43 protein-coding genes are annotated in these 53489 nt (G+C 63.5%); 21 read left to right on the forward strand and 22 right to left on the reverse strand.

The window, feature by feature from the left end:
• The coding region (locus C491_RS07870; protein WP_005555065.1) for a twin-arginine translocase subunit TatC at positions 1-1935 on the reverse strand (1935 nt) is incomplete at its 3' end.
• Between the two features lie 143 nt (positions 1936-2078).
• Here C491_RS07870 and tatC point away from each other — a divergent pair.
• Positions 2079-3191: a twin-arginine translocase subunit TatC gene (gene tatC / locus C491_RS07875; protein WP_005555068.1), complete on the forward strand. Its 1113-nt coding sequence runs from the start codon at positions 2079-2081 to the stop codon at positions 3189-3191.
• Positions 3192-3526: 335 nt separating this feature from the next.
• Positions 3527-5299: a nitrite/sulfite reductase gene (locus C491_RS07880; protein ID WP_005555069.1), complete on the forward strand. Its 1773-nt coding sequence runs from the start codon at positions 3527-3529 to the stop codon at positions 5297-5299.
• 38 nt (positions 5300-5337) lie between these two features.
• On the opposite strand, the gene C491_RS07885 is transcribed toward C491_RS07880, so the two are convergent.
• The 5 genes from C491_RS07885 to C491_RS23640 form a co-directional block, all read right to left on the reverse strand.
• Positions 5338-5697 (reverse strand): hypothetical protein, encoded by a 360-nt coding sequence (locus tag C491_RS07885; protein WP_005555070.1) that lies wholly within the window; start codon positions 5695-5697, stop codon positions 5338-5340.
• A gap of 152 nt (positions 5698-5849) precedes the next feature.
• The gene (locus tag C491_RS07890) at positions 5850-7094 is read right to left on the reverse strand and encodes a glycosyltransferase (protein ID WP_005555071.1); all 1245 of its coding nucleotides are present in this window, start codon (positions 7092-7094) and stop codon (positions 5850-5852) included.
• A 98-nt stretch (positions 7095-7192) separates the two neighbouring features.
• A complete protein-coding gene (gene larE, locus C491_RS07895) occupies positions 7193-8059 on the reverse strand; it encodes an ATP-dependent sacrificial sulfur transferase LarE (protein ID WP_083909293.1) in 867 nt (288 codons plus the stop codon).
• Between the two features lie 156 nt (positions 8060-8215).
• Positions 8216-8566, reverse strand: a complete 351-nt coding sequence (locus tag C491_RS23635; RefSeq protein WP_005555073.1) for a hypothetical protein — start codon at positions 8564-8566, stop codon at positions 8216-8218.
• Between the two features lie 33 nt (positions 8567-8599).
• Complete coding sequence (locus tag C491_RS23640; RefSeq protein ID WP_005555074.1) at positions 8600-8980, reverse strand: hypothetical protein; 381 nt, start codon at positions 8978-8980, stop codon at positions 8600-8602.
• A gap of 134 nt (positions 8981-9114) precedes the next feature.
• Between C491_RS23640 and C491_RS07910 the strand changes: the two genes are divergently transcribed.
• Positions 9115-9684 (forward strand): DUF6789 family protein, encoded by a 570-nt coding sequence (locus C491_RS07910; RefSeq protein WP_005555075.1) that lies wholly within the window; start codon positions 9115-9117, stop codon positions 9682-9684.
• A gap of 114 nt (positions 9685-9798) precedes the next feature.
• Positions 9799-10644: a hypothetical protein gene (locus C491_RS07915; RefSeq protein ID WP_005555076.1), complete on the forward strand. Its 846-nt coding sequence runs from the start codon at positions 9799-9801 to the stop codon at positions 10642-10644.
• Here C491_RS07915 and C491_RS07920 read toward each other — a convergent pair.
• Together C491_RS07920 and C491_RS07925 are read right to left on the reverse strand one after the other, a co-directional pair.
• Positions 10641-11735 carry a glutamate-cysteine ligase family protein gene (locus C491_RS07920; RefSeq protein WP_005555077.1) on the reverse strand — a complete coding sequence of 365 codons (1095 nt, stop codon included), beginning with the start codon at positions 11733-11735 and terminating at the stop codon, positions 10641-10643. The two genes, C491_RS07915 and C491_RS07920, sit on opposite strands and share 4 nt — an antisense overlap.
• A 360-nt stretch (positions 11736-12095) precedes the next feature.
• Positions 12096-12338, reverse strand: a complete 243-nt coding sequence (locus C491_RS07925) for a hypothetical protein (RefSeq protein ID WP_005555078.1) — start codon at positions 12336-12338, stop codon at positions 12096-12098.
• 208 nt (positions 12339-12546) lie between these two features.
• Here C491_RS07925 and C491_RS07930 point away from each other — a divergent pair, with 208 nt between their 5' ends.
• Both C491_RS07930 and C491_RS07935 read left to right on the forward strand, forming a co-directional pair.
• Positions 12547-14568 (forward strand): MutS-related protein, encoded by a 2022-nt coding sequence (locus C491_RS07930; protein ID WP_005555080.1) that lies wholly within the window; start codon positions 12547-12549, stop codon positions 14566-14568.
• A gap of 163 nt (positions 14569-14731) precedes the next feature.
• On the forward strand, positions 14732-16414 hold the full coding sequence (locus C491_RS07935) for an alkaline phosphatase family protein (RefSeq protein WP_005555083.1): 1683 nt from the start codon (positions 14732-14734) through the stop codon (positions 16412-16414).
• A 123-nt stretch (positions 16415-16537) separates the two neighbouring features.
• On the opposite strand, the gene C491_RS07940 is transcribed toward C491_RS07935, so the two are convergent.
• Complete coding sequence (locus C491_RS07940) at positions 16538-17632, reverse strand: polysaccharide deacetylase family protein (RefSeq protein ID WP_005555085.1); 1095 nt, start codon at positions 17630-17632, stop codon at positions 16538-16540.
• Positions 17633-17902: 270 nt separating this feature from the next.
• Between C491_RS07940 and C491_RS07945 the strand changes: the two genes are divergently transcribed.
• Positions 17903-19543, forward strand: coding sequence for an oligosaccharide flippase family protein (locus C491_RS07945; RefSeq protein ID WP_049891600.1), 1641 nt, complete (start codon positions 17903-17905; stop codon positions 19541-19543).
• 130 nt (positions 19544-19673) lie between these two features.
• Positions 19674-20648, forward strand: coding sequence for a glycosyltransferase family 2 protein (locus tag C491_RS07950; protein ID WP_005555087.1), 975 nt, complete (start codon positions 19674-19676; stop codon positions 20646-20648).
• Positions 20649-20925: 277 nt separating this feature from the next.
• On the opposite strand, the gene C491_RS07955 is transcribed toward C491_RS07950, so the two are convergent.
• Positions 20926-22281, reverse strand: coding sequence for a polysaccharide deacetylase family protein (locus C491_RS07955; RefSeq protein WP_049891602.1), 1356 nt, complete (start codon positions 22279-22281; stop codon positions 20926-20928).
• 328 nt (positions 22282-22609) lie between these two features.
• On the opposite strand from C491_RS07955, the gene C491_RS07960 reads away from it, so the two are divergent.
• Positions 22610-24298 carry an asparagine synthetase B family protein gene (locus C491_RS07960; protein WP_005555089.1) on the forward strand — a complete coding sequence of 563 codons (1689 nt, stop codon included), beginning with the start codon at positions 22610-22612 and terminating at the stop codon, positions 24296-24298.
• 343 nt (positions 24299-24641) lie between these two features.
• Positions 24642-24968 (forward strand): DUF7344 domain-containing protein, encoded by a 327-nt coding sequence (locus C491_RS23645; protein ID WP_241431298.1) that lies wholly within the window; start codon positions 24642-24644, stop codon positions 24966-24968.
• A gap of 16 nt (positions 24969-24984) precedes the next feature.
• Here the strand turns inward: C491_RS23645 and C491_RS07970 are convergent, their stop codons facing one another.
• A complete protein-coding gene (locus tag C491_RS07970) occupies positions 24985-25575 on the reverse strand; it encodes a DUF7344 domain-containing protein (RefSeq protein WP_005555091.1) in 591 nt (196 codons plus the stop codon).
• Positions 25576-25984: 409 nt separating this feature from the next.
• Between C491_RS07970 and C491_RS07975 the strand changes: the two genes are divergently transcribed.
• A complete protein-coding gene (locus C491_RS07975; protein WP_005555092.1) occupies positions 25985-26977 on the forward strand; it encodes a DUF1616 domain-containing protein in 993 nt (330 codons plus the stop codon).
• A gap of 1371 nt (positions 26978-28348) precedes the next feature.
• On the opposite strand, the gene C491_RS07980 is transcribed toward C491_RS07975, so the two are convergent.
• From C491_RS07980 to C491_RS07995, 4 genes are all read right to left on the reverse strand, one after another.
• Complete coding sequence (locus C491_RS07980; RefSeq protein WP_049891605.1) at positions 28349-30340, reverse strand: hypothetical protein; 1992 nt, start codon at positions 30338-30340, stop codon at positions 28349-28351.
• Entirely contained in the window at positions 30330-31319 is a 990-nt protein-coding gene (locus C491_RS07985) for a glycosyltransferase family 4 protein (protein WP_005555095.1), read from the reverse strand. Before C491_RS07985 ends, C491_RS07980 begins: the two co-directional genes overlap by 11 nt.
• Before the next feature lie 6 nt (positions 31320-31325).
• Positions 31326-32393, reverse strand: coding sequence for a DUF354 domain-containing protein (locus C491_RS07990; RefSeq protein WP_005555097.1), 1068 nt, complete (start codon positions 32391-32393; stop codon positions 31326-31328).
• A 146-nt stretch (positions 32394-32539) separates the two neighbouring features.
• The gene (locus C491_RS07995; RefSeq protein ID WP_005555098.1) at positions 32540-33913 is read right to left on the reverse strand and encodes a nucleotide sugar dehydrogenase; all 1374 of its coding nucleotides are present in this window, start codon (positions 33911-33913) and stop codon (positions 32540-32542) included.
• Positions 33914-34254: 341 nt separating this feature from the next.
• Between C491_RS07995 and C491_RS08000 the strand changes: the two genes are divergently transcribed.
• Both C491_RS08000 and glmS read left to right on the forward strand, forming a co-directional pair.
• Positions 34255-34905: a helix-turn-helix transcriptional regulator gene (locus C491_RS08000; protein ID WP_005555100.1), complete on the forward strand. Its 651-nt coding sequence runs from the start codon at positions 34255-34257 to the stop codon at positions 34903-34905.
• Between the two features lie 541 nt (positions 34906-35446).
• Positions 35447-37252: a glutamine--fructose-6-phosphate transaminase (isomerizing) gene (glmS, locus tag C491_RS08005; RefSeq protein ID WP_005555102.1), complete on the forward strand. Its 1806-nt coding sequence runs from the start codon at positions 35447-35449 to the stop codon at positions 37250-37252.
• 723 nt (positions 37253-37975) lie between these two features.
• On the opposite strand, the gene C491_RS08010 is transcribed toward glmS, so the two are convergent.
• Positions 37976-38677, reverse strand: a complete 702-nt coding sequence (locus C491_RS08010) for a hypothetical protein (protein WP_005555104.1) — start codon at positions 38675-38677, stop codon at positions 37976-37978.
• Positions 38678-39100: 423 nt separating this feature from the next.
• Here C491_RS08010 and C491_RS08015 point away from each other — a divergent pair, with 423 nt between their 5' ends.
• The gene (locus C491_RS08015) at positions 39101-40231 is read left to right on the forward strand and encodes an ORC1-type DNA replication protein (RefSeq protein WP_005555106.1); all 1131 of its coding nucleotides are present in this window, start codon (positions 39101-39103) and stop codon (positions 40229-40231) included.
• 272 nt (positions 40232-40503) lie between these two features.
• Here the strand turns inward: C491_RS08015 and C491_RS08020 are convergent, their stop codons facing one another.
• Positions 40504-40773: a DUF7553 family protein gene (locus tag C491_RS08020; protein ID WP_005555108.1), complete on the reverse strand. Its 270-nt coding sequence runs from the start codon at positions 40771-40773 to the stop codon at positions 40504-40506.
• A 217-nt stretch (positions 40774-40990) separates the two neighbouring features.
• Between C491_RS08020 and C491_RS08025 the strand changes: the two genes are divergently transcribed.
• Entirely contained in the window at positions 40991-42004 is a 1014-nt protein-coding gene (locus C491_RS08025; protein ID WP_005555110.1) for a DUF4397 domain-containing protein, read from the forward strand.
• Positions 42005-42095: 91 nt separating this feature from the next.
• On the opposite strand, the gene C491_RS08030 is transcribed toward C491_RS08025, so the two are convergent.
• The gene (locus C491_RS08030; RefSeq protein ID WP_049891608.1) at positions 42096-43316 is read right to left on the reverse strand and encodes an outer membrane protein assembly factor BamB family protein; all 1221 of its coding nucleotides are present in this window, start codon (positions 43314-43316) and stop codon (positions 42096-42098) included.
• Between the two features lie 121 nt (positions 43317-43437).
• Between C491_RS08030 and uvrB the strand changes: the two genes are divergently transcribed.
• Complete coding sequence (gene uvrB, locus C491_RS08035; RefSeq protein WP_005555112.1) at positions 43438-45492, forward strand: excinuclease ABC subunit UvrB; 2055 nt, start codon at positions 43438-43440, stop codon at positions 45490-45492.
• A gap of 28 nt (positions 45493-45520) precedes the next feature.
• Here uvrB and nrfD read toward each other — a convergent pair whose 3' ends face one another.
• From nrfD to yciH, 3 genes are all read right to left on the reverse strand, one after another.
• Complete coding sequence (nrfD, locus tag C491_RS08040) at positions 45521-46882, reverse strand: NrfD/PsrC family molybdoenzyme membrane anchor subunit (protein WP_005555113.1); 1362 nt, start codon at positions 46880-46882, stop codon at positions 45521-45523.
• An 87-nt stretch (positions 46883-46969) separates the two neighbouring features.
• Positions 46970-47452, reverse strand: coding sequence for a GNAT family N-acetyltransferase (locus tag C491_RS08045; RefSeq protein WP_005555114.1), 483 nt, complete (start codon positions 47450-47452; stop codon positions 46970-46972).
• Positions 47453-47519: 67 nt separating this feature from the next.
• On the reverse strand, positions 47520-47816 hold the full coding sequence (yciH, locus tag C491_RS08050) for a stress response translation initiation inhibitor YciH (protein ID WP_049891613.1): 297 nt from the start codon (positions 47814-47816) through the stop codon (positions 47520-47522).
• A gap of 132 nt (positions 47817-47948) precedes the next feature.
• Here yciH and C491_RS08055 point away from each other — a divergent pair, with 132 nt between their 5' ends.
• Complete coding sequence (locus C491_RS08055) at positions 47949-48458, forward strand: hypothetical protein (protein WP_005555116.1); 510 nt, start codon at positions 47949-47951, stop codon at positions 48456-48458.
• An 8-nt stretch (positions 48459-48466) separates the two neighbouring features.
• Here C491_RS08055 and C491_RS08060 read toward each other — a convergent pair whose 3' ends face one another.
• Positions 48467-50230, reverse strand: coding sequence for an excinuclease ABC subunit C (locus C491_RS08060; protein ID WP_005555117.1), 1764 nt, complete (start codon positions 50228-50230; stop codon positions 48467-48469).
• 150 nt (positions 50231-50380) lie between these two features.
• Between C491_RS08060 and C491_RS08065 the strand changes: the two genes are divergently transcribed.
• The 4 genes from C491_RS08065 to C491_RS08080 all read left to right on the forward strand — a co-directional run.
• Positions 50381-50638 (forward strand): hypothetical protein, encoded by a 258-nt coding sequence (locus C491_RS08065; protein ID WP_005555118.1) that lies wholly within the window; start codon positions 50381-50383, stop codon positions 50636-50638.
• Between the two features lie 87 nt (positions 50639-50725).
• On the forward strand, positions 50726-51646 hold the full coding sequence (locus C491_RS08070; protein ID WP_005555119.1) for an ABC transporter ATP-binding protein: 921 nt from the start codon (positions 50726-50728) through the stop codon (positions 51644-51646).
• Positions 51643-52620 (forward strand): ABC transporter permease, encoded by a 978-nt coding sequence (locus C491_RS08075; RefSeq protein ID WP_005555121.1) that lies wholly within the window; start codon positions 51643-51645, stop codon positions 52618-52620. The genes C491_RS08070 and C491_RS08075 overlap by 4 nt, the downstream gene beginning before the upstream one ends.
• Positions 52621-52721: 101 nt before the next feature.
• The coding region (locus C491_RS08080) for an ArsA family ATPase (RefSeq protein ID WP_005555123.1) at positions 52722-53489 on the forward strand (768 nt) is incomplete at its 3' end.

Here is a 53489-nt window from a genome sequence, read left to right on the forward strand (position 1 = left end):
CCCGCCGATCATCGCGCCACCCCAGAGGAGCATCACTCGTGGGTCGCCGCGGACGAGGCCGCGCTCCCTGGCGGCCGGCCAGCTCCAGTACAGAATCAGCGGAGCGACGGCGATGATCGCGAGGATCGTACTGACCTTCACCATGAAGATCAATACCTCGACAGGGTGGAGTGCGATGACCAGCCCCGCCTCGTTTAGGATCTCTGTGATCTCCGCCGTCGAGTCCGCGGCGGCGATTTCTTCTTCGCTCATGTCCGTGACCTGGGCGAGGGCCGCGTCCGGTACGCGGTCGACGAACTGGGTGAGGACGACGCCGAACCCACCCTGGTAGAGCGCGACGAACGTCCCGCCGAGCACGATCATGAACACGCCGACGATGTAGAACATCTTCGAGGTGAGGCTGTTGAAGATAAAGGCGAGGTCGTAGGCGTAGCCGCCGACGTCGTCCTCGGTCGTCTCCTCCTCGGTGAAGGCGTCGAGCATTCCAGCGGCGGTACTCGAGAACAGCCCGCCCTCCTCTTCCTCGTCCGCTGTGGCGGCGCTGCCGCCGGCAGCGCTCCCGGCACCCGCACCGACGTTCGAGTCGGCGCCCGGACCGTCGTCGGACCGCTGCTGTTGTTGCTGTTGTTTCTGCAGCCCGTCGTACCGGTCGAGGATCGCCTGGGCCTTCTCCCGGTTGTCGTCGTACATCGCCTGCCGGGACTGGTCGAGGGCCTCGTCCTCCTCCATCTCGAGGAAGACCGGTGCGGGGACGTCCTCGATGTCCTCGGCCGCGAGCGTCTCGAAATCGACGTCTTCGGCGGTTTCGGCGGTCCGGATATCGTCTTCCCGTGGATAGACGGGCGACTGCAGGACCTTCACCGTGTAGCCGAGCAGGATGAGCCCGCCCACGGTGGTAGCGGCGATCGCGGCGATCGCCAGCAGACCGAGTACGCCGTAGTCGACGTACAGTTCCCAGAACCCGACCGTTCCGCCCTCGGGCTGGAGCCACGCCGGCAGGTTCGGATACACTTCCTGATTGACGAACGCGAACCCACCCTGCACGATGAACACTACCGCAGCGATGGCCACGAGGGCGATAACGCCGAGGAACTGGAGGAGCCGCCGCTTCATCAGTCCGGTTCCGGTATCGAGTTCGGCTGCACCCCGACGGCGGATGTTGGTGACGACCTTTGCCAGTCCGAGACTGAAGACGTACAGCGCAAACAGCGGCATCGCCCACATGATCAGCGTGAACGGGTCCGGCGGGGAGAACATCGCCCCGAAGACCGTGATGGCGACCGCCGCGTGGCGCCACTTGTCCCGGAACATCTCGTAGGGGACGATCTCCGTGTAGGAGAGCACACCCATGAACAGCGGCATCTGGGCCGCGAGGCCGAACGAAAGCGTCAGCAGCGCGATAAACTCGGTGAACTCGGTGATCCCCCAACTGGGGTTGACGCCGGCGTCGAACGCGACCGCACCGAGGAAGTCGAACGCGAACGGGAAGAAGATCGCGTAGGCGTAGAAGACGCCGACCCAGAACAGCACGAACGACGCCATCGCGAAGCTGGCCATGTGAAGCCGCGAGATCGGAACCTTCGAGCGGAAGCCGCGCTCGCGGAGTTTCTGACGGGAGAAGTACAGGAGGGCGGGGATCGCGACGATAATCCCGACCAGCATTCCGATCTTTGCCTGCAACAGGATGACCTCGAAGGGGGTTCGAGTAATGATCTCGGTCGCGTCGGCGACCACCTGATTCATCTCCGAAGTCGCCGTCTGCTCGAGGAAGTCCCAGATCCAGATCCGCAGGGCATAGAAGGATCCGAGGAAGCCGGCGACGAAGACGATAAACACCTTCTGGAGGTGCGTCTGGAGGCTCGAGAGCATCGCGCCGATCGTCTCCCGACCAGTGTTGATAGCGCGGGCCGTGTCCTCGTCGACGGCAGAACTCATTTACTGATGAGTTGTAGCTGACATCCGGTTATCAACCTTTCGTGTACGAAACGGGCGTCTCGAGAAACGACGGCCGCCTGTCTGCGGTTTCGGGTGACCGTAAGAAAAGGCCTATAACTGGCGGGCTATCTATATCTCGATAGATGTCGGACGAGTCGGCGACCGATGGGGACGTCGAACCCCCCGAAGAGCCGCGGGACGAGCCCGAGGACGGTGCCTCGAGCGACGCGGATCCTGCGCTCGACGCCGACGACGAGATAGAGCCTGGCGACGACGACGATGACACAGCCGAAGTAGACGACGGTACGGCCGACGCTGACGAGATGACGGCCGATGTCGACGACGACACAGCCGATAGCGACGATGTGGCGGCCGACACTGATGACGAGGCCGACGCCGATGGCGCACTCGAGACCGCCGACGACGACGAGCCCGAACTCGAGACCGACGGCGAGGGGGTCGTCGGCGACCGGCCGGAGGAGTCGGATACGACCTACCCCGACCCCGACGAGGACGTCGGCGGGATCTCGACCCCGCCGGACGACGAGGAGATGCCGCTGGCCGACCACATCGAGGAGATGGTGCTCCGGCTGGCGGTCGTCTTGCTCATCGGTTCGGCCGGGACGGCGATCGGACTGCTGTGGGCATCCCAGGCGATCGATCACGTCTGGAACAACGTCTTCCCCTCCCAGTTCGAGCAGGTCCCGCCGCCGCATATCTACCACCCGCTCGAACTGTGGTTGACCCGGATCAAGCTCTCGGCGCTGCTGGGGATCATGGTCGCGCTGCCGATGTTCGTCTACCAGTGTTACCTGTTCATGAAGCCGGGGCTGTACCCCAACGAGCGCAAGTACTACCTCGCGGCCGTCCCGACCAGCGTCGTCCTCGCGGGGTTGGGGATGATCTTTTCGTACCTGCTGGTGTTGCCGATCCTCTTCCAGTACTTCACGTTCTACGCCGAGGGGAGCGCGGGAATCGCCTACGCGCTCGGGGACACGTTCAATCTGATCATCACGCTGACGGGCTTTCTCGCCATCGTCTTTCAGATTCCGCTGTTCATGATGCTCGCGATCATGATGGGCGTGACGACCCGGGAGTGGCTCGCGGACAAGCGGCTGTACTTCTGGGCCGGTTTCGCGGGACTGGCCTTCCTGTTTACCGTGGACCCGACGATGATGGCCCCCATTCTCGTCGCGATCACGATGATCCTGCTGTTCGAGGGAACCCTGTTACTCCTGAAATGGACGGGCAGATAGCCCTTCCCGGCTAAATCCTCGCCGAAACCCTCGAGCCCCTGGCGCGACCGTTCCCGGCTCTCACCTGCTCTCCGGCCGCCTCGAGTCCGTCCGATTCCGCTAGTTGCCGTTGAGAATCGTCGCTCGAGTGCGAACTCCGTCCGCATATATCTCCTTATACAGATTGTAGTCGATTGGAGATCCGACGTTCGCCGCCGAATGTGGTGTGGAATAGAACGTCCGTTAACGGTTACAGTTATACGAGTTAGGAACATGCGGATGAAACATGAATGCGTCTCCATCCGGAGGAAAAGGACACGAATTAGAGTACGATCGTCGTATCGGGGTGGTCGGCGGTGGCGCATAAGAAAGAGGACCAGAAGGCGGACTGCTACGGTGACGAGGTTCGCGAACACATCCTCGAGTTCGCCGAAAGCGGCGGCTACGAGGCGATTCCGGAGGACGAACGCGAGGAGTGGTTCACCCGGTTCAAGTTCTGGGGGCTGTTCCACCAGCGCGACGGCCAGGAATCGTACTTCATGATGCGGCTGACCAACGCCAGTGGCGTTCTCGAGCCCGGCCAGCTACGGGCGATCGGCGAGGTCGCCCGCGACTACGCCGCGGGTCCCGTCGAGAACCCCGAGTTCGGTAACGGCTGGATCGATCTCACGACTCGGCAGTCGGTCCAGCTCCACTGGCTGAAACTCGAGGACGTCCCCGAGATCTGGGAGACACTCGAATCGGTCGGTGTCTCCTCCAGATCCGCAGGTGGGGATACGATGCGTAACATCTCCGGGTCGGCGCTCCACGGCAAGGTCGAGGAGTACGTCGACTCGGGCCCGCTACTCGAGCGGTTCCAGGAGGAACTCCGCGGGGACGACGCCCTCGCGAACATGCCCCGGAAGTTCAACATCAGCGTGACGGGCTCGAAATCGGGCTGTGCACAGGACTCGCTCAACGATATCGGCTTCGAGCCGGCGCGTAAGGAAATCGAAGGGGAGACTGTCAAGGGATTCAACGTCCGCGTCGGCGGCGGCCTCGGCGGTCGCCAGCCCCGTGCTGCGAGCCCGCTCGACGTCTTCGTCCGCCCCGAGAACGCTTACGAGGTCGGTCGCGGTCTCGTCGAGCTCTACCACGAGCACGGCAACCGTCAGAACCGTTCGAAGAACCGCATGCGGTTTTTCGTCGAGGGCTGGGGCGAGGAACGGATCCGCGAGACACTACAGACTCAGTACGTCGACGTCGAACTCGAGACCGCGGGCGAGAGCTTCCGCGAGGAGTACACCTACAACGCCGGCAAACCCGCCGACGCGGGGAAGCGCGATCACGTCGGCGTCCACGAGCAGCAGGGCGAGGGCATACACTACGTCGGCCTGACGGTCCCGGTCGGCCGCATGCCCGCCGAGGACGCCCTCGAGCTCGCCGATCTCGCCGACGAGTACGGCTCCGGAGAGCTGCGACTCACGCGCCGACAGAATCCCGTGATCGTCGACGTTCGGGAGGACGTCCTCGAGGAACTGCTCGACGAGCCGCTGCTCTCCGAGTACCGCCCCGAGCCGAGTCCCTTCGAGCGCGGCGCGATGGCCTGTACCGGCACCGAGTTCTGCTCGATCGCGCTGACGGAGACGAAAGCCCGGATGGCTCGGATGCTGCGCTGGCTCAACCGAAACGTCGACCTGCCCGACGACGTCGGGACGATCAAGATGCACTACTCGGGCTGTACCGCCGACTGCGGACAGGCCATGACCGCCGACATCGGACTCCAGGGGATGCGCGCCCGCAAGAACGACGAGATGGTCGAGGCGTTCGACATCGGCGTCGGCGGCGGCGTCGGCGAGGAGCCGTCGTTCATCGAGTGGGTTCAGCAACGGGTTCCCGCCGACGAGGCCCCCGGCGCGATCAAGAACCTGCTCGAGGCGTTCGCTGCCCACCGCGAGGCGGGGCAGACGTTCCGCGAGTGGGTCGAGGCGACCGGAACCGAGACGCTGATCGAGTGCTGCGAGCCCGAGGAAACCGACTTCGAGGCACCGTACATGGCCGACGCCAAGCAGTCCTGGTATCCGTTCGCTGACTCCGAGTCGCTGGCGGAGGCGACCGCGAAGAGTTCGATGGTCCCCTCTGACGACTGATCGACACCGTCTTTCAGTGCCCTTCCGCGAGACGTCGGCTACCGGTGATCGGCCGTTCGCCGGCGTGCGTACTCGAGCGCTTCCTCGAGGGTCCCCGGTCCGTCGTAGCGCGCGGAAAACAGCTGCATGAACTCCAGCGCGATCCGGTTACAGCGATCGAAGGTGAGCACGGTTCTGACCGGTTTCGTTTCGGAGAGCTCCAGTCCCGGGTAACTCGTCGTCGTGAGCGCGTAGCCGGGGTGGGAGTCGCCCTCGAGGGAGGCAGGGGCGACCTTCACCCGCAGGTCGTCGGACTCGTGGCGGTAGGTCAGGTACCGCAGTTCCCGGTCGCTGTCGGTCGTGTTATAGTTTCGCTCGGTTTCGATCCTCCACGGAGACGGCACGTCCTCGTCGTCCATCGGCAGTTGCTACCCACCGAAAGGCTACGTCCGTATCGACTTGTGCAAAATTTCCGTACGCTTGAATAGAACTACCTCATCTTTCGAGTTTCACACCCAAAGCCGATTATACACTGGACGGATGGCTAAGAGACATCGAACTCAGTGGACGATCAGCGATCGACCTCGCTCGCGAGTAGGGTGAGATAATCCTCGAGCAACCGCGGGAGGAGGAACTGTTCGCGGACGGTTTCCCGACCCCGTTCTCCTAACCGATCCCGTAGTCCGTCGTCCTCGAGGAGCCGAACGAGGCGATCCGTCGTCGCCTCGGTGTCCTCGGGGTCGACGAGGTAGCCGTTCTCGTCGTCCTCGACCTGGAGCGGGATGCCGCCGACGTTCGAACCGACGACCGGCGTCTCCTTCCACAGCGTCTCAGAGACGGTCAGCGCAAACCCCTCCCGAAGGGATTTCTGGACGCCGACGTCGGCGCTTCGCTGGATGAGGTTGATTCCGACGTCCGGCAGGTTCGTCAGGAGGTGGACGTCCTCGTCGGTCTCGGTTTCGGCTTCGACCTCGCGGTAGACCTCGATTCCCTCGGGATCGTCGTCGGGCATCCCGCCGGCCAGCACGAGCTGAGCGTCGGGTACTGTCTCGCGGACGTTCCGGTAGGCCTCGACCACCCCGAGCGGGTCCTTCCAGGGGTCGAACCGAGACACCTGTACCAGCAGCGGTCGGTCGACATCGAAGGGGTACTCGCTCGGATCGCTTCCCTCGAGACCGTCCGGAAGCTCCTCGAGCGGCCGATTCTTCTCGGTGAAGGGGTCGATCGCGGGGTGGACGATCGCGGTTTCCTCGTCGGGGACAGCCTCGGCGTACGTCGGGTGGCTGACGATGGTTCGATCGATCGGCTCGAGCCAGGAACGGACGAACTCGAGGTAGGCGTCGGCCGCCGTCGTCAGGTCGATGTGACAGCGCCAGAGCAAGCTCGTGTCGGGATACCGCTCGGCGAGAGTCGGAGCCATCCCGAGGGACTGCGGATCGTGGAGGACGATCGCGTCGTACCGCTTCTCGAGCGCCCTCGCGTTCTCGCGGGTGACGCGCCGATAGGTGTCGCGCATCTCGTCGGTGAGCGTAGTGTGGTCGCCCTGCAGCCCGTTGTGGATGGTCTTGGTGACGTCGTAGAACTCGTCGGGGGCATCCATGACGTACCAGTCGACGTCGACGCCGACGTCCCTCGAGAGAGGCACCAGCGCGTGCAGGATCTCGGCGACGCCGCCGCCGTCGGCGGTCGTGTTGATGTGAGCGATTCGTTTACCGTCGAGTCGGTCTGCCCGATCGCGGATATTGTCCCGTCGGTCGGGACCGAGGACGTCCTCGTAGGCCGACAGCCGTCGATCCGTCGTTTCTACGGAAAGCATTCGTCGTGCGGATAGTTCACACGCCCTGTCGGATCACTGTTTCTCACGTTTTCGGACGGATCCACTCGAGAGGCTCGATCAGTTGTGGCTTCGAGGCGTTACGACGACTCCGATGCGAACACGTCGTCCTCGACGTTTCCGTCGTCGACGTCAGCCTCCGTGGCGGGACTGACGCTTCCGGTTCGGTAGCCGTGCAGATCGAGGGTGACGTGGTCGAACCCGATCTCCGAGAGCTCCTCGCGGACGGTCTCGACGAACTCGAGTTCGAGCGCGCGCTCGAGTTCGTCCGGCGCGACCTCGATCCGGGCGAGCCCGTCGTGGTCACGCACGCGGAACTGGTCGAATCCCCACTGACGAAGCAGCGCTTCGGCGCGTTCGACGCGGCCGAGTCGTTCCTCGGTCACCTCGAGCCCCGTCGGGATGCGCGAGGAGAGACAGGCCATCGACGGTTTGTCGGCGACCGAGAGACCGTAGCGGTCGGCGATCTCTCGGACCTCTTCCTTGTCGATCTCGTGGGCCAGAAGCGGCGAGTGGACCTCGAGCTCTTCGACGGCCTGCAGGCCGGGTCGGTGACCAGCACCCGGATCGTCGGCGTTGGTCCCGTCACAGACGGTTTCGATTTCGAACTCGCGGGCGGTCTCTATCATCTCCCCCAGCCGCATCGTCCGGCAGTGGTAACACCGGTCGTCGTCGTTCTCGACGAAGGCGTCGCTCTCGAGTTCGGAGAACTCGACGAGTTCGTGGCAGATGCCGATCTCGCTTGCGACCCGCTTTGCGTCCTCGAGTTCGGCCTCCGGCAACGTCTCGCTTCTGGCGGTGCAGGCGACCGCGTCCTCGCCGAGGGCGTCGTGAGCGAGCGCGGCCACGACGCTCGAGTCGACTCCCCCGGAGAACGCGATCAGTACGCCGTCGCGCTCGGCGAGGTCGGCGCGTGCGGCCTCGAGTTTCGCCTCGAGCGTTGTCATGGCCCCTCGTTCGAACCGAACGGGCAAAAACGCGTTGTCGTTCCGACGGCTCATACGGATTGCTGTAACGATGTACCGGCGCAACCGCCGCACGTGTCGCGGTTACGCCGGTACTGACTTACAGTAAACCGTATCAGTGGTCGCGGAGCGAGTTAGTCACGTTGCTCCTCGCCCGTGACTCCGAGGGCAGTCGCGAGCGCCCGCGGGGACCTCGTCGCCGGCCATCCGTTCGTCGAACCATCGTCGACGCTCGAGAACGACCGCGTCCTCGGTCTCGTGGAGCCCGTCGAAACGGTCCCAGGGGAGGAACCGAGTAGTGATGGTTCCCGACTCCTGGTACCGGAGTCCCTGCTCGCAGGCCTCGTACACCCGGGACCGTCGCACGCTTATTTGCAGGATGACGACCGCCACGACTCCAGCGGTCAGAAGACTTGAGGGGAGTCCGTACAGCGTGCCAACGAACGCGCCGATCGACCCGACGCCGAACAGGAGCGTGGCGGCGTGCATTCGTCGCCGCCTCCGCCGGTCGCGGGTCGCAACCTAGCAGGTCCTCGAGTCGCCCGCGGCACCCTCGGCGTAGACCCGGGTACCGAGGATCCAGACGACGAGTCCGAGCGCCACCAGCCCGAGCAGCGAGAGTCGTATCGCCAGTGCGACGTCGGCGATTCCGCCGTCCTCGAGGATCGTCGTGGCGACGGTCGGTACCAGCGGACCGACCACCGGCACCGCGAGCAGCCGTCGACGGCCCGCTGCGACCCACACGTCGGAACGGCTGTCGAGTGCAACGGCGACCGTCACCCACGCGAGACCGAAGACGAGAATCGACCTGATTCCGCCGATACCGATCGCGGTGCTCACGAGGAAGCCAAGCACTCCAGCGTAGGCGCCGGCCGTGACCGACGGCCAGTCGACTGCGTTCACACCTCGAACGTGACACCTTACTGCAACAAGTATTCTCTCGAGTTCTCGTCGCCCCGTGGTCGTTCGTCGGGCTAGCCGTCCACTGCACGCCGGACGGTTAAGTTCGTGTTCGCGGTAGGTACCAGGAGAGCACTATGACCGTCTCCGAACGACTTCGACGACTGCGGTCGAGAAAGGGTTCCTCCGACGTTACCGGAGCGACGGCCGAGCAGTCACGAGCCGAACACGCCGCGCGCGCGGCGGTCCGTGGGATCCAGGCGGGAATCGTCGCGACGCTGATTATGACCGCGTTCCGACTCCCGATCCTGCGTTCCCTGCCGCCGTCGGCGAACTTCTGGTCGACGTACGTCAGCGGCAACGATCCCGAGGACCACCCGGTTATCGGGCTGATCCTCCACCTCGTGTACGGAATCCAGGGCGGAGTGATCTTCGGCGCACTGTTCGCCCTGTTCGACGCCGACCGCTCGATCGAACCCGAACAGCGCGGCCTCGTCTGGGGCTCGGTGTTCGGTATGGGGCTGTCGGCCTTCGGCTCCCAGATCATGCTCAAGGAGCTGCTCGACATCCGTCTCGAGTCCGACGAGCTCGCGCTGTTCCACGCCGCTCACCTCGTCTACGGAATCTCGCTTGGCGCCTGGGTCGGTTCGCGGACGGAGGGCGTCGAGGATCCCGAAGAGGAGTACGAGTACGACGACGGGAACTGATTCCCTCTGCGTTGTTACTCCGAATATCTAGTTTAACAAGGATTAGCAGCCGTATTACGACTATCGGGTCCGAAACATAACAACCAGTATGCCCGTCGACGGCCCAGCGGCGGTATGGAACTGGGCCTCGTCGCCGGCGTCGTTCTGATCGGCTTCGTCCACGGCGTGTTGCCGGACCACGGCTGGCCGATCGCGGCGACGTACGCGCTGAATCGTAACCGACGCTGGCTCGCCGGACTGGTGGCGGCGTCGATCCTCGGCATCGGCCACCTGATCAGCAGCGTCGCGCTCGTGCTCGCGTACTTCTGGTTCAGCGCGTTCGCCGAGTTCGCCGAGGGACCGTGGCTCCGGTACGTTGCCGGAACCCTGCTGATCCTGCTGGGTATCCACGAGTATCGCCACGGCGGACATGGCGTACACGAACACGACGATCACGAGCACGGCGAGGGCCATAGTCACGAGCACGACGACGAACGCGGCGAAGATCACGATATCACACACGGCCACGACGCGGATCACGGCCATCACACCAACGGCGGCGTCGACGCTATCGGGCCGGGAGACCACGCTCACCACGACGCCCACGATCACGAAACCGATCGCAGTCTTCTCGAGCGGATCCGCGCCGCGCTTCCCGGCGGTGGCGGCCACCAGCACCTGAGCGAGGAACACGCCGAACGGGGGCTGGTCGCGCTCGGAACGACCGCACTCTTGCTCGGCTTCGCTCACGAGGAGCCGATCCAGATCCTGGCGATCTGCGTCGGCACCGACGCCTGCCTCGAGCTTATGCTCGTCTACTCGCTGGCCGTCATCGTCGCCATCATCGTCCCGACGCTACTGTTGATCGCGGGCTACGAACACTACCGCGAGCGGATCGAGCGGCTCACCCCGTACCTGCCGACAATCACCGCCGTCGTGCTGATCGGTATGGGACTGGCGTTTATCGCCGGGGTCCTCTAATCGATCGTCGCAGCCAACTGTTCGACGTCGGACTCGAGCCGGCTCGCGTACTCGAGGCGCAGCTCGCGGGCGTCGCTTTTCGTCACGTACTGCCGGCCGCCGATCTGGGTCGCGATCGGATGGTAGTCGGTGACGGAAAAGCCCATCCGATCGAGGTAGTTCACCACGGGGGTCGACTCGAGGCCCTTTCCGATCGCCGCGCCGGCGAGATCGAAGACGGTGTCGTAATCGGGGAGTTGAACCCCCTCGCCGGTGACGTAGCCGGTTGCGTCGTCACGACTGCCGTCGCCGATCTCGACGTTCGTCTCGTGGATCGTCTCCATCACCGCGTACAGCTCGTCGGCGAGTCGCAGCAGTTGACTCGGAAGCGCCGCGTCGGGCGAGCGCCACTCGACGGTCGGCATCTCGTCGCGCAGTCGAACTGGCGTCCAGACGACGTCGTCCGCGGAGAAGTTTTCGGCAATCGCGTCCCCGTCGACGCCAGCTGCGAGCGCTTCCTCCTCGAACTCCTCGAAACACCGCTCGAGTCGGCGCGACCACTCGCCGACGCTCTCGACGTAGTTCCAGAGCTGGCCGTGTCGCGGAAACTCGGCGTACGCCTCCTTTCGATAACAGTGGGCTCGCGCGCTGTTCGCGACGCGTTCGCCCTGATAGTACGGCGAGGAACTGACGAGCGCGAGGGCGGGGTCGAGCGCGATGAGCGCGTTGAGCTGGTCGGTTACGTTTCGCTTCTCGAAGTGGAGGTGCGTTCCGGCACAGTAGCTCGCGTACTCGAAGTTCGATCCGAGGACCTCCCGCTGGATCCGCCCGCGCTCGCCGGGCCGGCGCTCGATCCCGTCGCAGTTGATGGGGGTCCCCAGCGGAACGAGACCCTTGTCGATTCGGTCGGCCTCCGCGAGCACCGCCTCGAGCTGTTCGACAAACGTCGTCCGAAGCTCCGCTATTGACCCGCAGGGAGGAGTCTTCAGCTCGAACAGCGGTTCGACGAACTCTCGTTCGGTGTACTCGGAGACGTCCGCGAGCGATTCCGGCGGGGTGAGTTCGCCGTCGTCGTCGATCACCCAATACTCGACTTCGAGACTCGTGTTCATTCTCAGTTGAGAGGGAGGTGGCTGCTCGCTTCGTGCGGTTAGAACGTCCTCGATACAGACCCTTCTTCAATGGAATGAGGGCGTGTCTCGCAGAAGCAGTCGTGCCTGCACCAGCCTGCCGTATACCCGACAACCATACGGAGGGGCTTGCCGATCCTCGTGGAAGTGCCGGCTACGGCTGCGGCGTTCGTGGGCCGTGACGTAGCTGCCCTGACGACGCTGTCCGTTCGGAGCTGAACGATCCGTGGGGCGCCTCGTGTGGGGGAAGCGACGGCGTCAGCGAACTCACGGCACCTGCAGTTTCGTCGTTCCCGCACGCGCTGCTGGTATATTGCGGTCGACTTCGGCGAGTCGTTCCGACTACGCGGCCTTCGACGTCGAGGTGTCGGGGGAGTCCGAGGAGTCGTCCTTTCGGAGCAGCCCGACGACGCCCTGTGCGACCATCCCGATAAGGACCCACTTCCAGGCGAGGACGGCGACGCCGAGCATTAGCCCCGCCCGAACGTAGTTTCCGCGGTCGACCGCCCGCTTGGCGCTTTTGAGTATCGAGACGACGGCGAGCGACCGCGTCGCGGTCGAGCCGAAGAGCTTCTTCAGTACCATAGCTCTACTTGCGGAGTGAGGAGAATAACGAGCGACCCGGAACGCGCAAGCTTCGAGCTATCGCGCTCAGGTCGCCGTAGACCGTACCGTGCCGGATCACTCGCGTCTCCGCCCCGCGGCACGATAGCCGTGCCCACTGTTATCATCTCGGACGCTTCTCGGACGCGAGGCTTTTTCTCACTCCGCTCTGATACGCCGCTCGAGAACGATGGACCTCGAGTCGATCCCGGGCGTCGGCGAAAAGACTGCCCGGTCGCTGTCGGCCCTCGACGATCCCGAGCGAGCGCTGCGAACGGGCGACGTCGCGGCGATCGCGGCTGCACCCGGTATCTCGCAGGGCCGGGCCGCCCGCATCGCGCGCGGGGCGATCCGCCACGAGCACGACGATCCAGGTGCGTTCCTCGCGACCGATCGGGCGCGCGAGGTCTATCGGAGCGTGCTCGGACTGCTCAAGGAGCGGACCGTGACCGACTACGCCGCCCAGCGCCTCGAGACGCTGTATCCGAGTTCGCGGCGCTCGCGGATCGCGGAGGTCCAGGCCTTCGCGAGCGAGGCGATCGAGCGCAACCCCGACCCCGAGGTGCTCGAGGCGCTCGAGGGCGTCGAACCGCTTCGCGAGTCCGGCGACGTCCGGGTGCGCGAGCGCTGTCTGGCGACGACCGACGCGGAACGCTATACCGAGGCCAAGGAGGCGATCCCGGAGCTGCCGGTCGAGATCGTCGAGGATGCACAGGGACTGGCCGAACTCGCCCGCGGCTACGCGACGGTGATCGCGATCGACGAATCCTTCGCCGGCATCGCCGTCGAGGGCGACGTCCGCGTCGAGCCGAACGCGCTCGAGAACCCCGCCGAGATCGTTCCCGAGCGGTCGCTGGCGTTCTTCGCGCGCAACCGAAACCGACTCCGGGCTGCCATCGACGTCGACCGTACCGTCGGTCTCGGATCGGAGTGCGATCTCGACGCGCTCGAGGATGGGCTCTCCCGGCTCGACGAGGACGGGACGGTCGCGGGCGACGCGGAACTCGACAGACTGACTGCGGCCGCCGACGACGTCGACGCCGCAACGGGAACGGCTGAGAACGTCGCCAACGACCACCTTCGGGAGGCGATCCGCGAACAGGACGTCACCATCGAGGGGTCGGACCTGCTCTCGCTGGTCGAACGCGGCGCGGGTGTCGACTCGCTGCTGTCCCGGGAGCTGGCGGACGAACACGCCGCGGCCGTCGAGGCCGCTCGCGACCACGTGATCGACGCGCTCGCCCTCGAGTCCGGAGAGGAAGAGCTGGCTCGGCGGCTCTTCACCGACGAGCCGACGTTTCCGGTCGAACGCGACGAGGACGCGCTCGGTCGGCTTCGAACCGAGCTGACGACGGCCAAAGAGCGGCGTGCGAACCGCCTCAAACGGGAGTTAGCGGCAGATCTCGCCGACCGACGCGAGGGGGCGCGCCGACTCGTTCGCGACGCCCTCGAGCTCGACGTCGAACTCGCAATCGCCCGCTTTGCCCGCGAGTTCGAGTGTACGATGCCGGCGGTCGTCGACGAGGAGGTCGGGTTCGCCATCGATGGAGGGCGCTCTCCGTTGCTCGACGAGTCGACCGAGGCGATCGATCCCGTCGACTACGAGGTCTCCGGCGTCGCTCTGCTCTCGGGCGTCAACAGCGGTGGGAAGACGTCGACGCTGGATCTCGTGGCGAGCGTCGTCGTGCTCGCACACATGGGGCTGCCGGTTCCGGCGGAGCACGCACGCGTCCAGCGGTTCGACGACCTCCACTACCACGCCAAGACCCAGGGGACGCTCGACGCCGGCGCGTTCGAGTCGACGGTCCGAGAGTTCGCGGAGCTGGCCCAGAGCGGCGAGGGCTCGCTCGTGCTCGTCGACGAACTCGAGAGCATCACCGAGCCCGGCGCCAGCGCGAAGATCATCGCCGGCATTCTCGAGGCCCTCTCCGGAAACGGCGCGACCGCGGTGTTCGTCTCCCACCTTGCGGACGAGATTCGGGAGATGGCCGGCTTCGACGTGACCGTCGACGGCATCGAGGCGGTCGGACTGGTCGACGGGGAACTCGAGGTGAACCGCTCGCCGGTGAAGAATCGACTGGCTCGTTCGACGCCGGAGTTGATCGTAGAGAAACTCGCCGAGGAATCGACGGAGACCCGTCCACAGTCGGACGGCGGGGCGTCAGCTCGATCGGGATCGTTCTACGCGGACCTTCTGGAAAAGTTCGATTAACGTATTAGTCCTCGAATATGAAAATTGAGAAAAAGAGTACTTTCGGGCCACGAGACGCTGTTAACCGGGAGATAATAAGGTGGTCCGGATCCACCCTTCGAAGCGAAACGGCTGGTTCGGATCGATATCGGTCTGCGATGAACGAACACCTCGACATTACAACATGGAACGGAGCGCGCGGACCTCTCAGCACGACGAAACTGAATCGGACGACGAATCCACCGGCATGAACACGCTACTGATCGGGATCGACGCGGGAAGTCTTTCGGTCTTCGACGATCTCGACGCGGACACGGAGATCCCGACGATCCACCGGCTCTGCACGGAGGGGACGAGCGCACCGCTCGAGTCCCAGATTCCGCCGTGGACGCCGAGCGCCTGGCCCTCGATGTACACGGGCGTGAACCCGGGCAAACACGGCGCGTTCGGTTTCGTCGGCTACGACGGTTACGACTGGCACGTCACCAGCACCGACGACGTCAACGAACACACCGTCTGGTCGCTGCTCGACCGCCACGGCTACTCGAGCGTCGTCGTCAACGCACCGATCACCCACCCGCCAGAGGAGTTCGACGGTGCCTTGCTCCCCGGATTCATCGGTCCGGAGGATCCGGACTGTCATCCCGACGGCCTCCTCGAGGAGGTTCGCGACGCGATCGGCGACTACCGCGTGTACCCGTCGTACTCCCGGGATGACGATACGCTCCCTGACTCCGAGAAAATGACGGAGTACCGAAACCTGATCCGGATGCGCGGCGCGGCGTTTCGGTACCTCGCCGAGGAGTACGACCCCGACTTCGGGTTCGTCCAGTTCCAGAAGACGGACACGGTCTTCCACGAGTTCTTCGGCGACGAGGAGAAGGTCCGATCGGTCTACGAGACGACCGACGAAGAGATCGCCGCGATCCTGGAACGGTTCGACCCCGATCACGTGTTCGTCGCCAGCGATCACGGGATGGGCGAGTACGACGGCTACGAGTTCCGCGTTAACGAGTTCCTCCAGGACCGCGGCTATGTCGAGACGACGACGAGCGGGAAGGGGATGCCGTCCTGGACGCCGATGCGCCGCAAGCTCCGGGAGGGCGAGGAGTCCGAAACCTGGGAGCCGAGCTTCACCGAGCGCGCCGCGGCGGTCGCCGCCGAGCGGTTCGGGATCACGGCTCGCGACGTCGGTGTCGTCCTGGAGCGCGTCGGCCTGGCCGAGACTGTCAAGGAGTTCGCCCCGGGTGGGGTCGCACGGACCGCGAACGAACAGGTCGACTTCGAGAACTCGCAGGCCTACGTTCGGGCCCGTACCGAACTCGGCGTCCGGATCAACCTCGAGGGGCGCGACCCCGAGGGCGTCGTCTCGCCGGACGACTACGAGCGGGTCCGCGAGGAGCTCATCCGCGAACTCGAGGACGTCGAGACGCCGGACGGCGACCCGATCTTCGAGACCGTCGCGCCGCGCGAGCGGTACTTCCACGGCGAGTACGCCGAGGATGCGGTCGACATCGTCACCGTTCCCGCCGACTTCGATCACGCCATCTCCGAACAGCTCGGCGAGGACTACTTCGGTCCGGCCGAGCCCTGGAACCACAAACTCGACGGGGTGTTCGCGGCTGCGGGCGCGGGCGTCGACGAGGACGAAACGTTCGAGCGTGCTCATCTGTTCGACGTCGCCCCGACGATCATGGCCTCGTTCGGCCTTCCCTACAGCGACCGAATGGACGGGAGCGTGATTCCGGTCGTCGAACCGACCGAGGCGACGTCGTACCCCGCCTACGACGGCAAGGGAGAACCGAACCAGTCCGAGGTCGACGAGGAAGTGACGGACCGACTGGCTGATCTCGGCTACATGAACTAACCGACGCTCGGGTCTACCGAATTCGAGCAAGGCGGCTACAGTGCGTGGTTTCCGAGTGACCGCGTCGGCTCGAGAGAGCCGCTTCCGGCTCGAATTTTGGCCGATCGACCGTGGCTCGAGCGCCTACACCGAATCGGACGTTGCGGCCGTGATCGCATCCGTAAGCGTGACGACCGTCAAGTCACGTTCCTCAACCCACTCGAGCATCTCGCGGATCCCGTCCTCGTCGACCTCGTCTTTGAACGTGTGGGCGCCCACGATACCGATGGCATCCTGTGCGGCGACTTCGTCGAGCTGTTCCTGGATGTCGAGGGGATCGGTGAACTCGATGAAGTAGTCCCGGTGGGTGTCGAACGGATCGAACTCCTCGCGGTCGTTGAGCATCGATCCCGGGTTGACGTTCGCGATGCCGTCGTAGTACTCGCTTGCGAACTCGATCGTCCACTCGTCGCAGACGTCGTACGGGGCCAGCAGCGTATCGACTTCGAACCCCCACTCCTCGAGTTGTGCCTTCGAATCACCGAGAAACTCGTGCATGAGTTCCTCGGGGTAGCGCTCGACGGTCTCGCCGGCAGCGAACGATTCACCGATGGGCTCGTCGAACTCGAGGTAGCCGCCGATCTCGTCGCTATCGGAGGCGACGACGGTCCGAACGACCGAGTTCTCCCCGTCGGTGATCTCGATATCGTACTCCAGGTGGAAGCCGTGGTTTCGTTCCTCCGGGTAGACACGCGTGTCGTCCGGCTCGACGTCTTCGACGAGTTCGAACTCGCCGAGGGCGGTGTGTGCGGTCGTGTGGGAGTTGATCTCCCAGCCGGCCTCGGCGAGCTCCTCGAGGTGCTCGACGTCCATCCAGTCGTTGTCGTTGAAGTCCTCGCGGCCGACCCACTCGGTGACGATACCCGTACTCGCAGGTGCGTCGAACTCCTGGTGGACGGGAAACGCCTGCTCGTAGTCCTCCATCGGCCCGTCGTCGTAGGTAAACACCACGGCTCCGCCGTCGATATCCGGAACGTCCTCCGTTTCTTCCTCCTGCTCATCCGTCTCGTCGCTCTCGTCGGACTGGGCTGCGTCGTCTCCGTTCGAACCGTTCTCGTCGTCATCGTTCGGGTCCTCGTCCCCGTCTCCGGCTAGACTATCGAGACAGCCCGCAGTCGCTCCAAGCGTGCCGGCACCGATGGTGCCGAGGAGTACTCGGCGTGTTGCCTTCTCGTTCATCGATGATAGTTGATAGTTCTACCCACCTATTTATCTCTCGATTAACTGTAGTCTCTGGTCGCTCGGCAAAAATCGCTCGAGACGCTCCGACAGCGTGAGGACCGCTGATGCTACTCGAGCCCGCTACCAGTCGTTCTCGTACGGTAACTGACCTGATCTTAATGCGGTTATAATAAGGCCATCCCGACACAGAGCTTCGAACACTGTGGGTGCCACCGGACTACTACTAGCTGTGAGAGCCGTCCGACGGCGTCGCTCTCGGGGGAACCTGTGAACCGAACCCTCCCTGGCGATGATCTCTCCGTCGGTACTGCTAACGTCGTTGCTCTTCTCGTGGGATTTGTCACGATACCGGTTCTGTTCCGACTGCTCGGTCCGTCCGGGTTCGGCGACTACGCGTTTCTGCTATCGGTGTTTGCGATCTACATGATCTTCGTCAGTTCCTGGATCACAGACGGCGTCCGAACGTTCCTGGCGGAGGACCGGCCGACATCCGACCGGGAGCCGTACGTGATCGGGTTCTATCTCCGACTCGCGGTGTTGTCCGCGCTTACTGGCGCCTTCGTCCTGTTTCTGGGCTCTCGAAACGGATTCGTTGCGACGCTGTTCGGCGAGGAGTACACGACCTACTTCTACGGTCTGGCGCTGTTGGTGATCTCCGTCCAGTTCCAGTCGTACTCTCGAAAGACGCTTCTGGGACTCGGTCTCGAGCGACACTCCGACGCCCTCAGCGTCCTCAACAACGTCGTGTTCGTCGTGGCCGCGGTTCCACTCGTCTATCTCGGTTTCGGTGTTTCGGGGGCTCTGGCGGGTTACGCGCTCTCGAGCATCGTCTGCGGTATCGTCGGTCTGGCCCTGATTCACGGCCGCGTGTCGCTCTCGAGCGTGTTTCGAATACCGCCACGGGAGTTTCCACGCAAAAAAATGCTCACGTCCGCCTCGACGAGCGTCGCGCTTCTCTTCTTGCTCGCCTCGCTCTACCACATCGATATCGTGATGCTTCAACAGTTCCGCGAGAGTTCGGCGGTCGGCAACTACCGAGCGGCGCTGTTCCTGGCCGAGTTCCTCTGGTTCGTCCCGATCGCTCTCCAGACTGCGTACGTCGTTCCGACGTCCGACCTGTGGTCTCGAAACCGGCTCGACGAGATTACTGCTCTCGCGTCGAAGACGACCCGCTACACACTCTTGCTGACTGCGGCCGTAGCGGTCGTAATCGCCGCGCTGGCCGACGTCGCAGTCCCGATTTACTTCGGTCCCGACGCCACGCCAGCGATCGGTCCGGCGCTGTTACTGCTGCCCGGTGCGCTCGGATTCGCTCTTGCACGACCCGTCCTCGCGATTTCGCGAGGGGAGGGTACGCTTCGCTATCCGGTTCTTGCGACCGCTGGCGCCGCGGGGATCAACGTCGCACTCAACTACCTGCTGATTCCACGGTACGGAATGCACGGTGCGGCGTTCGCGACCACTATCGGCTACGGATCGATGTTCGTCTTTCACTGGCTTTCGGCACAGCAGATCGGCTTCGATCCGCTCGCCGATGCACGACTCGTCCGAGTAGCGGCGACGACCGCCTTCGCTGCGGTGCCGACGTTCGCCCTTGCGACGGTAGTCACAAACCCGTGGCTTGCGCTGCTTCTCGTCCCTCCGTTTGGACTTCTCGTCCATCTCGTCTTCGCCGTCCTCACCGGAGCGATAGAACCCGCAGAGCCGTTCGGGGTTCTCGCCGAGCTTCCGTCACCGGCAGGTTCCCAGGCCGAACTCATCCGCGAGCGCCTCGAGGGCGTCAACGGCGACCTGACCGTTGTGGGCTGGTTCCAGAGCATGCTGTTTCTGGCCGGCGTGACGCTTCTGTTGTCGGGGGTTCTCCTCGCGACGTTCGGACCGGATACAGGGGTTCCGATCTTTGGGTAGGAATCGTCCGTCCCAGCGGAAGCCGATCCTGTCGGAAACCGGATCGGAACGGTGGTCGCCCCCTCTCGTCCTGCTCGAAACGCGGTTAGTCCGTCGATAATAAAGCGCCGGTGGGCCCGTGTCGAACGAAATGGCACTGGTTAGCGTCATTATTCCGACGTACAACCGGGAGGAGACGGTTTCGAGAGCGATCGACAGCGTCCTCGAACAGACGCATGAGGACCTTGAGGTCCTCGTGGTCGACGACGGATCGACCGACGACACCGCAGCGGTTCTCGAATCCTACGATGACGATCGGGTGCGGCCGATCTACCATGAGACGAATCAGGGGGCGAACGTCGCGCGGAACACGGGCATCGAACGCGCCCGGGGGAAGTACGTCGCCTTCCTCGACTCCGACGACGAGTGGCGCCCGGAGAAACTCGAGTCTCAGCTCGACGTTCTCGATGAGCGTTCCGAGGAGTGGGTCGCAGCCTACTGCGGCTTCGCGTTCGAACTCACCAGCACCTCCGATAGGTTTCGCGGTCTGGCCGCCAGCGTTCTCTCTCGCGCGGACGGTCAGCCGCAGATGGAGGGAGGGGAGGAACTCATCGGCGAGATACTCGCCGACAACGTTCACACGGGCGCCGGCTCGACGCTGATCGTCCGAACCGACGTCGCGAGAGACGTCGGCGGATTCGACGAGACGCTCGACCGGTTCCAGGACCCCGAGTTCGTCCTGCGGATTCTCGAGGTCGGGAAGCTCGCCTACGTCGACGAACCGCTCGTCGTCCGCGAGGAGACGGGGACGCCGCCCGCGGACACCATCAGACGAGCCGACGAACAGTATCTGTCGCTGTACGCCGACGAGGTCGATCGGTTCGAAGACGAGGGGTACGAGATCCGCTCGAGCCACGACCTCGTGCTTGCAAAGAGCTACTTCAGTGAGGGACGTCCCGCTCGTGGCTGCTGGCACCTCCTCCGTGCCGGGCCCGAACTCCGTCACCTGCCGGGTGTCCTCTGGTCGGCCGTCTCCGGGGCCCGACGGCGCCCGTTCCCGTTTCTCGCTACCGGTTTCGTCCTCGTCGTCGCGCTGATCGGCGGGTGGATCGGACTTCGTTCCTAACGGACAAAACACTCCTATCGTCTCGAGGGCCCGACGGAGCGGTCCCTCGATTTCTGTGTCGCTGGTGGCCTGCTCGAGACGGTGATCAGTTCACCGATTCGGCCGCTTCCGAAATCAGACCAGATTCAGGTGCGAGGATGTACCGGCTGTGGCTACTGGCAGTCCGGCCATCCGCGATATATCAACCGACGCCGACCGAATCGTACGCGAGAAAGTGCTCTCGGCGTTGGAAAAAACATAGAGCGAAGAGAGAAAAAGCGGTCGCCGTCGTCGCCGATCAGTGGCCTTCGCGGCGCATCTTCCAGAGGTCGTCGAAGTCGATGACCTCGACGTCGGACTCGTCGATGTACTCGAGGAGTTCCTCGTAGTCGTCCACATCCATCGTGTTGTCTAGATCGAAGGCGTGGAAGTTCAGGACCGTACACTGATTGTGCTCGACCGCAGTATCGATACAGTCCATCGCGATATCGAGATCGTGGCCGATCGTCCGGGGCATCACCAGCGGATCGAAGCCGTGGACGCCCATGAGGTTCGGGCTGCCGGACTGGTTGAACCCGCCTGCGTAGTAGTAGTTCGAGGCGATCTCGAGCACCCGATCGTCGAAGTCGTTATGCGGGAAGACGAGGTAGTGGCCGCCCTCGAGTTCGTTGTTGACGGCCCAGTTCTTGTCCGTATTTATTGTGTCGTCGAGTTCCGCGTCGTCGAGGTCAGTCCATTCGGTATGGGTTCCGTGAGCGACGATCTGGTCGCCGGCCTCCTGGCGCTCGAGGACCTGCTCGATCGTCATGACCTCGTCGCGCTGGTCTCTGGTCCACTGACGGACGACCGCCTGAACGGCGTTGACGTCGTACTCGTCGTGGAGATCACCGGCCGGTTCGTAGAAGTCCTCGAATCCGTCGTCCCAGCAGAGGATGACGTATCCCTCGTCTGGTTTCTCGTGGGTGCGCAGGTCGTCGAACCACACTTCGGCTTCGTCGCCGGTGTTGTGGACGACGAGTCTGATCTCGTCGATCGCGTCCTGCTCGACCGGCGTCGTGCTTTCGTCGGCGAAGCCGGGACACATCCGGAACCAGCCGGGGGTCTCGTCGCCGTAGGAGATCGACTGGAGCATGTAGCTCGCGTGCCCGCCGTAGATGTCCCGAACCTGGATCTCGAGGGCGATGTTGTGAGGCGTGGTCGTCTGAACGGCCACCGAGAGATCGAGGTCGTCCATGTCGGTCGCCTCGTCCAGCTCCGTCGCGACGACGGCGTTGTCCTCGTCCTCGGCCATGAGGCGAATACTCTGGTCGCCGTCGAAGGCGTACTCGTCGTCCATCTCCGCTTCGCCCTCGAGGATCGTCCAGTCGTCGTCGGTCTCGAAGTCGTTGAGCTGGTCGCCGGGCTGTCTGAACTCTTCGCGGCTGTTGTACTCGGTTTCGACCTGGAGCTCGGGCGATTCGACCTCGTCGCCGTTTTCGCCGTTACCGTCGTCGTCGCCGTTACCGTCGTCGTCGCCGTTACCGTCGTCGTCGCCGTTACCGTCGTCGTCATCCTCGTCGGAGAGGAAATCCGTACAGCCAGCCATGGCCGCCGCGAAGGCCGTTGCACTGGATGCTGCGAGGAACCGTCGTCGAGTGTTCCGTCGTTGGGTCATTGCTGACTCCGGCTAGCGACAGCAATGGTATTATTATGGAGCCAATAGGCCCCCGGAATCGTTCAGTTGAGAATCTTATATGAGTGTTAGCTCCGGAGAATACTGCTGATAGAGCCACCAGATAGCCCGATAGCCTTTTAGCGGAGGACTGTTTATTGGTGGCACACACCTAGTTCACTTTGTGACCCGCTTAGTGGAACTATAGTTAATGGTGGCTCGCTCCCAGTGTGGTGTAGTTCGACGTGTGCGTGTTGTCGCCCTTCCGGTTGACAAACGGTGTTGCCGGTCGCGACTCCACGCCACAGTCACGCAGTGAGATGGTCTCGAGATGAATACGGAACTCTTCGGCGTATTTGGCGGTACAGAAGCGTTCACCCGGTTTCGATCGACGGACGAGTTCGACGAAGTACTCGTTGGCCCGTCGATAACTGTCGGGATCAGGGATTTTGGGCTCGGAACTCCCGGCTGGACGGCGAGCTACGACGGTGAAAACGGTTGCTGTGTTATCTGGGGCGAGGTGTACGTTCCCGGCCAAGAAACGAACGCTGCCCGCTGGTTCCTCGATGCCTACGAACGCGACGGTACCGAGGCGCTGGCCGAGCTCAATGGCTCCTATCTCGCGGTCCTCGATACACCGGACGAGACGTTCGTCGCGACCGATTCGATCCGCTCGCGTGAGTGTTTCTACACGGATGCCCCCGGGGTTCGTGTGTTCGGCACCGACTCCGCAACGGTCGCAAAAACCGTTCCCGATCCCTCGTTTTGTCGGGACGGTATCCTCGAGTTTCTTCATCTGGGCGTTGCACTCGGCGAGAAGACGAGCGTCGAACAGCTCTCTCGGCTCCCGATCGACAGTCAGTTGCGGGCATCGTCGGTTACCGACCTCGAGCGATTCATCTACGATACCAAGGAGTTCGACTACGCCGGAGCGCTCGCGAGCCGACTCGAACGGGCGATCGACCGTCGATCGATCCTCCCCGGACGAAAGGGGCTGCTCCTCTCTGCGGGATACGACTCCCGAACGCTACTCTCCCAGCTCCCGGATCTCGAACACTGCTACACGGTTGGTAACTCCACGGCCCAGGAGGTCGTCGGCGCCAAACGCCTCGCAGCGCAGTACGGTGCCGACCACACTGCGTTCGGACCCGACGAGCGCTACCTCTATGCCGACGGGTCGAAGGTACAGTACTCACAGGGAATCAAGGAATCACTGCATATCCACCACGCAGGGTACACCGACGAAATCGACGTCGATACGATCTATCACGGCCTGCTGTGCGATACCTTCTTCCGTGGTCACTTCACTGCTCACGTCGACCTCGAGATGTTCGGCAAACGGGTTCCGTTCGAACGACTCGATCCCGACCCCGATCCGATCGACGTTCTCCTCTCACGGTTCGGTTACAGCCAGGCGACGAGTCAGGAGCTTTCCGAGCGGACCGCCTTCGACGTCGATCCCGAATCGTTCGTCAGACAGGCCGTCCGAACGGAGTTCGAATCGGTCCTCGATCGCTCCAACTCGATCCAGAACGCGCTCAGCTGCTGTGGAATCGCTAACCAGCCGTCGATGCCGTTCCACACCCAGCTTGCCGACAACTTCTTCGCGTCGTTTTTGGCTGCGGACACGGAACTCCTCGACTGGCACCTCCGCGCGCCGCCAGCCGAACGGTCCACGGACACCTTTCTCGAGGCATGCAAGCAGATCGATCCCGAGATGCTTCGACACCGACCGCCGGACCGACCACACGATGTTACGCTGTTCAACGAGATGGAACGGTTCGTTCGCCGCAAGGCACCGTTTTTTGACTCCTTCGAATCGCCATGGCCGAACCGGAAACAGCTCTTTACCAGGTACAACTTCGATCAGCGACTGCTGCCGGAGTTCGAACACGTCCACGATCTCCCCGCCAGACACAAGCTTCGCCTCAACGACTTTCTGGGGTGGGTCGAGAGCTGGGACGAGAGCGCGGATCAGCATCTGAGATGGATCGATCAGAACTCCTCCTTCGCCCAATAGTTCCGCTTGTAAGAGGACTTTTCGCACTCTGTAAAATGTTTATGCCCGGTTTGAACACGTGAACAAACGGCCGCAACAGATTTATCGCATGCTATCGAGAGCATATTTATAGTACCAGACGTGTGTGATTCGCAATATGCGTCTGACGCCGTTTCGAAAGAACTCTTCCTCGGACTCGAGTGGCGACGAGTCCACCGTTCAAGCGTCGACGTCTGTTAGAGTGTTCGAATACAACGAATCGTCGATCGTGTCCAACGACCGCGAGACCGACACGTCGACAACCGGAGCGCCGGCCGAACTCGAATGGAACGTCGTTTCTCTGCTCGAATCACGCAACGGACCCGTGACGATCGACGAGATCGCGGATCAGCTCTATGAAGCCAGTGGAACCGACGACGTCGAAGCCTGGGGCGACGTACACGAACGCCTCTCACAGACCGACTTGCCTGCACTCGACGCCTCAGGGGTGGTCGAGTACCGCCCCGAACGTGGAACCGTCGAGCTCACCGACGACCACTCCTCCGACCGATGGCGCTATCCGATCGCGCTCGCGTTTGCGGTCTCGTTAGCGCTGCTCGTCTCACCGATCGTCTTCGAGATCACGGCGGCCGTTTCGATCGTTGGCCTGCTGGTTGCCTGTCTCGGGACCGTCGCTACCATCTACCGGTAACGACGACGAGAGGGGCCTATCTGACGTACTGACCGATCGTCAACGTCGTGAACATTAGCAGGATCAGTGCGCTCAGACCAATACCCGTGATGATCGAGAGCAGCGGCAGTTCGAAGATCGCTCCCAGAAGCAAAACCGCACCCGCACCGGCAGCACCGATGTAGTAATCGTCCCAGTCCGTTCCTCCCTCCTTTCCGGTGGCGGCGGCCGAGTTCGTGTTCGAATCCGCATTGAGGTAGTAATCGAGCTGCCGGGCGAGCGGGCGCCGCTCGACGACGCCTCGGTTCTGCTGGTAGTCGATAATACCAGCCTTGTCCAGTTTCGGAAGGTGTGACTGATACAGTGGGATGTATACGCGCTGGCGCTGGTCCGAGGTTAGCTCCTGTACGGTCGTCTCGTTCTCCCAGGCGGCGACCTGCTCGGCTACGTCACGCATCCGTACCGAGCCATCCGTCTCTTGCAGATACTCGAGAACCATCCGTCGGCGCTCGTTCTGAAGAATATGGAAAATCTCGTCGACCGGAAGTTCTTCGTCGTCGGAGACGATATCTGCTTCGCGGTCCTCACCCCGGTTTCGTTCCTCTGTAACGGTCTCTGTCGAACTCATCGCGTTGATCAGTCCGACTCATGGACCAGTATTAAAGCATGAAAATCGTCCATAGATGAACGGTTTTACTTCACCCAAATCCGTACTAACCCACCCGTTCAGACTGTTTCATATCATGTACTGTGTGTGTACAGCCGTTGAGAAGGCTTCTTTCTTCATAACTGGGCTATAACGAATCGCGTTCGGAACTATTACAGACGGGCGTCCTCCATCCGTCCTATCGAGTCGCGGCTTCCGAAGCAAGATCGGTGTCGACCTGGACTGTATTTTGATGGGTAGTGAAAACAACGAAAATAAAGCCGGATCGTGTTTCTCGTCACGCTGGGTTCGGACGCTCACACCGGGTCGGTCTCCGCAGCCGTCGCTTATATGACCGATAACTAAACGCTCGAGAACCACAGGACCTGTAATGAGCGACTCCGATTGGTGGTTCTTCGATCTCACACTTGTCATCGCAGTAACCGGGTTCGTCACGTTCGGTCTATTCACGCCGATCTCGGGGGCGGTTCGAGTTCTGTTGGGGATTCCGCTGTTGCTGTTTCTTCCCGGCTACGCTTTCATCTCTATCCTATATCCGGACGCGTCGGAGGCAGGATACCGATCGTTCGACGACGAGACTCGAGAGCCGAACCGAGCCGAGCTGAACAACGGCGGACTCCAACCGATCGAACGGTTCGTTCTCTCGGTCGTCGCCAGTATCGCGATCGTTCCGGCAGTCGCGCTCGCTGCGACCGTAACGCCGTGGGGGATCACGATTCTCCCGGTGCTCGCCGGAACGGCACTCGTGACGATCGCGTTCGCGCTGGTGGGGATCGTTCAGCGGTATCGGTGTCCTCCGAACCGCCGATACACTCCCTCGCTATCGGGCGCTCCACTCCTGTTCTCGAACGCCGGCGACTCGTTCAGCCGATCGGATCCGAGTACCAGGCCGTACAACGTGATGTTTCTCGCCGCGTTGCTCGTCCTGGCGGCCGTCGCCGGATTCGCCGTCGCAAGCCCACCCGACCACGACAGCTACACCGAGTTCTACCTCGAGACGGAGGAAGTCGACGGTGACACCGAGTACCTCTACGACGAGTCGCTCTCTGCGGGCGAGACGGAGTCGGTGACCGCCTACATCGCAAACGAGGAACACGAGGAGCGATCGTACGAGACGGCAGTCGCGTTACAGGACGTGAGCTACGACAACGATAGTGTCTCCGTCGAGGACCAGGACGTTCTCACGACTGACTCTGCAACCGTTGACCACGGCGAAACTCACGAGCAATCCCTCGAGTTCGAACCGACGATGACCGGTGACGACGTCCGTCTGGTCTTGTACCTCTACGAGGGCGAGGCGCCGGACGATCCGGACGAGGAGAGCGCCTATCGAACGATCAAGCTCCCGGTGACTGTTTCATAACGCTCGGAACCGCCGATCCGCTAGCAAACTGCCCTGTTGCTCGCTTCGCACTCGCGTTCTCGAGTCCGCTATTATGGCCTCTCTTTCTTCGAGGAGAACATTCTGCCATCGTCGGGCGTAGCCGACTGCTTTGGGGATCGACGTTCTCTCCCGTTTGCGGGGGGCTCCGATACCATCTACACGAGTTGTGTTCGGTAGCGATACGGCTCTCAGACGAGTACCGGTTCGTAACACGAGTACGCCGAAGCGGTTACACTACCCGAATCCACAGTATCGGGTCTCTTGAAATCGGAACGTTCGAGACACACCCTCGAGTCGCTGTGGTGTCTCGGCCAGCAAGATCGCTTCGCGTCCCTGTTCGAGGACAGGAGTACCGGCGGTGTGGCTCCGCCAGTCGCTCTCTCATGCCGACCGGATACAAACCAGCAACTATCCTCCGTGCAGTGCTGTGAGAAAGCCCACTGTTTGCCGCGAGGAGGGGGTCGCCCAGACTATGCGGAACGGTTCTGTCGTCGTGAGGTGACTGTAGTGGCCGAATCTTGCCGTTCGCTCGCTCTATCGGTACGGTGAGTTGGCATCCGATACCGACGAAACCGTGAGTGAATCGATAGCCTGGCGTTCGTGCAGCCTTTCGGTATCGGTTACGACTGTTACCATCGCGATATCGGAGTCGGACTCCGTTCTCTCGATACTACGGCGCTACGCCTCTGTTCACCGCCGTTTGCGATTCGCCAGCCGATCCTACCCTCGCAGATTGATCTCGACGCCAATATAGACCCGTGACTGTCGTCGTACTCGAGTGCTCGTTCGTTCCGCACCCTCCGTACGACAGCGGACCGAATTCTTCCTTCTCCGACGACCGAAAGAGCACGAGCGGAAAGCGGACTAACTCGAAGCCTTCGAACTCGACCGCTCGAACGACGGCTACTCACTCGATTGGCATCGAACTCGGCGCTGACTTCACCCGACCCACCCGATCCTTGCTGCGATCTTTCTTCGAGCAGCAACCGGCCCGGCCTCGCATGAGGTAACTGGTCGCGACTCCGTGAGCGGCGTTCTACTCTCCGCGAAGCGTCGCCTCCTCGAGCCGGAGCTGAGGCAGTCCATCCAACGGACGATGGGGGCGATATCGAGGCTACAACCCCGTCGGGGAAGGGAGACTCTTCGTCGCCGATTATGGAAGAACCACCGATCGTCTCTCGCTACGAAGCTGCAAGAATCGCTCCATGGCGCCGGCTGTAGTAGGCATCTCGCTCGAGCCTCTTCGAAGAATTTCAACTGCCGCCGTCGATGATCTCAAAAACCTTCTCTCGGCTGACCGACGGGACCTCCGACGATACCGATGTCCGATGCGGTTACGAAACGGTTAGACTACTCCTGTGCCGGCGACGGGGTACAGAAGCGCACGTCGCCGTTGTCGTACACGGACGACTGTGTCGTCCGGCAGATGCGCTCCTCGGTCGGGTTATCGGAGTAGCCCGGTCCGTCCTCGGCGCTACTGAAGTACGTCGCGTCCTCCGACTGGGTCGTTCGGTAGACGACGTAGTCGTGTTCCGCGTAGCCATCCTCAGGGAGGATTATCGACGTGGTCGACGGATAGGCCCCGGTTCGCTCGAACACTGTCTGGTAGGGATGATCGGTGTGAAGCTGTTGATCCGGAGTGATCTCGGATCCCGCAGGCGAGCCGGTCATATCGCCGATCGTGTCTACCGCCGCGAGCTCGGACTGATCGTAGGCCAGCCGCTCGTGCTGGTCGGAGAACACCGGGCTGTCCGGGTTGCTTTCGGCGGCGAGCATCATCCCAGCCGGGTACAGCAGGACGATTACCAGGAGGAGAGCAACGACCGGTGCGGGCGAGAGGTTCCGGCTGAGCGTCCGCAGTCCGATCGCGCCGATAATCGCCATCAACGCATAGAGGAAGGCAAACCATCGCGTCGGAACGAAGTTCTCGATTCCGAACATCGGTAGCCCGAGCACGAACACGAGCATGATTCCGCTTCCGAGCACCAGCGTGAACACCGATTGCTCGGCGCGTCGGCGATGGACGACGTAGAGACTTCCCACGAGCATCAGACCGAACAGCATGAGAAAGCCGAGTTCGTTGACGTAGGGGACGATCTGATCGAGCACCGTCGTCCCCGTGTCGGGAACTGCTGCATCTTCGTCACCCGTTGCGCCCGGCGATGCGAGTTCGAGGAATCCGGCGCTTTCCTCGAGCGTTTCACCGAACCAGCCGAGGACCGTTCCCAGGAACGAGTCGTCGCGGTACGGCGTCAGAGACCAGACGAAAATCGCGAGACCGAAGTTGAACACGAGGAGCCCGATCAGGTTGACCGGTTTCTTGGTCCGGAAGACGCTCGTATCGAGTCTGGTCAGTCCCAGCGGGCCGGTCATAAAGAGGACCTGAGCCAGGAACGCGGCGCCGAGAAGAACCAGTACGATGAACGTCGATATCTGGTGTGTCAAGATAACCGCGACCGAGAGGAAAACGAGAAACGCGAAGTCGCGGCTCGTGTACTCGATACGCATCACGCGGATCAGGGCGTACACGATCGCGAGGAAAAAGACGAGTCCCATGCTGGTCGGGATGAGATGAACTCCCCACATAACGGTGTAGCTGGCAACCGAGAACATCGCGGTCGCAAGGGTCGCCCACCGCGCCGGAACCAGAAGGTTGGCTGCGGCGTAAACGACGAGAATCGAAAGCGGCATGGCAATCCCCATCGAGAGGTACAGCCCCATTCGCAACGAGACGTCGTAAACGAGCGTCGATGCGATGACGTACAGGTGGAAGAACGGCGATCCGAAGTGCTTGTCATAGGAGATCGCTCCGAGCGACTGTTCCAGGTAGACTGCCTGGGTGAGCTCCGTCATGTGCGTCCAGACGTCGATCCCGATGTATCCTGGCGTCGTGTACAGCGCGGTAAACCGGAAGACGAACGCGAACAACACGAGCTGAAACAGAAGGATTCCGCGATGGAAGTCACGGTCGCTCGTGAACAGTATCTGTCCGAACAGTAACGTCCCGACAACGCTCGAGATGGCGAAAAACAGCGGTGTCCGGGTGCCCTGCAAAACCGTCACGAGGATCATCACTGCCATTCCGACAGTGACGATACTCGGAAGCGCCATCGCAGCCGGCGTTGATAGTGTCGGCAGCGTCCGCTCGTTTTCGTTCTGGTGGACCGCGAGGAGATACAGCGCACAGCCGAGGCCGACGACGATCGGGATCGTGTTGATGTAGATTTGGGACGCGAAAAACCGCAGCGGGAACAGCAACAGCGCGGCGATCAATCCGGCGATCGCCGCTGTCGTGTCGAGTCGCAAGGGTCGCACGTTCGACAGCGACATTTTAGATGCCATGATACGTTTCCTCCCTATCGTCAGTTCGTTCGAGGGATAACTCCGTCGCATCGCGTCCCCGGTCCTCGAGGACCGCTCGATAACACTCGACGAGGCGATCGCCCATCGACTCGAGACTCAGTCCGTCGATGGCCTCACGACCGTTCGAGCGTCCGGAGCCGGCGAGAACTGATTCGAGTCCCGCCGCGAGCTCGCGGTCGTCGTCGCTGACGACGCAGTTCTCGAGGCCGCCGATCGTCTCGTCGACGAAACCGACGTCGGTCGAGACGACAGGGATGTTACAGGCGGCGGCCTCCTTGACAGCCATCGGCCCGGCCTCCCGCTCCGAGGTCACGAGCAGCAGGTCGCTCGCGTTCATGTAGTACGGCATCTCCCCGTAGGGAACGCCGTCGATCGTTCGCACCTCGAGATCCGCGTCGGCACGGTCGGCGATGCGCTCGGCCCGCGGATAGTCCTTCTCGCTTCGATCCGGGTCGTACGGGAACAACGCGATTCGCTCGTCTTCGTCCCAGCCGACGCGTTCGCGAGCGTCCTCGCGTGGGATCGGTCTGAACAGTTCCGTATCGATGCCGAACGGAATCTCGACGTGGTCGACGTCGAGTTCGCGTGACATCGCCGGGCTCGGAACGATCGTCGCGTCGGCAAACCGGGCGCCGTACCGGCTGATCGTCTCGAGCCAGCCCATGTCGCTCATCAGGTCGGTACCCCAGAGACTCAGCACCACCGGACGCCTCGGCTGGGCGAGTGCAAACGGTGCGACGAGACCGTAGTGTCCGTGAACGATGTCGTAGTCGTCCGCCCAGATGTGGGAGAGCACCTTCGGATGAAACCGAAGGTAGTCGATCGGTGTTCGAGGCGATTCGGCGGTGTAATCGCCCGGAACGCCGACGACGGTACAGTCGATCCCCCGGTTTTCAAGGACCGAGATCTGCTGTTCGAAGAACGAACGCGTGGTGGTGATGAGGTGGAGTACGTGCATGTCGTGTCAGTCGGCGTTGGCGGCGACCGTCGATCGGTCCGAGTCGGTCGTCAGGACGGTCTCGAGTTCCCGGACGATGACGTCGGTGACGTCGACGCGGTCGGCGAGCAACCGGTCCCGTCGGCGCCGCCAGGTCTCCTCGTCGCGGTTTTCGATGATCGACACCGCCTTCTCGAGGGAGCGGGCGTGACGACCCTCGTCGTTGAAGTTGAACACGAGTCCGTACTCGTCCTCGAGCTCCTGCATGTATCCCAGCGAGAGGGAGTTCACGTAGACCGCAGGCGTTCCAAGTATCGCAGCCTCGGCGGCCGTCGTTGCACCCTCGCCGATGAAACAGTCCGCGTACGCGAGCAGGTCGTGTATCTGATCCGGCGACGTCGTCATCCGGTTGGCCTCGAGCTCGTCGGGAAGGGGAACCTCCGAGGTGATCAGCACGGTCGCCCCGGCGTCCTCGAGCCGTTCGACGGCTTCTATCGGATCGTTGAACCCACCCTGCCCCATATCGTGCGAGGAGTCCCAACTACTCAACCGCATCACGACGAACGTGTCGTCCGGCTCCAGTCCGGCTTCCTCGAGGACCGTCGGATCGGGTTCGAACCGATCGGGGTGAAGGTAGGCGAGTTCGTGGTAGCCGGGGTACTCGACCTTCTTCGACCCGATGTCGCCGTCGTAACACTCCGGTGTACAGATGATGTCGGCGAACGGGTACGCGAGCATCTTGATGAGCGTCGCGTGTTCGGTGTCGTAGAAGACGACGCTTTTCGCGCCGACAAGCTTTGCGACGTGAGTCGCGGCGGGGCCACCGATGGCCGTAATAACGTCAGGCTTGATCTTCCGCGCTCGGGCCAGCAGTCGCGCCTCGTAGGTCGCCTGTACCCTCGCGAGCGAGAACAGGGAGTCGGACTCGCCGGCCAGAATCTCGTGGTCGATGTCGTAGGACTCGAGTAGATCCCTGACGACTTCGTTCTCCCGCGCGAAGACGTAGACGTCGTTCCCATCCGCCTCGAGTTCCGCGATAGCGTGTTTGAAAAAGTGGACGTGGGCCGGGTGCTGGATCGTTACGATGACGCGCATCTATCGACTCACCCTGCCCCTATCGGCTCTCGTAGTGTCGACGCCCGTCGCTGTCGAGAGGGCCGTGACCTTCGTATCGAGTGCGAACGCCGACGCCGGTAACTTCCTCGGTCGCGTCCCGCCTCGGATCGTATGACCGCGATACATTATATTCTCCTGTAGCTGAAGCCCTGGTCGGTTGCATCGTCGGCGTCGAACGCCCCTGGAATATCGACCAGTGCAGGGGAATCGTTGAGCGCCGTCGCCATCGTTCCGAGATCGAGTTCGTCGAACTCCGCGTGCGGAGTCGCCATGAGAACGCCGTCGAAGCCCGCAAACGAGAGCGAGTCCTGCACGTCGATTCCGAACGACCGTTCGACGGCGTCGTCGTCCGCGTGGGGATCGTAGCCGACGACGTCGACGTCGAACTGCTGGAGCCGATCGATCACGTTCGTGATCTTCGAACTCCGAATGTCGCCCACATCCGGCTTGTACGATAGTCCGAGCACGAGTATCCGACTCTCACAGAGGGTCTTGTGTCCGTCGTTGAGCGCCTTGATCGTGAGATCGGAGATGTGATCCGGCATCGACTCGTTGACGCTCCGGCTCGTGAGAATCAGTTCCGGATCGGCACCGGCCTGTTTCGCCCGATGAGCGAAGAAGTACGGGTCGACCGGAATACAGTGGCCGCCGACCAGTCCGGGCTGGTAGTCGTGGAAGTTCCACTTCGTTCCCGCGGCCTCGAGCACGTCGTGCGTGTCGATCCCCATCTCTTCGAGCGCCATCGAGAGCTCGTTCATCAGCGCGATGTTGACGTCGCGCTGGACGTTTTCGATGACCTTGCACGCTTCCGCGACTTCGATCGACGGCGCCCGGTGGACGCCCGCGTCGACGACGGACTCGTACAGCGTCGCGACGTCCTCGAGGACGGTATCGTCCTGTCCACCGACGACCTTGACGACGCTGTCGAGCGAGTGCTCGCCGTCGCCGGGGGTCGCTCGCTCGGGCGAGTACGCGAGGTAGAAGTCCTCGCCGGCCTCGAGTCCGGATGCGTCCTCGATGGCCGGCGCGAACTCCTCGCGCGTGACCCCCGGATACACCGTCGACTCGAGGATTACCGTCGTTCCACGTGTCAGGTGCGTGCCGACGGTCTCGGCGGCGCTTTCGATGAACGCGAGATTCGGTCGTTCGCCCTCGACGGGCGTCGGGACCGTAACGAGCACGTAGTCGGCGTCGCGTACCGCGGCCGAGTCGGTCGTATAGCTGATGTCACCGTCGAGGATTGCTTCGTCCGAGAGATCCCCGGTCGTATCGACCCCGTTCTGTAGCGTCTGGACCTTCGAGTCGTCGACGTCGAAACCGACGACGTGGTAGTCTGCCTGTGCGAACCCGACCGCGAGCGGGAGCCCGACGTAGCCGAGCCCGACGACACAGACGGTCGCATCTCGAAGGCTTCCCTCTGCCGACTGGGTGAGTCCGTCCGGCCGATCGCTCTCTGGTCCGTCAGTTCGTCTCTCGGTGTCGCTGAGTGGTGGGGTCATGGTGGTGTGTTACGTGCCCGACGCCGCCGACGACGCGCGTCGGAGTCTGTGTGCCAGACGCCCTCGAGACGGCTGACACGCTTCACTCGAACACAGACAATCTCATCGGTTTACTATAGAGCCGATAAACTGCCCCGTCACACGTCGTTCGGATTCGTCAACAGTCTAGCTCCCTCTTGACCCTCACTCACCCTTGGTTTCGCTTCTCAGACCCTGTCATCTTATTTCGCTGTTAAGCAAATCTGTTTGACCGCATAATGAAGTTGGATGTCATATTGTGTGCTAATACGACCGATGTGAATATGTTCTCTCACGGTCGGTCATACCCGAGTCTAGCAACCATGGAGCCCAGAACGATCGATACCGTATCCGAATCCGTCTCTAGCGACGTACTGGTTACCGTCGGCGAGGTACACGTAGCCGCGTTCCTCTCGTCGCCCGACGGCGCAACAGTCCGGTCAGCAGCGGCGTCTCTCGCTGCCAGCATCAGTGTCTCTCAACCCGTCCAGTTTCTGGGCGGGACGCCAATCTGGGAACTCGCACTTGTCGGCGCTGCAGTGGTGATCATCGGCGTACTCATCGGAGCCCGCCTCCTCGAGGCGCTCTCGAACCGCGATGTTACGATCGACCCTGCGGCGTTGGTGTCTTCCGACGACGACGAACGGGACGACGAACCGACAGAGGAAGAGCCGACCCACACGTACGAGACGTACATTTCACCGGACACACCCGACGAACTTCTGAGCGACAGGGGACAGATCATCCGGATACTCGTCGAGAACGACGGCAGGACGTACCAGTATCGGATCGTCGAGGAAACCGGCTGGTCGAAGTCCAAGGTCAGCCGGCTGCTCTCGGAGATGCACGATCGAGGGGAAATCGGCAAGGTCTCGGTCGGTCGCGAGAACGCGATCGTTCTCGCCGACCACGGACCTGGGGGCTCACCGGAGACCGACGACCCGTCGGTAACGGTTACAAAGTCTCCGCAGTAGCCGACGGAGCCGACGTCGCTGGGTATCTTCTCTCGCGTTTCAGTAAATATGCAGACGAACCTCGTTTTGGCCGCTGTCCTCCCTACTAACCGATTCTAGACGTGTTTGCGAACCGGCCATGCTGGCACGCTTAGTGGTCGAATAAGGATGCGTCGTGTCTCTGCAACAAAGTGCAGCCGTTCGATCGAGACTCCGGTTCGTCTCATTGTGGTTAGTTAGTTACCGTTCTCCGAACTGCCGAACGTGGTCTATCGTGCGCTCTCACTGCACGATAAGATAATATTACTGATGAGACGCGGAGAAATGGTGAAACGGGACGGCCGTTAGTGGTTATCCGATCCATAGTAATGGGCTATGTCGGCAACGTATCGGGTAACGCCGGGTCGATGTGCAGGGACAGAAGACCCGGGAGGATTAGATCTATGACACGTTACAGAACTGCACGCCGTAGCGGCGTACCGAACCGACGTTCGACCGACCCGGCCCGCTCTGTTTGTGGCCCCTCCTCGGTTGCCGGAGCCGTCCCGGAGGTACTCGGCTAATGTGTGGTATCATTGCACGAATTGGATCCGACGACGCGGCCGACACGTTGCTGACGGGACTCGAAAACCTCGAGTACCGCGGCTACGACTCTGCGGGGATCGCGGTCCAGAACGGTTCGGGTGTGAAGGTGCACAAGACGTCCGGCGAGGTTTCGGACCTCAAATCGAAGCTGAACTACCTGCCGACCGGTAACGTCGGCATCGGACACACCCGCTGGAGTACTCACGGTCCGCCGACCGAAGAAAACGCACACCCCCACACCGACTCCGCCGGTGACGTCGCCGTCGTTCACAACGGCGTCATCGACAACTACGCGGAGCTTCGGACGGAACTGGCAGAGAAGGGACACGTCTTCCAGAGCGATACGGACACCGAGGTCATCCCGCACCTGATCAACGAGTACCGACAGGAGCTGCCGACCGAGGCCGCGGTGCGCAAGGCAGTCGAGACACTCGAGGGAAGCTACGCGATCGCGGCGATCGTCGAGGACGAAGACCGCGTCTACGCGGCGCGAAAGGGATCCCCCCTGGTACTCGGCCTCGGAACCGACGACTGGTTCCTCGCCAGCGACGTTCCAGCCTTCCTCGATTACACCGACGAGGTCATCTACCTCGAGGACGGCGACGTCGTCGTTCTCGAGCCCGAGTCCTACGAGATCACCGATCTCGAGGGTGAGCCGGTTCACCGCGAGACCGACACCGTCGACTGGGACCCAGAAGACGCCGGTAAGGGTGAGTACGACCACTACATGAAAAAGGAGATCCACGGCCAGCCGACCTCGCTCGCGAACACGATCGAGGGTCGCGTCGAGGACGGCGAGGTCGACATCGAGTCGCTGCCCGCCGGCACCTTTACGAACGTCGAAGAGGTCCAGTTCGTCGCCTGCGGGACCTCGTACCACGCTGCGCTGTACGGTGCCCAGCTGCTGAAGGCGTCGGATATCCGCGCGGAAGTGATCCGTGCGAGCGAGTACGACTCCGCCTCGGGTCCCGTCGACGAGAACACCCTGACTATCGCAGTTACGCAAAGTGGTGAAACCGCCGACACGCTGCAGGCGATCCGCAAAGCGGCTGACCGCGGTGCACGAACGCTGGCGGTTACGAACGTCGTCGGTTCGACGATCGCCCGCGAGACCGACGACGCGATGTACATCCGCGCCGGCCCCGAGGTTGGGGTCGCCGCGACGAAGACGTTCTCCTCGCAGGCGGTCTCGCTTGCGCTGGTCAGCCAGCGTATCGCGGCCGACATCCCCCACGCCGATCAGGTCGACGACGTCGACGTCATGCTCGAGAGCCTCGAGGACCTCCCGTCGCAGGTCGAGGAGATCCTCGAGACCACCGACGCCGAACGACTGGCGAAGCAGTACATCGACAGTGACGCCTTCTTCTTCATCGGCAACGGGCTCGGACACCCCGTTGCGCTCGAGGGGGCTCTGAAGTTCAAGGAGATCACGTACGAGCACGCCGAAGGGTTCGCCTCCGGCCAGCTCAAACACGGTCCCCTGGCGCTCGTCACGGAACGGACCCCGGTCTTTGCGGTCTGCACCGGCGGCGACGACGGCAAGACGAAGACGAACGCGATCGAGGCACAGACCCGAGGCGCGTCGATCGTCGCCGCCTCGCCGGACGACCACCCCGTCGTCGACGCGGCCGAGGCCCATCTCTCGGTTCCGGACACGCATCCCGTCTGGGCCGGGCTGCTCGCGAACGTCCAACTGCAGTTGGTCTCGTACTATGCTGCGGATCTGCTCGGCCGACCGATCGACAAGCCACGTAACCTGGCAAAGAGCGTCACGGTCGAGTAGGACCCGTTCCGATCGATCCTCCCGCAATCCCTCGATATACGCTTCTATTTTCCTCCGTCGCAGTCTTCCGACCCTGATAGTGGCTCCCGAGTTCTAAGCCGCGGTTCGGCAACGAGTCGAGCGCATCGTCGCCTCGTCCTCGTGAGCCGTCGGATCGATTCGACTCGACCTGCTTCGGAGCGGTGCCCAGTCCGATTCGCCGATGGCTGCCACTGGACGTTTTCGACTGCGGGACTTCCACCGGCGACTCGAGAGCATCCGGAGCGATACTACTCTCTTTGCAACGTTCTGTACGAGCGCCGCGTTCGAGACAATCCCGCTTCGACGCGTGGGGGCGCTACCGGCCCGCGAAGGACCGATGCCAGCCCCACGGCAGTAGTCCCCCGTTCCGGAGACGGGCCGTGCTCTCGCGGCCGGCTCTCTCGGGAGGGCTGCGACAACCGTTTCGGCGAGTGTTCTCGGAGATTTCTCCAGCGCGACAACCGGCAGTGGATCGTTCGTTCCCGTTCGAGCGCCGCGAAGACTACGATCGATCGTCGAGTCGCCCACTCGAGTTCGGCCTTGATTCCGGATCGTATCCACTACGATCTCCCCGAGGTGTGTTCGGCCGCGTGGCAGGTGCGTTCAGAAACGGCACCCGTCTCGAGCGAGACGCAGAACTGAACGCTCGGGTCAACTCACTCTTCGTTCGACTGCGAAAAGGAAGCGCGCTACGCTACCGCGTTATTCGAACCAGTTCCCGTCGTCATCGTCATCATCGTCGTCGTCGTCATCATCATCGTCGTCGTCATCATCATCATCGTCGTCGTCATCATCATCGTCGTCGTCGGTGTCATCGGCATCATCGTCGTCGGCATCATCGGCATCGTCGGCCGCGTCATCGTCGGCATCGTCGGCCGCGTCGTCGTCGGCATCGTCAGCGTCGTCGTCACCGAATACGTCGTCATCGAACGGCGCATCGTCGTCAACGTCGTCCGTACCGGTGTCGTCAGCCGGGACGTCGTCAGCGTCGTCGTCACCGGCATCGTCGGCCGCATCATCGTCAGCTCCGGCATCGTCAGCCGGGGTGTCGTCGGCATCATCGGCGTCGGCCGCATCATCGTCTCCGGCATCGTCGGCACCGTCGTCAGCCGGAGCGTCGTCCGCATCACCTTCCCCGGCGTCGTCATCACTCTCGTCTACGTCGTCACCGCCCTCGTCTTCGGTGTCAGTCTCGTCGCTTTCGTCCTCGTCGCTCGGCTCGTCCGGTTCGGTTTCCCCCTCGATTTCCTCGTCGTCTACTCCGGTAATCGCATCGTCGATCCCCGATCCGCTTGCGGCGAGTGCGATTCCGGCGACGAGAAACCCGATTCCGGCAACGATCAGGAGGAGCTGGGCACCGGTCGAGACCGAGCGCGTGTTCTGCTGTGGACTCGAGTGACTCATACTACCGGTGTGCGCTGTGCGGTGCGTTTTCTCTTCCGACACGTTCCTCGTGACCGACGAACTGGTGTCTCATAACGCCGTTGATCGCGACCGGCGTGGCTCGACCGACCAATCCGGACGGTCGACGCCGCTCGCTTCGCGTCGTAGCCGTCCGCCTCGAGAGGAAGGCCCTGCCGGCGCTCGGCCTGATCTCGTGTGTGCCACGACGAGATAGCTGGTCCCATTGGAGGCTACTTGCGGTGTACGACGTTTCATTATACGGCCGTTAAACGGACCTCGGGGTTTCCTCCCTCCGTGTCAGCACCGAAAACGCGGGCGGGGGAGTAGGCGGTCGAATACACGCGTTCGCGGGGGGGGGGGGCGTTCCGGACACGGAGCCTGCCTCGCAAACAACTAAGTAACTACGACAGCGTGGTGAAAGTAATGGCTGACGACCCCGAGGAGGGGATGTTGTCGTGGGACGAATCCGTGTTCAGAGACGAACACGTCTTCGAGATCGACTACGTACCCGAGACGTTCAAACACCGCGACACGCAGACGCAGAACCTCACGTACGCGCTGCGGCCGGCGGTGCGCGGATCCCGCCCGCTGAACGTTATGGTTCGGGGACCGCCCGGAACGGGAAAGACCACGGCGGTCCAGAAGCTGTTCGACGAGGTCGGGACACAGACCAGCGACGTGCGGACGATTCGCGTCAACTGCCAGGTCAACTCGACGCGGTACTCGGTGTTCTCGCGGCTGTTCGAGGGCACCTTCGACTACGAACCGCCGTCGTCGGGGATCTCGTTCAAGAAGCTGTTCGGCCAGATTGCCGATAAACTCGTCGAGGACGACCGTGTGTTGGTCGTCGCACTCGACGACGTCAACTATCTCTTCTACGAGAACGAGGCCTCGGACACGCTGTACTCGCTGCTCCGTGCCCACGAGGAGTACCCCGGTGCGAAGATCGGTGTCATCGTCGTCTCCTCCGATCCGACCCTCGAGGTCATCGACGAGCTCGACTCGCGGGTACAAAGCGTGTTCCGGCCCGAGGAGGTCTACTTCCCAGTGTACGACCAGCCCGAAATCGTCGACATCCTCGACGAACGGGTCCGAAAGGGGTTTCGCGACGGCGTTATCTCGCGAAACACCGTCGAGCGCGTCGCCGACCGGACGGCCGAGAGCGGCGACCTCCGAGTCGGAATCGACCTCCTGCGCCGCGCGGGACTCAACGCCGAGATGCGTGGGAGCCGAACCGTCGAGATGGAAGACGTCGACGCGGCCTACGAGAAGTCGAAGTACATCAACCTCTCCCGGAGCCTCTCGGGACTATCGGACACTGAGCGGGCGCTGCTCGAGGTCATCGCCACCAACGACGGCGGACAGGCTGGAGAGGTGTACGAGACCTTCCACGAGGAGACGGCACTGGGGTACACGAGGTACTCCGAAATTGTCAACAAGCTCGACCAGCTCGGGCTGATCGACGCCGACTACGCCGACATCGAGGGCCGAGGCCGATCGCGTTCGTTGTCGCTGTCCTACGACAAGGAGGCCGTCCTCGATCGACTCGAGTGAGCTGTAACCCGGACGGATGGGGTGTTACCCGAACTGTCCTCGAGCTGTCGGACGATGGCCGAGTGACGGTCGGTTAGTGACTCGGCGCATAGTTCTTCGAGATGTTGGCATCCCTGCCTACGGAAATTTTCGAGGAAATGTTCCCCAGGTCGCCGACGAGAATGGGCATCCCAGCTCGTTATCAGCCGGTTTGAACAGTACGGGTTCGAGGACCCGATCGACGGAAACGACTGACGTCGACGTCACGGATCGAACGCTCCGAGAGCGGCAGTTCAGGCCTGCTCGAGACCTTCGCGGTACTCTTCGGCGGTCTCGAGAGCACTTTCGAGATGTTCTTCTGTATCACCCTCGGCGCGCTCACTGAGCTGTCGCACTCCGTTCAGATGCTCGTCCATGAGCGCGTGGTCCGGCTCGTGGTCGCCGACCGTGTAATCCTCGAACGTGTTGACGTACTCACGGATATCCTCGCGGAGACCGTCGTCGTCTGCTGTCTTGGCCGCCTTCTCGAGATCGTCGCGTACCTGCGTCAGTTCTTGAGCCATACCTCACTCCATGACGGTCCGACTCATAACGGTTGGCCAGACATCAGCCCCGCTATGAGGAGTGGGTCGCCGTCGCGGCCGGCGTTCACGGATCGTGTATCCGGCAGCTTCTTTCTGTAGGGTACCCGTACACGATCGTTGCCGACGATAATGTCGAGAGTTCCTCGAGTACTGACTAACGGCTTTTTCCCGTCCCGCTTCCCGGCTACGGTTGCAAATGTCCGTATCACGACGCACGACGCTAAAAGCGATAGCTGTAGCGGGTGGACTGGGTGCAACCAGCGGTACCGTCTTCGCGAAAGGCGAACACGAGGACGATGAACGACCGGCAGACGACGCAGCCGACGAACCGGCTGCCGTCTCCGCCGCAGTTCGCGTCGCTCACTTCTCGCCCGACGCGCCGAACGTCGACATCCTTGTCGACGACGAGCAGGTGCTCGCGGACGTTCCCTACGGCGCCGTCTCGCCGTACCTGGAACTCGAGCCCGGAACCTACACCGTCGCGATCACGGCGGCCGGCGACCCCGAAGCCGTCGTCTTCGAGGACGAGGTCGAGGTCGCCGAGGGGTTCGCCACGATCGCCGCGATCGGCGAACTCGAGGCCGAGACGTTCCGGCCGGAGATCCTGGTCGACGCCGAGCCCCTGCCAGAGGATGCCGAGGACGACGCGGCGTTCGTCCGTGTCGCACACTTCTCGCCCGACGCCCCCGCCGTCGACATCTACGCCGACGAGGAGCCGCTGGTCGAGGGTGTCGAGTTCGAGGACGTCTCGGAGTACCTCGCCGTCCCCGCCGGTGCGTACACCCTTTCGGTCCGTCCCGCAGGTGAAGAGGAGGAAGTGGCGTCGTTCGACGTCGAACTCGAGGCCGAGTCGATCACGACGGGGTACGCGATCGGCTACCTCGAGCCACCCGAGGAGTTCGCCGACCGCGAATTCACCGTCGAACTCGTCGTCGACGGGCCGGCGGCTGACGCGGAGGAAGAAGAGCCGGAAGACGATCACGAGGACGAGGCCCCGAAGGACGAGGTCGACGAGAAAGAGGATGAGAAGGAGGTCGACGAGAAAGAGGATGAGAAGGAAGTAGACGAGAAGGGTAAAGATGAGGCCCACGACGACGCGGCCAAGGAGAAGGAGCCGGCCGACGGAAAGAACGGCGTCGATGAGAAGGAAGCCGCGAACGGCAAGGACGCGGCCAACGGAAAGAAAGCGGCACCGGACCACCAGTGCTAGCTGACCAGTAGGCGACGGGCCGATCCGGCAGTCTCCCGTCGAGCGACCCGAGCTCCTTCGTCCGGTTTTCGACCCCTTCGATCCCGGCAGCTCAACCGTAGGCGACGACGTGGCTGTGTCCGGTCCCCACGAACAGCTCGCCGTCGACCGGCGCGAGCGCCGACGCGCTGGCGACCTGGACGCTGTCTCCCTGGAGACCGCGCTCCCATCGGCGCTCGCCGTCCGTTGGATCGATCGCGACGAGACCGGTGTCGTCGGCGTCACCGCCGACGAGAAGTGTCTCTCCCGCGGCAGCCAGGATCGGTCGTTCCCATTCGGTCTCGAGCTCCCAGCCGATCGTCCCCTCGCGATCGACCGCCATCAGCACACTCGGCTCATCGGTGTTGTCGTCCCAGCCGCCGCGACCGACGTGGAAGATCGCTCGGTTGCCGACGATTACCGGTGAGGTGACGTAGGCGCCAGGGAACTCGCGTTCCCACTCGAGCTCGCCGTCGTCGAGCCGATGGGCCTGCAGCCGCGCGGAGTCGTCGTCGAGCGACCAGTAGCGGGCGCCGACGAAAACTCGATCCTCCCAGACGACGGGGAACGTTCCATGACCCTCACCCGACGCTTCCCAGCGCGGCTCCGGCTCGCCGTCGTCGAACCGTACCGATTCCGTCGGGGACTCGTACGCGGTGAGTCCCGCGTTCCCCCGCAGCAGCCGATCGCCGTCGATCGCGCTCGCCCCGTACCCTGAGAGACGCCAGCGTTCCTCACCCGAGTCGGCGTCGTACGCGGTGAGGCGGCCGTCGTCTCCCCGGTAGAGCGTCTCGCCGTCGAGGTGGAGCCACACGCCGTGAGATGTCGATCCGCTCTCCCCGGCGGTCTCCCAGTCTCGTTCACCCGTTTCGATATCGTAGGCGGCGACGTCTCCGTCCTCTGCCGTCGTGTACACTGTGTCGTCGCCGAGTGCGATCGCGGCGACGTCGGCGTCCTCGTCCTCCCACCGACCGCTTCCGTCGTCCCGTTCGAGCGCGACGAGACTCTGACTCGTCTCCGCCTCGCTGCCCGCGACGACGACGTCCTCGCTGACGGCGAGTCCACCGACGTCGCGACCCGGCGAATCGAGTTCAACCCGCCAGCGCTCCACGGGCTCGTCGGGAACGGTCGCGTCGGCGTTGTGGCCCGTGTTCTGCAGGTCGTACCGCGAGAGCCGCCAGCTGTCCGGATCGGTCTCGAGCGTGCTGAACGAGTGCCCGCTCGAGAGACAGCCCGCGACGGCGGCCAGCCCGGCCGACGCTCCCGTCGCGAGCACGGCACGTCTGGATGGCATATCACCGCCACTACACGTTCGCGGTATAGCCTTTCGGGTCCTCGCGGATCGCTCGAGATCTCACGGGCGCCCGCGCGGTGCATGCGAGCGCGTCAAGTGTGTCGAGTCCGTGATTCAGATGATGAGTGACTCTCGAGGTCCCCTCCAGCCGGACCGTCCCGAGGCCGCCCAGCCGTTCGAGGTCGACGCGCCGTTCGACCCCGCGGGCGACCAGCCCGAGGCGATCGAGGAGCTCGCCGAGGGGTTCCGGTCGGGTGCGGACAAGCAGACGCTGCTCGGCGTGACGGGGTCGGGCAAGACAAACACGGTTTCGTGGACGATCGAGGAGATCCAAAAGCCGACCCTCGTGATCGCCCACAACAAGACGCTGGCGGCACAGCTCTACGAGGAGTTCCGGAGCCTCTTTCCGAACAACGCCGTCGAGTACTTCGTCTCCTACTACGACTACTACCAGCCCGAAGCCTACGTCGAGCAGACCGACACCTACATCGACAAGGACGCCTCGATCAACGACGAGATCGACCGCCTGCGCCACTCCGCGACCCGTTCGTTGCTAACCCGCGAGGACGTCATCGTCGTCGCTTCGGTGTCGGCGATCTACGGCCTCGGTGACCCGCGTAACTACATCGACATGTCGATGCGACTCGAGGTCGGCGAGGAGACCGGGCGCGACGAGCTACTGGCGCGGCTCGTCGACCTGAACTACGAGCGCAACGACGTCGACTTCACGCAGGGCACGTTCCGGGTCCGGGGCGACACGATCGAGATCTACCCGATGTACGGTCGCTACGCCGTTCGGGTGGAACTCTGGGGCGACGAGATCGATCGCATGGTCAAGGTCGACCCCCTCGAGGGCGAGACCCAGGGTGAACAGCAGGCCGTGCTCGTCCACCCAGCAGAACACTACTCCATTCCGGAGACGAAACTCGAGCGGGCGATGGACGAGATCCGCGACGACCTCGATTCGCGAATTTCGTACTTCGAGCGCCAGGGCGACATGCTCGCCGCCCAGCGCATCGAGGAGCGGACCACGTTCGACCTCGAGATGATGCAGGAGACGGGCTACTGCTCGGGGATCGAGAACTACTCGGTCTACCTTTCAGATCGGGAGTCCGGCGAGGCGCCCTACACCTTGCTCGACTACTTCCCCGACGACTTCCTCACCGTCGTCGACGAATCCCACGTGACCCTCCCCCAGGTCCGGGGTCAGTACGCCGGCGACAAGTCCCGGAAGGACTCGCTGGTCGAGAACGGTTTCCGGCTGCCGACGGCGTACGACAACCGCCCGCTGACCTTCGAGGAGTTCGAGGCGAAGACTGACCAGACCCTCTACGTGAGCGCGACGCCGGGCGACTACGAGCGCGAGCACAGCGATCAGATCGTCGAACAGATCGTTCGCCCGACCCACCTCGTCGACCCCGAGATCGAGGTCTCGCCCGCCAGCGGCCAGGTCGACGACCTGATGGACCGAATCAACGAGCGCATCGAACGCGACGAGCGGACCCTCGTGACGACGCTCACCAAGCGGATGGCCGAGGACCTCACGGAGTACCTCGAGGAGTCCGGCGTCGACGTTGCGTACATGCACGACGAGACCGACACCCTGGAGCGCCACGAGATCATTCGCTCCCTTCGACTGGGTGAGATCGACGTCCTCGTCGGGATCAACCTCCTGCGGGAAGGGCTGGACATTCCCGAGGTCTCGCTCGTGGGAATTCTAGACGCCGACCAGGAGGGGTTCCTGCGCTCGGAGACGACGCTCGTCCAGACGATGGGGCGTGCGGCCCGAAACGTCAACGGCGAGGTCGTCCTCTACGCCGACGACCCGTCGAACGCGATGGAGTCGGCGATCGAGGAAACTCAGCGACGTCGCGAGATTCAACAGGAGTACAACGAGGAACACGGCCTCGAGCCGACGACGATCGACAAGGCGGTCGGCGAGACGAATCTCCCGGGGAGCAAGACCGACACGACCGAGGTGTCGGGTCGCGAACTCGAGGACGACGAGGAGGCCGCCCGCTACATCGCGGAACTCGAGGATCGGATGGAAGAGGCGGCAGGAAACCTCGAGTTCGAACTGGCGGCCGACATCCGGGATCGGATTCGAGAGGTGCGCGAGGAGTTCGCCCTCGAGACCGAGGACGAGGGGATCGCACCACCGGCCGAGGAGTTCTGAACAACTCACCCGCCCCTCCGAGACGTCTTTACTCGTGTTCGGTATGGTCGGCGCGTTCGGGACGGGCCTCGTGCTCGCCGTGATCGCCGCGGAGGTGTTCGATCGCGTGGAGTTCGACGACCGGGACGATCTTCGCGACGCCTAGGAAGAAGAGGACGACCATCCCGATCGTTCCCGTGATCGAGGAGAACTCGATCAGGCTCGGAAAGTACGTTCCCGGCGTCGCTCCGTAGATCTCGAAGCTGGGGTGGAAGAAGCCCTCGACAACGAACAGTACCTTCTCGATCAGCGTCGCGAACAACACGAGAAGAGCCGCGGCGATGGCTCTTCCCTTGGAGAACAGCGCCGGTCGGATCGTCTGTGCGAAGATGTACGCGAGGACGCCGAAGACCAGCCCCATCGAGAGGAGGTAGATCGGGTGTGCGAGCCGCGCGGTCGCCGCGACGTCCAGGTCCACGGGCGCGAAGAAGCCGCCGGCCACGTTCTGCTGGAGCTGCAACCAGAGAAAGAGCAGGCAGAAGAAGCCGAGCCACAGCAGCAGTCCCCGGAAGACGTCGTCGGTGATGATGTGATCCCAGTCGTAGGCCCGGCGGAAGGCGAACGACAGCAGGATGACGCCGCTGATCGCCGAGGTCAGCGCGATGGTGAGAAACTGCGGCCCCTGTACGCCGCCGAACCAGATCGGGTACGTCGGCAACACCGCGAACAGCCACGGGATCACGCCCCCGTGAAGCAATAGCGGCGCCATGATGATGATCGCGAGTGCGAGCCACCAGACCATCCGCTGGACGATCTCGTCCTCCCGCTCGCTGTAGCCGATCGTCAATCCCCTGTAGATCGGTTCGAAGCGAGTCGGCAGCTGGTCGCCCAGTCGGGAGACATCGTACCTGAGCGTGAGTCCGAGATACGTCGCCGTCAGCACGAAGTACGCCGTGATGACGGTCACGTCCCACACCAGCGGCGACGCGTGGACGGTGATGTGGTAGTGCCCGAGCACGCTCGTGACCATACGATCCGGCCGACCCATGTGGACGAGGATGAAAAAGCCCGCCGCGGAGAGCCCCGCAATGGTCAGGAGTTCGGCCAGTCGAGCGACCGGCATGTACCGGTCCATCCCCAGCAGTCGGACGGCCGCCGAGAGGATGATTCCGCCGTGGGCGATCCCGACCCACCAGATGAACGCCCCGATGTAGACGCCCCAGGTAACCCCACCCCCAGTCCCCCAGTCCGAGAGGCCGGTAACGATCAGGCCCTCGGCGAGCTGGTAGGCCCAGCCGATCAGAAAGATCAGGAGCGCCAAACCGGCGACGCCGAACAGGATGAAGTACGTCGTCGTGGTGTTCTTGATCGGGCGGAGAATGTCCGCTTCGGTAGGCGCTTTCGTGCTCATTGTGCTAACTCTTCACACCCTCATGCCGACCGGTTACTTCCATCCGACCGGTGAGCATGCAAGCACCCCTTTAAGCGATCGACATCGCTACAGCTCGAGCGTGTACACCACCTCCCGACGCATCTCGTCGCCGATCTCGACCTCGCCCTCGCCGGTTCGCTCGAAGCCCAGCTCCTCGTAGAACGCCCGACCGCCCTCGTTCGAGGCGAGGTCGATCGCCCGCATCCGGCTCATGTTGAAGTCCTCGAGATCCTCGCGGAGTCGGTCGTGGAGCGCCGTGCCGACTCCCTCACGCTGGTGGTCGGGGTGGACGTACATCCGCAGGACGTCGCCCTCCTCGCCCTGCACGACGCCGTGAGTGAAGCCGGCGATCTCGCCGTTGCTTTCGGCGACGAGCACCGCCGTACCGGGCTCCGAGAGCGCTCGCTCGAGCTCCTCGTCGCCGTACCAGTCGTCGATCGTCTCGTCGACGACCTCGCTCGAGAGTTCGTCGTAGGTGTCGTGCCAGGTCTCGCGGGCGAGTTCGCGGAGCGATTCGCGGTCGTCGGCCGTCGCCGGTCTGATCTCCATGCCGCGCGCTACGGTAGCGAGGACCAAAGCTATACTCGCAACTCGAGTTGCACCGATCCAACCGAAGTTACGCTTCGACGTCGAACCCGCGCTCGCGAAGCAGCGCCGGCACGCGGTCGCGGTGGTCGCCCTGCAGCTCGATCCGTCCCTCGTCGACGGTGCCGCCGGTTCCCACCGATGATTTGAGATCCGAGGCGATCGACTTGACCTCCGACTTCGGCAGGTCGAACCCCTCAACTATCGTCACCGGTTTGCCGTACCGGCGCTTCTCCATGCGGATCGACAGCAACTGTTCTGCCGCCTCGAGGTCGCCGTGGCTGTCGAGTTCGTCAAGCAGATCGTCGATCGACTCGTCGTTAGACACGTAGTACCAATCGGGGTCGGAGCGCAAAACCCTGTCCCCGGATCGAACGACCGCCGATCGTCAGGATCGACACCCTCGTGGTCCGCCGCTCGAGGCCCGACGGTTCATACGGACGGAACACGACTCTTCGCCGTGCTCCGTCGCGCCCGCGAACTCGGACCGCCGGTGTTGGTACCGCTCGCCTGGACGTTCGTCGTCGCAGCGCATCTCGGCGTCGTCGCCGTTCGGACGCTGTTCATCGCACACGTCGTCATGAGCGCGCTGTTGGCCGTGTTCGCGGTGACCGGCCGATCGGATATGCGACGCGGGACGCTGCTCGTCTGGTGGCGTCTCATCGTCGTCGGCCTGTTCGTGACGCTGTGTGGAACGGCGGGATTCCTGCTCGAGCCGGTTGCCACCCCCCTCCAAGGGATCGCACTGTTCGGCTGGATGCTCCTCCCGGCTGTCGGCTTCGTCGACACGGGACGGCGCGTCCCGAAGGGAACGTGGATCTACCTCGGGGGAGCCGCGGCCTGTGGCCTCGGTGCGGTCGCGTACGCGGTCGGCGTCGCCGCTGCCACCGATTCGATCGCGGTCGCGGGACTCGTCGCGGTCGGTCTCGGCCAGACCGCCGGAATCCTCGACGCCGCGATCCGTTACTGACACCGTCGCTACAGCCGTGATTTGATCGTCTCTGCGGTCTTCTCGCCGACTCCGGAGACGCTCTGGAGATCCTCCGGACTGGCCTCGCGAACGTTCTCGACGCTGCCGAAGCGGCCGAGCAGTCGCTTTCTCGTCTCTGGACCGATCCCGGGAACGTCGTCCAGCACCGTCGAGACGTCGTCACGGATCGTCTGGTGGTACTGGACCGCAAAGCGGTGGGACTCGTCTCGAACCCGCTGGAGGAGGTGGAGGTGGGGCGCGTCGTCCGGCCACGACAGACTTCGGTCGGGCGTCACCACGCGCTCCTCGGCCTTCGCGAGCGCCACGACGGGCACCTCCCAGCCGACATCCTCGAGCGCGTCGCGGGCCGCCTCGAGCTGGCCCTCGCCGCCGTCGATCAGCAGCAGGTCGGGGTCGGGCCGATCGTCTCGGCCCTGGATGGCCCGGCGGGCGCGCCACTCGAGCAATGTCTTCATGTTCGCGTAGTCGTCGTTCTCGTCGGTGAGTTTCTTCCGGCGGTAGTCGGCCTTCTCGGCGTTGCCGTCGACGAAGGTGACGTCGCTTCCGACCGCGAACTTCCCCTGGGCGTGGCTCACGTCGAACCCCTCGATCCGCTCGGCCGACTCGATCTCGAGGGCGTCGGCGAGCATGGCACACTCGTCACGTCCGCCGACGTTGCGCCGGGCGTTCTTGAGCGCGAGGTCGACGAGTTTGGCCTCGCGACCTGCGCCGGGGACGCGAACGGAGACGCCTTCGGCCTCGAGCCAGGCCGCGACCTCGTCGTCGCCGTGGCGCTCGGGAAGGAGGAGGGCGTCCGGAAGGTCCCGTTCGGCGTAGTACTGGACGAGGAAGGCCGCGAGGACGGCGGGGACGCCTCCCGATTCGATCGCGTCGGTGCCGTCGCCCGGCTCCGAGCCGGGCGCCTCGAGCGTGTGTCGGTCCCGATCGACGAGCTTCCCGTTCTCGGCTCGCAGGCGGGCGACCGTGGCGTCTCCCCCCTCGATCGCCACGCCCAGCACGTCGACGGCGCGCTCGTCGCCGGTCGACTGGACGGCCTCGCCGCCCTCGCCGTGGAACGCCTCGACGGTCTCGAGGCGGTCCCGCAGGTTCGCCGCGCGCTCGAAGTTCTGGTCCTGGGCGGCGGTCTCCATCTCCCGGCGCAGCGGATCGGCGAGGATCCCGGTCTCGCCCTCGAGGAAGCGCTCGACGGCAGTGACGTCCTCGTCGTAGCTCTCGAGGTCGATCTCCCGAGTGCAGGGGGCGGTACAGAGGCCCATCTCGTAGTCGAGACACGGTCGATCCCGCCCGGAGTACTTGTGGTCCGAACAGCCCCGGACGCCGTACGTCTCTCGCAGCGCCTTCACGACGACCTCGACCTGTCGTTTGCTTGTGTAGGGGCCGAACACCGTGGCGGACTCGTCGGGATCGCGTGTGATCTCGATCCGGGGGGCCTCGTGGTCCGTAAGCTGGACCATCGGGTACGATTTGTCGTCTTTCAGCCGGACGTTGTACCGGGGCTGGTGGCGCTTGATGAGGTTCGCCTCGAGCAACAGCGCCTGCGTCTCGGTGTCGGTGACCGCGATCTCGATCTCGTCGGCGCGATCGACCATCCGTCGGATGCGGGCGCTTCGCGGGTCGGCGTAGGAGCGAACTCGGCTCCGGAGGTCGACTGCCTTCCCGACGTACAGCGTCGTCCCCTCGGTACGAAACTGGTAGACGCCCGGCTCCCGCGGCAACGACGTCGCACGCTCGCGAACCCCCTCGGCGTTCATCGGCGGGCCTAGGGCGGCGGGGGGTTTCAGCCTGACTCCTCGCGGTCGACGGGCGGCGGGCTCGTCGATCGCTCCGACTCGGGATCGGTTCGAGCCGACTGCCGGAGCGGACGCGGTACATTCTCGGTGCTGGACCCACCAGACCGGGGTATGAGCGAGGAGATCCGCTGCTGGCTGGTCGAACGCGAGTACGACGACAAGGGACTGGTGACGCTAACGTATGCGACGCCCGACGGCGAGTCGGTCTATCGGCGGGAGCTGGCTGCGTCGGCCGCGTCGGGGGTGACGGCCGCGAAGGAGCTCACGCCCGATAAGCTCGAGGGGGTCGCGGACGAGGAGACCCGCGACCGGTACGCGACGGAGGCCGATCGAACCGCGTCGAACTACGATCCCGACGAGCCGATCTGATTCGGCGTTTTTCACTGTCCCGGAAAGGAATATTACGCCGAGTGGCAATCCTTATCGGGAAACGGTGTCTTCACTCGGCCACCAACCATGCCCGCTATCACGGTCGACGGGCTGACCAAGACGTACGGTCAGACCCTCGCGCTCGACGATCTCTCCTTCGAGGTCGAGGAGGGTGAGGTGTTCGGCTTCCTCGGACCGAACGGGGCCGGCAAGTCGACGACGATCAACGTCCTTCTGGATTTCGTCCGTCCGACGGCGGGACGAGTCGAGGTGCTCGGACTCGACGCACAGACCCACAGCCGCGAGATCCGCTCGCGGACCGGGGTGCTCCCCGAGGGGTATCGGACCTACGAACGACTTACCGCTCGCCAACACCTCGAGTTCGCGATGGACTCGAAGGGCGTCGACGACGACCCCCAACGGCTGCTCGAGCGGGTCGATCTGGCCGACGCGATCGACAAGAAGGCCGGCGGCTACTCGAAGGGGATGGCCCAGCGGCTCATGCTCGCGATGGCGCTCGTCGGCGAACCCGAACTCCTCATCCTGGACGAGCCCTCCACGGGACTGGACCCCAACGGCGCCCGCGAGATGCGCGAGATCGTCCGCCAGGAGAGCGAACGCGGCGCGACGGTCTTCTTCTCGAGTCACATCATGGAGCAGGTCGAGGCCGTCTGCGACCGCGTCGGCATCCTCCGCGAGGGCGAGATGGTCGCCGTCGACTCCGTCGCGGGGCTGCGGGAGTCGGTCAGCGACGGGACGGTGTTACGGGTCACCGTCGATCGGCTCGACGACGACGCCATCGAGGCGGTTCGCTCGCTGCCCGACGTCTCCGAAGCCACCGTCGAGAGCGAGGCGCCGCCGACGCTCGCGGTCCGGGTCGACGGCTCGAAGACGGACGTGCTCTCGGCGCTCGAGAACCAGGGCCTTGAGGTCCGTGACTTCTCGACCTCCGAGGCGTCGCTCGAGGAGGTCTTCCAGTCCTACACGACGGAGGTGGGTGCCCGATGAGTACCGAGTCCGAGACGGAAACCGGAACGGCCGACCGCGGGACGACGGCGCCCTCGAGTTCGATCAACCTCGAGAGCGTTCGCGCCGTCGCGAAGAAGGACTTCCAGGATTCGGTTCGCTCGTGGCTGTTCTGGGGACTGAGCCTCTTTTTCTTCACGCTGCTGGTCGCGACGACGGGCGTCGTCTCCTACTTCGGCGAGGACATCGCGGCACAGGGAGCGACGACCGACGTACTCGTCGGCTTCGTCAGCGAGATCACGCGGCTGATCATCCCGCTGATCGCGCTGATCCTGGGCTGGAAGGCCATCGCCGGCGAGCGCGAGTCGGGCAGTATCAAGATCCTGCTCTCCCTCCCCCACTCGCGCAAGGACGTGCTGCTCGGGAAGCTCATCGGACGCTCGGCGGTGCTGTCGCTGTCGCTTACCATCGGGTTCGTCCTCGCCGCGGCCGTCGTCGCCGTCCTGCTCGGCGGGTTCGACGTCGGCGACTACGTCGGCCTGCTCGCAGTCTCGATCCTCTACGGAATCGCCTACACCAGTATCGCCGTCTCCCTGTCCTCGCTGACCCGGTCGACGACGATCGCTGGCGCGGCGATGTTCGGCGTCTTCATCCTCTTCTACGTCGTCTGGAACGCGCTGACGTCCGTCGCGTCGCTGCTGGCCGAGCGAGGGATCCCCTTCTTCGAGACGATCAGCTACACGACCGAAATGCAGGGCCAGGAGGTCGAACTCGAGCGGCTCCCTGACTGGGTGTACTTCGTCGTGAACCTCGATCCCGGGGAGGCCTACGGCCGAACGCTGACGCTCGTCACGGACACCGACATGATCGAGCTTCAGGCCCAGCTCAACGAGGAGATGTTCGGGGGCGACCTTCCCTTCTTCCTGCAGGACTGGTTCGCGCTCCTGATCCTGGTGTTCTGGATCGTCGTCCCGATCGCCGTCGCGCTCTACCGGTTCGACCGGGTCGACCTCTGAGCGGCGGCCGATTCGATCGTCAGCGAAATTTTTCTGATGTCGAGACTATCACGGCGACGTGACCGGAAACTTAGGGTCGCGCCGCCAGTACTCAAATCCGAATGACACGTTGTATCTTCTACGGCGGCAAGGGCGGCGTCGGGAAGACGACCTGCGCGGCCGCGACGGCGACCCAACTGGCCGACGGCGGATTGAAGACGCTCGTCGTCTCGACGGACCCCGCACACTCGCTGTCGGACTCCCTCGAGGCCGATCTCGGTCCCGAGCCCCGAAAACTCGAGCGGGGAGCCGAACCCTCCCTCGAGACCGACTCCGATGGCGAGGCCGAACTCGAGGACGCGGCCGACCTCTGGGCCGCCGAAATCGATCCCGAGACGCGCCAGGAGCGCTACGAGGAGCTCGCACGGGCGCTCGCGGCCGACCTGCGCAGCGCGGGCATCCGGCTCGACGACGAGGAGGTCGAGCGGATCTTCGCCGCCGGGACGCCCGCGGGCGGCGACGAGATCGCCGCACTGGACCTTCTGGTGGAGTACGTCGACTCGGGCGACTGGGACGTCGTGGTTTTCGACACCGCGCCAACGGGCCACACGCTGCGGTTGTTCGACACGCCCGCGGTGGCGGGCCCGTTCCTCGAGACGCTCGGCTCGCTTCGCGGGCAGGCCAGACGGATCGGCACTGCGGCCCGTTCGGCGGTGCTGGGTCCGATGTCGATGTTCGGGGGGAGCGGAGACGGGGCCGACCTCGAGGCGTTCCGGGATCGTCTCGAGCGCTCCCGAGAGCTGCTGCTCGACACCGAGCGGACGGAGTTCCGGGTCGTCCTTACGCCCGAGGGGATGGCGATCGCCGAATCCGAACGCCTCGTCGAGAAA

The sequence above is a fragment of the Natronococcus amylolyticus DSM 10524 genome (assembly GCF_000337675.1).
Lineage (GTDB): Archaea > Halobacteriota > Halobacteria > Halobacteriales > Natrialbaceae > Natronococcus > Natronococcus amylolyticus.

Excerpts from the sequence above, each read along its gene's own strand:
- C491_RS07930 (WP_005555080.1), top strand. The coding sequence starts at position 12,547 with ATGGACCTCGAGTCGATCCCGGGCGTCGGCGAAAAGACTGCCCGGTCG.
- glmS (WP_005555102.1), top strand. The coding sequence starts at position 35,447 with ATGTGTGGTATCATTGCACGAATTGGATCCGACGACGCGGCCGACACG.
- C491_RS08020 (WP_005555108.1), bottom strand. The coding sequence starts at position 40,773 with ATGGCTCAAGAACTGACGCAGGTACGCGACGATCTCGAGAAGGCGGCC.
- larE (WP_083909293.1), bottom strand. The coding sequence starts at position 8,059 with ATGACAACGCTCGAGGCGAAACTCGAGGCCGCACGCGCCGACCTCGCC.
- C491_RS08015 (WP_005555106.1), top strand. The coding sequence starts at position 39,101 with ATGGCTGACGACCCCGAGGAGGGGATGTTGTCGTGGGACGAATCCGTG.
- C491_RS07950 (WP_005555087.1), top strand. The coding sequence starts at position 19,674 with ATGGCACTGGTTAGCGTCATTATTCCGACGTACAACCGGGAGGAGACG.
- C491_RS08060 (WP_005555117.1), bottom strand. The coding sequence starts at position 50,230 with ATGAACGCCGAGGGGGTTCGCGAGCGTGCGACGTCGTTGCCGCGGGAG.
- C491_RS08065 (WP_005555118.1), top strand. The coding sequence starts at position 50,381 with ATGAGCGAGGAGATCCGCTGCTGGCTGGTCGAACGCGAGTACGACGAC.
- tatC (WP_005555068.1), top strand. The coding sequence starts at position 2,079 with ATGTCGGACGAGTCGGCGACCGATGGGGACGTCGAACCCCCCGAAGAG.
- nrfD (WP_005555113.1), bottom strand. The coding sequence starts at position 46,882 with ATGAGCACGAAAGCGCCTACCGAAGCGGACATTCTCCGCCCGATCAAG.
- C491_RS08000 (WP_005555100.1), top strand. The coding sequence starts at position 34,255 with ATGGAGCCCAGAACGATCGATACCGTATCCGAATCCGTCTCTAGCGAC.
- C491_RS08025 (WP_005555110.1), top strand. The coding sequence starts at position 40,991 with ATGTCCGTATCACGACGCACGACGCTAAAAGCGATAGCTGTAGCGGGT.
- C491_RS07890 (WP_005555071.1), bottom strand. The coding sequence starts at position 7,094 with ATGCTTTCCGTAGAAACGACGGATCGACGGCTGTCGGCCTACGAGGAC.
- C491_RS07975 (WP_005555092.1), top strand. The coding sequence starts at position 25,985 with ATGAGCGACTCCGATTGGTGGTTCTTCGATCTCACACTTGTCATCGCA.
- C491_RS07935 (WP_005555083.1), top strand. The coding sequence starts at position 14,732 with ATGGAACGGAGCGCGCGGACCTCTCAGCACGACGAAACTGAATCGGAC.
- C491_RS23635 (WP_005555073.1), bottom strand. The coding sequence starts at position 8,566 with ATGCACGCCGCCACGCTCCTGTTCGGCGTCGGGTCGATCGGCGCGTTC.
- C491_RS07960 (WP_005555089.1), top strand. The coding sequence starts at position 22,610 with ATGAATACGGAACTCTTCGGCGTATTTGGCGGTACAGAAGCGTTCACC.
- C491_RS07955 (WP_049891602.1), bottom strand. The coding sequence starts at position 22,281 with ATGACCCAACGACGGAACACTCGACGACGGTTCCTCGCAGCATCCAGT.
- C491_RS07925 (WP_005555078.1), bottom strand. The coding sequence starts at position 12,338 with ATGGTACTGAAGAAGCTCTTCGGCTCGACCGCGACGCGGTCGCTCGCC.
- C491_RS07915 (WP_005555076.1), top strand. The coding sequence starts at position 9,799 with ATGGAACTGGGCCTCGTCGCCGGCGTCGTTCTGATCGGCTTCGTCCAC.
- uvrB (WP_005555112.1), top strand. The coding sequence starts at position 43,438 with ATGAGTGACTCTCGAGGTCCCCTCCAGCCGGACCGTCCCGAGGCCGCC.
- C491_RS07920 (WP_005555077.1), bottom strand. The coding sequence starts at position 11,735 with ATGAACACGAGTCTCGAAGTCGAGTATTGGGTGATCGACGACGACGGC.
- C491_RS08070 (WP_005555119.1), top strand. The coding sequence starts at position 50,726 with ATGCCCGCTATCACGGTCGACGGGCTGACCAAGACGTACGGTCAGACC.
- C491_RS07940 (WP_005555085.1), bottom strand. The coding sequence starts at position 17,632 with ATGAACGAGAAGGCAACACGCCGAGTACTCCTCGGCACCATCGGTGCC.
- C491_RS07970 (WP_005555091.1), bottom strand. The coding sequence starts at position 25,575 with ATGAGTTCGACAGAGACCGTTACAGAGGAACGAAACCGGGGTGAGGAC.
- C491_RS07980 (WP_049891605.1), bottom strand. The coding sequence starts at position 30,340 with ATGGCATCTAAAATGTCGCTGTCGAACGTGCGACCCTTGCGACTCGAC.
- C491_RS08010 (WP_005555104.1), bottom strand. The coding sequence starts at position 38,677 with ATGAGTCACTCGAGTCCACAGCAGAACACGCGCTCGGTCTCGACCGGT.
- C491_RS07910 (WP_005555075.1), top strand. The coding sequence starts at position 9,115 with ATGACCGTCTCCGAACGACTTCGACGACTGCGGTCGAGAAAGGGTTCC.
- C491_RS07995 (WP_005555098.1), bottom strand. The coding sequence starts at position 33,913 with ATGACCCCACCACTCAGCGACACCGAGAGACGAACTGACGGACCAGAG.
- C491_RS07985 (WP_005555095.1), bottom strand. The coding sequence starts at position 31,319 with ATGCACGTACTCCACCTCATCACCACCACGCGTTCGTTCTTCGAACAG.
- C491_RS07885 (WP_005555070.1), bottom strand. The coding sequence starts at position 5,697 with ATGGACGACGAGGACGTGCCGTCTCCGTGGAGGATCGAAACCGAGCGA.
- C491_RS08075 (WP_005555121.1), top strand. The coding sequence starts at position 51,643 with ATGAGTACCGAGTCCGAGACGGAAACCGGAACGGCCGACCGCGGGACG.
- C491_RS07990 (WP_005555097.1), bottom strand. The coding sequence starts at position 32,393 with ATGCGCGTCATCGTAACGATCCAGCACCCGGCCCACGTCCACTTTTTC.
- C491_RS08030 (WP_049891608.1), bottom strand. The coding sequence starts at position 43,316 with ATGCCATCCAGACGTGCCGTGCTCGCGACGGGAGCGTCGGCCGGGCTG.
- C491_RS08045 (WP_005555114.1), bottom strand. The coding sequence starts at position 47,452 with ATGGAGATCAGACCGGCGACGGCCGACGACCGCGAATCGCTCCGCGAA.